This window comes from Dyadobacter sp. HNCC25DJ187 (genome assembly GCF_056895255.1).
Genome location: NZ_JBXHAT010000005.1, coordinates 115,344 through 160,116, shown reverse-complemented (window position 1 = coordinate 160,116; position 44,773 = coordinate 115,344). Strand labels below are relative to the sequence as shown.

The following is a 44,773-nucleotide window of genomic DNA, read 5'->3' as shown; positions in this document are numbered from 1 at the left end:
ACCCGATTCACCATCGATAACCACCAATGCGTTTAACGGCTCCTGTCTCAGTATTACACCATAGTATGTCAGGCAGATACTGCGTTTTTTAAAATATTCCATTTGGTTGACTCTGTTAAGGTTAATTCAAATTGATACTTGAATTCGGGGTGGAATGCAGCTGAGAAAGCCGGGCTGATTCGTACTGTTGCCAGGAGTCGTAGAAGCCTACACGTTCGATTTTGATGGCGGCGGCTTCTTTGCTGTGATACCAGCTGGATACATCGTAATGAAAATACAATGGCTTTTCACTCCCAATCATCACAAAATGCCTGGCTTCTTCGCAAAAGTCCTTCACATGACGGTTTTTCCATAATACCTCTATCGTATGTGCAGGCACCTGGTGTTTTAGCTTCAGAAGCTCAAAGAAAGCCCGCAAGCGCGGATCCCTCTTTAACTCTTTTCTTTCTATAATTTTCATCGTGATTTAAGGTTTACATCACCCGGCTCATTTTGCCATCGGTGATCATTTTGTTTACGGTTGGCCAGGGATGGCTTTCAAATTGCACCAGTTGAGTGTCGGCGGGATCCAGCTTCATGAATTCAATTTCGAAGCCCCGGCCGCTTTTCCAGATATCCCACACCACCCAGGTGCGGTTCTTCACATCGCGCCACACATCCTTCCGGGAAAGGACGTGGCGCGGTGGCGGTATTTCTGCTTCGTCACTCATCATCGTTTGATAATTTCAGCGCGAATACCATAGGTTTGTATTTGCTTTCAATGGTACATTCAATCTTATCGACTTCCACAGATTTGATATCCGGAACGACCAACCGGAACGGGTGCAGATTTACATCTTCGAAGGTCAATTTGGTAACGCCGTCGCTCAGATGATTATAGAGCAGGAAGCCCAGAGATAGGATATCGTTGATATCGGCACCTAGTCCACAGCAGAAGGATGGATCAATCTCTACCGGCTCAATTCCGTTTTCTGCAGACATTATCTTGTAGGTATCGAGATTCGAATGATCGTCGTCACCTGCCATTTCATCCAGGACTTTCAACTGTGCATCAGAAAGAAGGATTTCAATATTAAACATCGTCCTTTCGCCTTGAGGTTTTATGTGTTTCATGCTATTCTTTCGATTATATCCAGTTTGTGTTCAAAATCATCGTCCCAGTACCGGCCATTGGTTAGCCAGCAAAGGGTGCCGGATTTAACCGGCATTGGGTCGGAGGGTTCCAGGAAGGTGATATCCACCGTGTCACCGTTGCGTAGCTTCCAGGTCTGCCCTGGTAGAATGGGCTCGTTCATTATGCGTACGGGTCAGCGTCCAAATGTTCATCGTTCCAATCGGCATTGCTGGTGATTACGGACGGCTTCTCTTCCCCTCCTTTCTCCACTTTCTCAAAGCACACCACCCACACCCACGGGTTGTTATTCAATGAATCATTGCCATTGATGCTTAACCAGAGCAATGAAAATGATAATTTCGGATCAGAAGTACATACATCCATAGGTGTCACTCTACGGCATGTGTCCAGATATCTCCGATACCTTTTCTTTTCTGGTGCTTCCGGTAATGGAGGGAATTCGAGAATACCTTCTTTAATACACTCTTCATCTGTGATATCCATGAACCGCTCCACCCTGATATCGGTAATCTTTAACCAGGTACGCGCGGCATCTTTGGGCATGTGGATCGATGGTTTCCATTTGCCTTTAAAAGTCACTAACTCACCATCGAGCGGAAACTGGCCACATTTATCTTCCTGTGCTTTATAGATATATTTATGGTTGGGCAGATCGTCCCCTTTACTGTTATCGTAATATCCGAATGTCTCCCGCACATAAAGCAGATCCCCTCGATTGCCATAGGGGAATATTGCCGAATACTCTCCCACTGATTCCGTCGTTGAAAAAAACGCATGAACCTGACCGGTACTGATTTGTAGCAAAAGCCTTTCAAACTTCCATAAGTGAGGTTGATGATTGAAGGTATCCAATCCAGTCGTCCTCCGGGTCTGTATCTTCCTGTCGGCATCCACAGCCTGCACCATTTCGGTACTGAATAATATCGGGCGTTCCTTATGCATTATTATCTGAGTTTTGATGTGAAAAATTCTATTTAAAAATCCATTTCCTTATCCAGTCCGATTTCCAGCTGATCAGCGTCGGGCATCAGGTTGGTGGGGGCTGCGGGGGTTGCACCGGTTTCGATGTAGAAGTACTCCGTCGTTTTGCCATCCTTGGTGCGTACAATGCGCCTGCCTTCCGTTTGGGTGCATTTGTCCACCGGGTTGTACACAAAGTTGTAGAGCTGACACCAGGCTTTAAGTTTCTTAAGGAATACTTGCGGTGTCATTTTGGTAGAATTCCGGAAGAAATCTTCCTGCGCTTCGTCGCGTGGCGTTTCCATATCCAGGCGGCGGCTTTCCTTGCTGAAATAGACATCAGCCCAGTTTTTAAAGTTATCGCCCATAATGGCCATCAGGTTCCGCTTCGCGATGTTGTCACCAGGAGCACGTACTGCGGTTTCGCAACTCAGGTAAAAACTGGTGCAGTAGGCAAACAGGTTATAGGTCAGGTTCCATTGCTCGGCATCGAAATTGTCCGGCAAATCCATCCCGAAAACGCTGTTCGGGCTACGCTCTTCGCGGTAGTGCCCATTGGCGTTGTTATGGAAAAAATCCGAGTACACCGTATGCAATTTCCTGCGCTGCGTGGATGGATCCTGCTCCTTATCGCCGTAGTTGGTATTGAACCAAAACTTACACGAATCCCGGAACTGCACCGTGATCGGCTTCATGTTCTTCCGGTTCACGACAAAGTTGCTGGTGATCGGCGCAAAAAACGGGCTCAGGCTCATGTGCTGGTGCGTATCATCCATCAGGACCATATCCGTTTCATTCGTCACGTTTTCGAACAGGAACCGGTTTTCTTCTACCTTGTCGATCCGGCTCGGCAGCTCCACCATGCGCAGCATCTTTTGCAGGAAACCTGTCAGGATTGATTTACCAGATCCACCGTGGCTTTCCCCTTCGTCGGCCAGCTTGTTATCCATCGCCCACACTGCCCATGCACGGCTTTTCACCTTGTACCGGTGCAGGATGTAGCCGATCACGTACAGCCGGTTGGCAAGGTGCGTCATCTGCAGCGTTTTTTCTTCCTGTGTCAGCAGCGGACCTACAAGGCTTACCTTATATTTTTGGCGGTACTCGGCCTGTGTTTCGGCATTTTTTGCATAGCGTTCAATGGCTTCCAGCTGCTCTTTGCCAAGGCCGTGGTTGTTGATGTACTGCTGGCGTTTTTCTTCGGTATCGTAGTTGTCGAAGAATTCCAGCCGGTTTTCCAGTTCTTCACGCCAGTGCATCCGGCAGGTTAGCATGATGTAGCTCAGGAAAACACATTTATCGTTCAGGATATCCACAGCCCAGTCACCACTATCGTTCAACGGCGTGGCCTTAAAAATCGGATCTGCCTTTTTGGCTTTGTGCTGCCGTGGCTTATTGTTCTCCCAGGTTTCGAGCTTCAGCACCTTTTCTTCATGTACGTACATGTTTGATACACCGGCGGGCAGTTCTTCTATTCCGGCTGCGGTCACCTTCCAGGTTACGTTTGGGAAAAAGAAACACTGGAAATCGGCACCGGCGGCGGTGAAATCTATATCACGGTAATCGATCTTAGCCAATGAGCTCACATTCATCTGTGGCGACCGGTTGAAGGCATTCAGCAGATCTTCAGTAAAGTACCGCGACCGCAGGAAACTCCGGATATACCCTTCCATATCGGCCGCTTCCACTTCCCTCACGATGTTGTTCTGCACGTGCGCATAAATGAAACCGTCCTTTGTCTTATCGGATTTCAGCCTGCAGAAGCCGCATCTGTACAGGAAATTGTAGATCCGCTCGTTGTTGGGCTTGTATTCCAGCACCGGACGGCCGTGCTTCATTTTCACATCGCCGTTCTTATCCCGCTTCATTTCCGAGTCCCAGAATTCGTACGGCAAAGCTGTTTCTACCAGCAGTTGAAAATCTTTGGGCCCATAGGTTCCCCGCTTTTCCGGATGCGGGAAACGAAGGTAATCGCGCATATCCTTGTTGATCGGCTGGCCTTGTGCATTCCGTACATCCAGCAGCACTTCGGGCAGGTATATAGTCCGCAGATCCAAAAACTTCAGTGCAAGCTTGTGAGCTTGTTTTATACCCGTGCTGTCGATATCGGGCAGGTTATACACCATTTCGGCCATCTTCCTCAGATCGTTGTACTGCGATCCCGACCACTCTTCACTTTCCGAATTTCTCCATACCACCTGGTAAGCCAGCTTGGTATTGTTAACACCCAGCGCTGCCGTATTCAGCGCATCCGATCCACCCGAACAGATGATGATGCCTTTCAGCTTTTTTTCGCGCTCATCCTCACGGGCTTTTTTCTTTTCTTCCGCGGTCATTTTGTCATAATCCCGCTCACTCACCGTTGGTTTGTTGAGTTCGTTATATTTCACCAGGGCCTGATCCAATCCATGAATAAAAACCTTAGGTTTTTCACCATAGTACCGGAACCTGTTTTTCTTTTCGGCATAAGGTTCATAAAACCTACCCCATTTTTCCCCGTCAGTTTCTTCCTCGTAGATGAACATAGGGTACAGCTCATTGCTTCGGAACTCATGCGTTTTCCCCTCGCTGGTGAAACGCTTTACCGCCACCGATTTCAAGTGGTAATAGGCAAACAGCACCTTGGCATTGGCCAACCTGTTAGCATTGTTGTCAGCCAGACTATTCCATGCCGATTCTACCAGTACGGCCCTAATTTCCTTCTCCGTAAGCTCCTTTGTCTCGTAGGTCGTTTGTCCGTCCGACTCATCCGGCTTGGCTGGCCAGCTGTTGTAGTCTGCACGGATGGTCTCGGATTTAGCACCGGCAACATTGTAAAATGCTGCTACATCCATCAGTGCATCTTTGAACGTCAGACCATCTTCCTTCATGGCGATATCCACCGCGTGCATCATCTTTACCTCGTTTCCGAAATCCGTCACTCCCCAATAGCCAGTTTTCGGAAACTGTTTCATGCTGGCACTCGCCGTCTTTTCCTCGTTTCTAAGCTTAAAACGCTTGTTTTTCTGGGTTTCACAACCGATAGAGTTCGGGTACCTGTGCTGTATATAAGCCAGCCCGCCATCCACGGCCATCACATCGGCTAAACTGATATTTATATTACTCATCCTGCTAGTACGTTACGTAGGGTTTCCATTGTGCGCAGCTGCGCCTCGGTTAGGGTTCGTTTGGCAAGCTCGGCCATCACCAGGTCGAGCGCCTTTTGTTTTTCGTGATCGGGCAGCATACCAAGCCGCCCGCATTTCCAAATCTTGAATATGTCAGCGATCTCATTGATCACTGTGAACGGCTGGCGCGGTTTGGATGGCGCGGGTAATTCTTGTGAGGATTTCATACCTTTTGATTAATTCGTTGATACCATGCTCGTATTCAAAAGCCCGTCGTTGTGCCAGCAGCGTGTCTTCATACCAGCGGACAGCAAGCAATAATACACTGGCTTCCTCCCTGGTAAGCAGGACACGGATCTGGCCCCAGTTCGGTTCCGAGTGATACATCAGCTGCTGGCTGATCTTCCCCGAAACCTTGTACAGCACCTGCATGTGGGGAAAGCCCATCACCCTGCGCAGGCAAACATTTTCCGCATCGATCACCCCGAAGATGATCATCGACAACCGCAGCCATTCATCCGGGTTGAGCCTCAGGGCTTGTGGGGGGGAAGGGGAATTTTTCATTTCCGTTTCGGTTTTCGCTGTATCCCCATCAGCATTTCCACAGCCAGGAACACATATTTAATAAATACACCCACCAGCGCGAGCAGAGCGCCTACTGCCACCGTTCCGATAGCCCATGGCGCGGTGATCATCCACATCGCTAACATTTGGCACTGCCTCCTGCCAGTTTGCGTGCAAAATCCATCAGGATATCAATCAGCCCGAAACATACGTACAGCACCACAAAAGCAGCCCCGCCAATGATACCCGCAGCAACTGCCACGGGTATAGCGATGATTAGATAGATCGTTCTCATGGCTGTGATGCATATTTTTCCATCTCTGCCAATTCATCATCCACATGCTTTTTAAAAGCCTGCTGTAGTTGGGGCCAGTATTCTCCCTCTAAATTTTCTGTGAAAGAATCGAACAGCTCACCAGGTCCTTCGGCCAATATTGATCCAAACTCTTCTTTGATTTTTTCAGAGTTAACATCTGCAACGAATTCCTGTCCATAGAAATCAAACCAGAATCGTACATACCAAATACCACCCTTATCCAGTTCCAGATAATTACTTTCTGTGGTATCCGAAGAAATCAATTTTAAATTATCAGAGAACACCATTTCCGGCTCTACAGCTGGTGTACTTGCTAGGCGTTCCCCCAAAGCTTCCGATAAAAGGGTATACAGCCCTACCTCCTTCAGATAGTGAGATTTTACAGAAGCCCGATCCGCTTTAAAATAGTTGCTTTTAGCTTCAGTTAGCTCAGTATTCGACGTTTCCAGGTATGCTCTGAGCGTAGCGGTGTTGTCCGGAAGCGCAGAGCTTTCCCAGGCATGAGTAATTTCATGAATGTTCATTTGCGAGAAAAAATAAATGTTTGAGAAATTATTCGGCAGGTTTCAGGGAGTGCCAGTCCTTTTTGTTAATCATAAAATTGCAGCCGATGCACCGGTGCAAATGATGTTTTACTTTTCGTTCCGGGTAAATGCGGGCAGCTTGTACGCAGTTGCATTTAGGGCATTTAATGCGGTCGTTTTCAAACGGTTCATCTTCGAAAACGGGTTCTACCTTTGTTTTTCTTGGAATTTTGATCTGTGCCATGGATGATATCTCTAAGTGAATAAACAAGCCATACAGCCATTACAAGCCCGATCCCCATCAGGACCATCCGGATCAGGTCCGGCACATCCCCGAGCTGGTTCATACTGGCAACGGTCTATGATATACGGCGTCCCAATGTTTGTTGTCCTGCGCTTCGCAGTAAGCAGTGTAGTGGCGGTGCATGGTAAGGTTCTGTTTGGCGATGCGGAGTGTTGAAAGCTTCTGCAATCGTTCCAGCTGGCTGGCCTGGGTCGTTAGCGTAAATTTCTTCTGCTTAATATCGTAGTAGCGCCGGTTATTCTTTTCCACTTCCAGCTCCTCTATCTGTTCGTTTACACTATTAAAAAGCTTCGTAAATTGTTCCTGGCTCATATCGCGGAGAGCCACAGCCGGCTGTGAAAGGATGGTCTTAAAATTCATGATTTGTATATTGAGTTAGTTGAAAATGCTTAGTGCGGGGGATTAACGCCCGAAAAGAACAGATAGCAAATAAGATGCAGTAATTAGGTTGATGCCCATTAGTGCTATTGCTAGTATATAAATGAAATTTAGCTTTGCATCCATCTTTTCCAGATGAGCCTTTTGTTGCCGAATTTCTGCGTCAATTTTGCACCCTCCTGACGGATACCACCATGGGCCTTGATTACCTTCCATTGTATTGATTGAGTTAGTTGAATATGCTTTCAATTAAGCGTTCGTCCGCTCCACTTCTTTAATTTTCTTGAGCTGCTGAACAATCTTTACCGTACGAATTAAACTACCACGACCATCACTGACCGTTTCAATAGCCCTACGCCACTCATCGTTGTTCATATCCTTTGAAGAATTAAGTAAAAGCGATCTCCAAAATCTACCAAGGCGCTTTTTCTCCTTTTTAAACTCGGCACGCCATACATCCACTCGTAATTCCTTATCGTCCATTTGTCCCCGGTTTGTGCTAATTGTATCTGACTATTCCGTATTTTTATCAGCGAGTTAATTACGGAACAAATATATAGTTCCAATTGGAACTATGCAAGATATTAAGGAAATATTATTTCCAATTGGAAACGTTTTTTTTAAAATGATTGAAGTGGAGCGAATAAGAGCAATAATGAAGGCGCATGATTTAACTAATGCGTCATTGGCAAGATTGATAAATGTTCATCCGTCAAAAGTTTCTAAGGTCGTATCAGGAGATCAATTACTTAGTGCAGAAGCGGTTGGGCAGATTATAAAAGAATATAAAATACATCCGAACTGGATCTTCGGATATGAGGGAGATGCGAATAAAGTGATGTATCTGGATGACTTGGTGCCAAAGAGGGAACTAGAAGAGCAGGAGCGCAGGATGATGGAATTGGAACGAGAAAACGCAAACCTGTACAGAAAGCTTGCAACTCACTTAGAACAACAGGTTGCAGAGAGTCAGGAGAAATTTAGAGCATCGGAGAAATCCAACACTGATCTAAAAAATAATTAAGTGGTTCTTGCTTGATCGTAATGATACAATTTCAATATACCTATATCTGATATCACAAATCGAACATTACAACTCAGGGCTATAAATTTCATGGTTTCCAATTAGTCAAAAAAGATGATCAAACTTCTGCTAACTATATCATTCTCGGCATTATTAGTACTGCACACTTTTGCGCAGAATGATAAAAAGAGATTGACCTATGAAGGAGAAGTTTTTGCACCTGGTTACTCTGCCAAAGAAATTATAAGTAAGATCAACAAACTAGCCATTAACAATCCCCGAAATTATGCATCAGTACAGCAGACCGATTCTGCTACGCTGGTGATATCGGGAATGGTTAGCGTTTTCCTGGATTATGAAGGTTCTCACAATCGGAAAGTTACAGAGGAGAACTACAACTACCAGATGCTGGTACAAGCAGTTGATCAGAAATGCACACTATTGATGCGCAATTACATCAGCCAGCAGCCAAATTCCAAGCCACTGTACACCCACGCTGCCAGGATGCAATACATCGACAAAATGGATGTAAAAAGTAAGCGCAAAAAAATATTGAGAAAGTATGCTCAGGATGAATACGGCCAGCTGGATAAACATGCAGCCGTCACCCTACGCACCATCGAAACTATGTTACACAGTGAAAAGCCCGAAGTGGTTGTAAAGTAAAAGAAATGGAGGTATCGAACGAAGAAATATTGAAGGCATTGGAAGCCATCCAATACAAACAAAGCACCCTCGAAAGCAAATTAGACCAGACGCTGGAAAGGCTGGAAAAAATCTATGAGTTAACTGATCGTACCGGTGATTTCTTAGGGGATAAGCTGGATTCGATCGAAACAAAAATTGAAGAAATACAATAAAAATGAAGCCTTTACTTCTAAATGGCTTCTGAAAACATAAGTAAAATGCTAATTATCAACACAGTTACACCAGCTTGTCGGCCAACAATAGTAACGAAAGCCTCTTATGTTAAAACATAAGGGGCTTTTCTGATTTTAGGCAATTTTAGAGAAATCTGGAATCAATACCGTTTCTCAAATCACCATTTTTATAGCATTTCTATCCCCTAACTTACCATACTGTTTCTTTGCCTTTTCTCCAGGCACCGCAGGAACTCTGAATGATGATCCAGTCAATCTTGCTGGACAGGCAAAAAAATTTCCCAATTCATAAAACCTGATCAAAATTATAAACGGGAACAAATTGCTGGTGAGTTATAGATATCGCTTGATCCCTTTTCAGCTTGATCCTCCAAAATCTGCCTACTGATCCATGTGGCACAAAAAGAAAAAGCCGTTGCAACTTTCGTTACAACGGCTTACTTTCTGTGGTGATGGACGGAATCGAACCGCCGACACAAGGATTTTCAGTCCTTTGCTCTACCGACTGAGCTACATCACCAGGCTCAATTGGTTCCCTTTGGGACTGCAAAACTAGATGTTTGACTTTGCTTTCCAAACTATTTACTGAAAATTTTTAAAAAATATTTATATCCCTTATTACCTCAACGCTCTATCCAGCTGATTATCTATCATTTAAATCAGAAAATTAAATTTTTATCTTACAAAATATTTATCCAGATACATTTTTCCCATATTTGTTAAATAGTATGCAAGCATACTATAATATTTATCAAGTATTAAAAAGTATCCTATATGGACATATTGAGTCAGATTCTGTTCATAACTATATTGGCTGCCACAGGCTGGCTGGTATCCAAGCGGGCTATGCTTATCAAAAGCACTATATCCCTGGGGAAAAGTGAAGATCGTACCGACCACCCTTCCCGTCGGCTCTCTACAATGCTTCGCATTGCTTTTGGACAAAAGAAAATGTTTGATAGACCTCTGATAGGCTTCTTACATTTTATAGTCTACGCAGGTTTTGTTCTGATCAACATTGAAGTATTAGAGATAATCCTGGATGGTATGCTGGGTAAACATAGGTTATTAGCGCCAGTACTAGGCTCCTTCTATCCTGTGCTGATTGGCTTTTTTGAAATACTCGCTGCCGGAGTCTTTATAGCATGTGCTATATTCCTTGTTCGTCGTTCCATTGTCAGAACACAACGTTTTCAACCTGTCCGGCATCGGGAGATGTCCGGCTGGCCGGCCTTGGATGGCAAAGTCATTTTAATATTTGAGATTGTACTCATGGCCGCCATCCTTACCATGAACGTCGCGGATTCCGTATTACAAGATATGGGAAGTATACATTACTCCAGAACCGGAAATTTTCTTATCAGTCAATTTCTCAAACCTGTATTTATCGGTTGGCCAGAAACAACGCTCATCATTTACGAGCGTATAGCTTGGTGGATACATATTCTGGGAATTTTTGCATTTGCCGTATACCTGACCTATTCTAAGCATCTGCACATTGCTCTTGCTTTTCCCAATACCTATTTCTCCCGCCTTGCACCTATAGGAGAAATGAACAATATGCCGGAAATTACAAAGGAGGTAAAGATCATGATGGGATTGGAAACTCCTGCAGATTCGGAGAGCGAAGTACCGGAGCGGTTTGGCGCCAAAGATGTGCCTGATCTCAGCTGGAAAAACTTACTGGATGCTTATTCATGCACGGAATGCGGACGATGCACAGAGGCCTGCCCCGCGAATCTTACCGGTAAGAAACTTTCTCCACGTAAAATTATGATGGACACGCGTGATCGCCTGGAGGATATAGGGGTTATTATGCAGAACAATGGAGGCAACTTCGTCCCGGATGGAAAAAACCTGATGGGAGATTATATTATGGAAGAAGAAATACTGGCCTGTACCACCTGTAATGCATGTGTACAGGAATGCCCTATTCTGATTAATCCGCTTGACATTATTCTTCAGCTTCGGAGACATCAGGTCATGGATGAATCGAAGGCACCTGCATCCTGGAATATGATGTTTCAGAATCTGGACACCAATCAGGCTCCCTGGAAATTTTCACCCGGTGATCGTTTCAATTGGGCTGATGCAGTAAAATAAGAGCACGATAACTTGTTCCCTTTTTCAAATCCTATTGAATCACGATGGAAGAATCAACATATAAAGTACCAACCATGGCAGAAATGGCTGCCGCTAATGAATTACCTGAAGTGCTTTTTTGGGTGGGTTGTGCAGGATCTTTCGATGATCGTTACAAAAAAGTGACAGTAGCTTTCGTAAAAATACTAAACAAGGCAGGAGTCAAATTTGCGGTACTGGGCACAGAAGAAAGCTGTACTGGCGACCCAGCACGCCGCGCCGGAAACGAATTCACTTTTCAGATGCTGGCTATGTCCAACATCCAGGTGCTGAATATGTATGGTATCAAAAAGATAGTAACGGCATGCCCTCATTGCTTTAATACGTTAAAAAATGAGTATCCTGAGTTGGGAGGAAACTATGAGGTCATACATCATTCGGAGTTTCTCCAACAGCTTATCAATGAGGGCCGGGTACGTATTGAAGGAGGAGAGTCTTTCAAAGGAAAAAAAATAACTTTTCACGATTCTTGCTATCTGGGAAGAGCCAATAATATATACGAAGCCCCCCGTCATGTCCTGGAAGCTCTGGATGCGGATTTGGTAGAAATGAAACGTTGCCGGACCAAAGGACTTTGTTGCGGTGCCGGTGGTGCGCAAATGTTCAAGGAACCTGAGCCCGGCAAAAAGGATATCAATGTAGAGCGTATTGAAGAAGCGCTTTCTACAGGCTCGGATACGATCGCTGTTGCTTGTCCGTTTTGTATGGTAATGATGACAGATGGTGTAAAAAACAAAGAAAAAGAAGATAGCGTACGTGTCTTTGATCTCGCTGAATTGATTGCCCGGGCGGAAGGATTGTAATGATTTCAGAACTTAGTCACATTTGGCACTGTTTTAATTTCAGATTAGATTTTACAAAAAGTATTAAAAACAATGTATATACCATTCAGCGACCTCGACCTTGAAGCACGGATCTGGATTTACCAGGCAAACCGTGAGCTTACAAAAGATGAAACCGGAGTATTGACCGAAACTCTTAAATCAGCATTAGATAATTGGGATGCACATGGAAAGCCGCTTACAGCTTCGGCTAAAGTGTTTGAAAACCGATTTGTAGTGATCGGTGTAGATGAACGTGATGAAATTCCAAGTGGCTGCTCTATCGACAAATCTGTTCATTGGTTACAACAAATCGGAAGTCAGATGAATATAGACTTTTTTGATCGCTCTGTAGCTTACATCAATGATCGTAACGAAGTCGCAACCATTCCGGTATCAAAGATTAAACAAGCGGTAGCAGATGAGACCATATCATCCTCAACGACTGTATTCGACAACCAGGTAGGGACTAAAGCACAGTGGCTCAACCGATGGAAATCACAGGCCTCACATACATGGCTGGCCCGTTATTTCTCTGATCAGCCTGTATAAGGTTTTGATAGAAGGGTATCGCTTTCTAATTTTGGATAATCATTTAAAAGTTCCGGATGCGTTTTTTAAGATCAATATTGGCTTTGAGCCTTCTGACCATACTCTGGTCATGCGATGACAGTGTGATATATAAAGCGCATGAGGACATTGAAGATGGCTTATGGTATATCAAGAACAAACCGGAATTTAAGGTCAATATTGAAGACACAGTAAGCCGTTACAATGTTTATTATGTTTTCCGCAATGCACTTCAATACCCCTACTATAATTTGTATTTGACAAGACAGGTAAATGGGCCTGACGGAACATTGATTTCAAATACACTGGAAGAGCTCTTCGTATCCAATGAAACTACCGGCAAACCTTATGGAAAAGGACTTGGCGATCTTTTTGATCACAAAGTACCTATTGCCAAGGAATATTCTTTCTCAAAATCCGGGGTTTATACTTTTAAACTTTCACAGTCTATGCGCCAAAATCCCCTTCCTCATATATTGAGTGTAGGTATCTGTATAGAAAAAGTGAAAGAACAGCCTTAATACTTTTCAGGCCAACAAAGAGAACCAGTCTTATCACCAAAGACCAGTTCTCTTTGATTTTTGTATGGCTTTACGCGTATAAAATATGCGAAAATGAGTGGATTGTTCCTCTAAGGATATGAATGCAATTGAATGAGCGACAAAGAATACATGTCTGTTTCAGGTAAAAAGGTTTACCTATCTTTGCTCTGAACCGAATGAGAAGAAAGATCCATGAATAAATTAATGTATCTCTGGTTTGCAGTCAAAACCGTACTATGCTCCTGCGATGCTGATCGTAAAGAAAACGGATTTGAAAAAGTACGATCTGAATACAAAGTAAGTAAAATCGGTAAGCTCCCATCTGTTGTGAGTGAAAGTTCTGGCTTGGCAAATGGTACAAAACCAGGTTCTTACTGGACACACAATGACAGTGGGGGAAAACCGGAACTGTATGAAATAAATGCAAAAGGGCAATTACTTGCGATCAGATCAATTACTAATGCTAAAAATACCGATTGGGAAGATCTTGCAGAAGACCGTGATGGTAACTTGTACATCGGGGATTTCGGCAATAATAGCAATAAAAGAAAAGACCTCACTATCTACAAACTTCCCAAAACAACTAACACCCCCGAGCAAATAGCCATCCAATATCAACAACAGAATGCTTTCCCTCCTGGCGGCAATGAGATGCACTATGACTGTGAAGCATTTTTTCATTTCAATAACCATCTGTATCTGTTTTCTAAGAATCGCAGTACAGAGAATAAAAAGGTGTTTTTATACCAGGTTCCAGATCAGCCAGGTTCATACTCACTGGCACCATCCGATAGCATCGAGATAAACAGCCAGGTAACCTCCGCAGATATAAGCCCCGACGGGCGTACTTTTGCAGTGCTGACTTATGCAAAAATTCTATTATTTGGCATTGACAGAGGAATAGTTAACTTTAAGCAACCTATTGGCTGCATTAAAATAGTAAAGAAGCAGGCGGAGGCACTTTTGTTTTTAAATAACACAGACCTGCTAATTACCAATGAACAAGGGCAGATCTATCAGGTTACCCGTCGTTGATATTATGTTTGTGTTAATAAATACCCAAAACATATAATGTCAAAATCACATCTGTTAATTTCGAATTCGATTTAACAACATACATCAAAATGAGCACTGCAAAAACACTAAATGCTGCACCAAAGGTATTAGTAGTGGATGACGATAATGACATTGTAGAGCTTCTTGAATACAATTTGATTAAAGAGGGCTACAATGTTCAGACAGCCTCCAACGGGAAAAAGGCTATAGAAATTGCAAAAACTTTCGTTCCGGATCTCATTTTACTGGACATCATGATGCCTCAGCTGGACGGCATCGAAACTGGCAGAATGTTGCGCCAGAACCCTGATCTGAAAAACACATACATTCTCTTTCTTACAGCCCGTTCAGAAGAATATTCTGAGGTTGCTGCTTTTGAAGTGGGGGCCGATGATTACATTACGAAGCCTATCAAACCGCGTGCTCTGATGAGCAGAATCAATGCGCTATTCCGCAGAGAAGCTCAAAAAGCAGATTCAGGAGATCAGATAGACATACTTGATCTGAGCATTAATCGCAAAAATTATACGGTTACCCAACAAGGTGGCAAGTCTACAGTACTACCGAAAAAAGAGTTTGAACTCTTATTTTTCCTTGCTCAGACACCCAATAAGGTATTCAACCGTGACGAACTGCTGCAAAAAATCTGGGGTGCTGATATATATGTGCTGGAACGCACGGTGGACGTACATATTCGTAAGTTGAGAGAAAAACTCGGAGATCAGTATATCAAGACTTTAAAAGGTGTTGGCTATATGTTTAGCAACGAAGTAGCTTAAAATTATAGGAAGGAAAGATTTAATCGTCTTTCCTTTTTTTACGCTCCTTCTTCCGAAATGCCAGCTTGATATTCACTTCACCGTTTTCATCGAGTGCTTTCAGGAAAATTTTAGAACCTTCTTTTCTATCGGGATTATTGGGATCCAGTACGTATGTGGAATCACGTTTTTTCAGATTGCTCAATGGAATGGCAATATTGATATCTGTCTTTTTACCAAAGCTATATACGCCGTCTACAAATAGAGTCATCACATTAGACTCAATCTCCATCGGCTCAATTTCTATTTCCTGTCCCCGAAGGTGGAAATTGTTTGTGATAGGTGCAAACTGCACACTTTCAAAATTTCTGTTTTTGAAAACGAGCTTTTTCATTTTCAGGAAAGGCTCAAAATTGTTGATATGCCCATTGGTGAGATTAATATGAAGCAATCCTTTCATTGTTGCCGGCACCAGCCGCACATTGTTATTAAGCCTGCTTTCAAAACTAAAATCCGTGCTTAATCTGCCTTTGAGATTCTCATCTGTCAGCGCTTTTTGCCCGAAGTTGTCAAATGATCTGAACACACTCTGAACGTCTGCGTTCACAATTTTCCCTCTTATAGCGAGGTGAGGTAAAGCGCCTGAACTATTATTTCCCATCTCACCCGAAATATTTACCCGGGCTCCCTGAAAGGCTTTCATTACAAAATACTCGAGTGCCAGCGCATTATTTTTTGCAGTGAACTTTCCTTTAACCTGGGTGGCAACGAAGCGCCTGTATGTAACCTTTTCAGAATTTAATTTGGCCGTAATTTCTATGTTATCAATGGCTTCATCCAGCAGTTGAGATAATTTGAGCTTATTTTTTTTATTCGCTGTTGTTGCAGGCGCTGCGAAAAGTGTCTCCAGCCAATTCAGTTTCCAGACTGGAATATTAATATTGACCAACGCTCTTAGCGATTTGGGAGAACCGAATAAGTACGGCACAAAATCTATGATACGTCCATTAAGATATAGCATATTCGGGCCGTCGGAAAAATTTAAGTTTTGAAAGACAAGTGCTTTTTCATTAAAAGCAAAATCTCCCCGCATTTTTGAGAGATGTACTTGCCTCGGCATGTAATCCATAGCAATATCCCGAAATGATGCTTTTCCCGATATTTTACCGTTGAACTTGTCCAGTTTAGGATCATAGAATTTCTTCAGACTGCCTTCAAAATGAAAATCTATATAGGCTTTTCCTTTTTCAAAGTGATATCTGGCCGGGTCGAGCAGCTGGTCCATTTGCGAGGCATCTGCACTTAGATTGCCATCCAATTTAGCCTGAGGGTCCATAAAATCGTTGACTATCAGTTTCAATTTGAATGGAATATCTCCAAAAAAACCTTTCACATCTGAAGCCGTGAGTCTGGCATTTGTGGGTTCTGGTTCCTTCAGCGAATCTGCCTGATTTGTATAATACCCTTCAGCCACAACCTTGTTCAAAGTACCAACCGGCAATTCATAGCTAAAAGGTTGCGTCTCGAATCTCAGATTTACCCTGGGCTTTTTATTTTTCCCTCTGCCAACAAGCTGTACATCTGTATCTACCAGCGATTTAATTCCAATAGAGTCGATTTGCGCCCTGATGACCTTTGGCAATAAAGGCAATGCATGATCTACAGCAATACGTTTAGCCTGAAAGTTAAGATGAAAGGGGTTAATTGTATCCCTGAAATTGAATACACCACTAATATTTACATTCTCTTTTGTGCTGGTCTCCATGACCGAAGGATATACCGTTATCCTTTTCTCATTTTCGTTGAAAGAAAGCAAAAGATGCATTTGCGTTTCCTGATTGGCTAGAAAAGCTCCTTTTTCGGGTCTGAATGTCAATCCTTTGAAGAATACCGAACCATCAAAATTCGCATTAGTTGCCGAATCCGTTACGGTGATACGATTAGTTGCATCACGAAGTAGCCCTCCATAATTCTTACCTGTGACAGAATCTGCAAAACTTACACCAAAATTAACAAACCGTATATTTCTTAGTTTTCCAATCAGGTCATTAGAAGGTGGCGTTTTCTGCTCCTCTTCGTTATCCTCCTCAGATTTAAATATAGTCAGGTTTGAATACCCATCTTTTCTCACAAAAATAGTCAGACTTCCGTTTTGCAAAACAAGATTTTTGATCTTAAAATCACCCTTATATAAACCATTCAGATCAAGTGTGGCATGTAATAACTCCAGGTCTAAAAAGGCTGTTTTATGTTGATGATAAAGACTATCGGTCAGCTTTACGTTGGCAAGTGTAAAATTCAAACCAAATCCACCCGTGAAGGGTCTGAATTTGAAGTCAGCAATTTCCAGATTACCATTCAGCTTCTCATTCACAGCTTCCTGTATTGTCCGAAAAAGCTTTTCCTTGTTTCTATCCAGCCAAATTTCTACAGCCCCAAAGAGCAGTAAACCGAAAAGGGCAACAATTCCTGTAATTTTTAAAAATTTAGCAAACATGAAAAGGAAGATGTGATAGCTCGGAAATAGGGTAACAAAAAAAAATTTCATGTAGTGCGCCCATGCAACACTTTTACTAATAACGTGCCACATCGAACTTTATCCTGCATCCGCCTAGCTATGTTACCATTGTCAATTTCGCTATTCACGTCAAAAAATGCTAGTTTTGTTCACTCTTTTGTATAACAGAAGTTGACGATCACCAATACTGCAAACAAAAATGCTACTAAGCGAACAGGAAATTTTACGCAGGCAGAAGCGCGACGAGTTGATGCGCATGGGCATTGAACCCTATCCAACTGAAGAATTTACGGTAAATACGTATGCTGCCGACATCCATAAAAACTATGAAAATAATAAGATTGATTACAAGCATGTAACCATGGCAGGACGCCTGATGGGCTTCCGTATTATGGGTAGTGCGGCCTTCGCTGAAATGCAGGATAGCACCGGACGGATACAACTATACTTCCGTCGGGACGACCTCTGCCCGGGTGATGACAAAATGCTCTACAACACCGTATTCAAAAAGCTACTGGATATAGGCGATATCATTGGCATTACAGGCTTTGTATTTACCACACAAACGGGTGAAATATCTGTACATGTGCAGGAGTTCAAAATTCTGAACAAATCGTTGCGTCCACTACCGATTGTAAAACGTGATGAGCAAGGCAATGTTTATGATGGTTTTACAGATCCGGAACTTCGTTATCGCCAGCGCTATGTCGATCTGATCGTAAATCCGGATGTACGTGATATTTTTATCAAACGTGCCAGGATCATCACGACCATGCGGTCTTTCTTCGACTCCAAAAGCTGGCTTGAAGTAGAAACACCAGTCTTACAAACCATACATGGTGGTGCTGCAGCGCGTCCTTTTCAAACGCATCACAATGCACTAGATCTGGGACTATATCTCCGTATTGCCACTGAGCTTCACCTGAAACGACTGATCGTTGGTGGATTCGAAGGTGTATATGAATTCGGTAAGTTGTTCCGTAATGAAGGAATGGACCGTACGCATAACCCTGAGTTCACTACAGTAGAGCTGTATGTTGCTTATAAGGACTACCTGTGGATGATGGAAATGACTGAAAAGTTATTGGAACAGGTTGCGCTGGCTGTTAACGGAACTACGGTGGTTAAATTTGGTGAAACCGAGCTTGATTTCGCTGGACCCTATCCAAGATTAAGCATTACAGACGCCATTCATCAGTATACAGGGTTGGATGTAAATGCTGTTGACGAGGTGGCTATCCGTGAAAAATGCCGCGAATGGGGAATGGAAGTAAACGATAGTATGGGTAAAGGAAAACTGATCGATGAAATTTTCGGAGAAAAGGTAGAATCCCATATTATTCAGCCAACATTTATTACTGATCACCCTGTAGAAATGTCTCCGCTTACCAAAAAGCACCGCAGCAAGCCTGGTATGGTGGAGCGTTTTGAGCTTTTTGTGAATGGTAAAGAAATTGCCAATGCCTACTCCGAGCTTAATGATCCTATTGAGCAAAAAGAACGTTTTGAAGATCAGCTGAAACTGAAAGAGCGTGGAGATGATGAAGCTATGGAAATGGATGATGATTTCATCAGATCTTTGGAATACGGAATGCCTCCGACATCGGGAATTGGTATTGGGATTGACAGACTTACCATGCTGCTTACCAATAATTCCAGCATTCAGGAAGTAATTTTCTTCCCTCAAATGCGCCCGGAAAAGAAACAGGAAATAGCAAAAGAAGCAGATTACGTGGCAGCCGGTGTACCAACCGTATGGATTCCTGCTTTGCAGAAAATGAATATTCTGACGATTGAACAACTTAAAGCTGCAAGCCCGAGCAAAATCTTTAATGACTTAGGTGGATTGCGTAAAAAGCTGAAAATAGAAGATAAGCTTCCACAGCTGGATGATATTAAAAGCTGGATAGAATAAATCAATAGGTATAGAAACTAAAAATGCCGGATCGTATGATCCGGCATTTTTAGTTTCTGCAAAAAAAATATAATTATATCTTTTTTACCTGTACAGCATTCAAGCCTTTCTTTCCTTCAACGACCTCGTATTCTACTTGGTCATTTTCACGAATTGTAAGCCCTCCCAATCCTGTCACATGGACAAAAATGTCTCTGTTTGTGTCGTCTTCAACGATGAAGCCATATCCCTTAGCTTCATTGAAAAATTTTACAGTACCTGTTGGCATAATGTTGTAAATAAAAATTAAATAAGGTGAAAATACATAGGAATGTAACCGCTTCACTTTACAGAGATATTTCGTATCCAAACAATTGAATGGAGCTTGGCCGATTTACAAAAGAAATTTTGGCAAATTGCACCAACACATCTTGATAATAATGAACCACTTACAAATTCCTTAATCACAAAGAAACAAAAATTGTGGGTAAAACAATTTATTTAGCGCAATAATTTGAGAATTTAAGACTTAACGGTAATTTACAGCCCAAACCGTACAATGTTAAAATTTACCACATTGCTTGTAAATACTACCGAAAATTGCTAATTATGAGGCGATTATTAGAAAAGAGGACATGAACAGACTTCGGTATTTCGTAGAGGATCAGATATTTGGCGTATGTGCGAAGTTGGGAGAAAAACTCAATTTCCCTGCCAGTAGCATCCGTTTATACTTCATTTATGCCACTTTTATGACTTTCGGGTCACCGATAATCCTTTATCTTATTATGGCATTCTGGCTTGAACTCCGACAGCATTTAAGAAGAAGAAACAGTCCTACGATTTGGGAGTTTTAGATTGAGGAATACCCGTAAGCTGTTCAAAACGGTGTTTTCCTAAAATAAAATACTCCCATACAATACTTCTGTAATACAAAGGCGCCCGATACTTGACACGTTTTTGCCCTTTTGTCAGAGAAGGAATCATGGCATAAAATGCAAAATGTGCCCGGATTATGGCTAATACGTCAGGGAATGCACCGCTGGCTATAAATCTTACGCTGGAAATTCCGTCCAGAATAAGTCTGAAAAAAATGGTCTTCCAACGCCTTCCTTTCGGAAGATTTTTAAAGAGCATTATCAGATTATTCCTGTAATTTAAAAAAGTTTTACGCGGGTTAGATTTGTGCAAGGTACCTCCACCTACATGGTAAACTGAAGATTTACCCGAATAAGTGATTCTATATCCCATGTTCAGCAGTCTCCAGCATAAATCTATTTCTTCCATATGAGCAAAGAAGCGCTGATCAAAGCCATTTGCCTTATGAAAAGCATCGGCTCTTATAAATAAGCATGCTCCTGTTGCCCAAAAAACATCTTTTTCTTCGTCATATTGCCCTTCATCCTTTTCTCTCGTATCAAAAATTCTTCCGCGACAAAACGGATAACCGAGATAATCCATATAACCGCCTGCAGCACCCGCATATTCAAAGTGAGTCCTGAGGTCATACGCAAGTATTTTAGGCTGGCAGGCTGCAATTTTGGAATCTGATTCCATAAATGAAATGACAGGCGTGATCCAATTTTCTGTAACTTCTATATCAGAATTAAGAAGTATGTAATAATCTGATTGAATCTGTTGCAAGGCCTCATTGTAGCCTCCTGCATAACCCTTATTCTCAGGTATAGTGAGCGTTTTTACTGAAGGATAATGTGCTGCCAGCCATTCCATCGAATGATCAGTAGAAGCGTTGTCCGCTACCCAGATAGCATGCCCACTGGAATGCAGAAGCACGCCCGGCAAAAATTGCTCCAGATAATGTTGGCCGTTAAAATTCAGAATTACAATTGCAACACTGGGAGGGGTCATGCAAAACTCAGATTATTTCATTAGTCCACCCAGATCCAGCCCTGGTATATTGGGCAGAACTCCATCTGTTGCTTTTTGAAGATGTTCTTTTATTTTAGGTTCTATGCTTTCATAAGCTTTATTTACAGCAGCTACGATCAGATCCTGTAACATTTCGTTATCATCAGGGTTAATGAGCACTTTGTCAATTTCCAGTCCAATCAGATTTTTCTGACCATTTACTGTTGCACGTACCATACCACCACCTGACTCAGCTGTTTCTACAATTCCGGATAGCGAATCCTGAGCTTCTTTCATACGAGACTGCAGGTCTTTCATTTTCCCCATCAGACCCATCATATCGGCCATATTTCCAAACATATCTTTATTAATTTTTATGTTATATAATTCTCAATAGAACTAATTAGTTCTACCTGAGAAGCATAAAAGTACCTCTTTTTTCAACTTTCTGATCAATATCGTCCACAAAGACTATCTTATAAACATAAGAACCAACTGCTGCATTAGCCCCGTTTATTTTCCCATCCCAACCTTCCGCCAGGTTACTGGTATGAAATACCACATTCCCCCACCGGTTCATAATTGTAAAATCGAACGACTTAACCTGTTCTGCCATTGCATACAACGTATTATTATGGCTATCATCATTTGGCGTAAAAGCAGCCGGAACAAAAATCCCCGCCCCTCTTCTGTAGAGAATTGCGTTTGAGAAGCTTTCAAAATTGCCGTTCTGAGAAGTAGCTTTCACTAAAAATGTATACTCAAGTTCACTACTGTTAGCGAATTGAGGGGTAAATGAAAGATTTTGCTGCCGCTCTATTTCTGTATTTACGCCGCTCAATGAGGTCTGCAAAATGGTATAGTTTTCTAAATCGCCAAAGAACGGTCGTTCGGGATTCCAAGAGAAAACCGATAAATCTTTTTTAAGCAAAATAGTACAGATTGGCTCACTGTTTGGATATTTCACATCGCAGGATTCATAACTGAAACGATAACAATAGGACTTTTCGCCAGGCCTTACATCCTCATCAACATACTCATTAATATCATTCAATGTCATGATTCTTTTAAAAGCCGTACTGCCATTATCCGCACGTTCTATATTCAAGCTATAACTTTTACCTGGTACATCAGCCAGCACAATGACCTTGTCCTGGTTAACGCTAACACTGGCGCTTTCTATTAAACTGTTTGCGTCAGTTTCCACTCTGATACCAATCGGAGCAGATTGTGAAGTTAAATTGGTAAGTTTTGCAACAATATGATATGCCACAAAAGAACCACATTCGACATCTGTATCTGTATATTCTGTATCATCGATTGAATTGAAACTTCTTAGAAGTTCGCCATTGGCATATAAGTCATAGCCTTGAAAACCAGTTGCAGTCTCATCGTATTTGTTCCATGATAGTTGGATAGCTCCACCCGATGATTCACCCTTCAGAACCATGGTTGTTACAATATCAGAATCCAGCTGACCTGCACAATTATCCTCAGATGATAGCTTTAACTTATAAGATGTTTCAATGTTAAGTCCTTGAATATTGTAAGTTTGCGGGCCATTCAACGACCAATTATTTCCTGTTACATAGGCATTACCTCCATCAGAACTATATTTTACCTGAGTTTTAATTCCTCCGATACCATTAAAAGAAAAATTCAAACTACCGTTCTGCCGCATCTCAACAGCAGTAACCTGGATGTTGTTTAGTTGTGCTTGTTCGAAAGTTACATTGATATCCCTTGTGAATCCCTTCTCACAAGCTCCCGTATTATATAATCCTGTTACTTTTATTACAGGTCTTTTACTAGTGTCTTTATATAAATGCTCTAGATTCAAACTGCTCCCTCTTTCCCACTCCTCTATCTCTCCGTCGCCCCAATTTATCTCAATACGATCATAAGCATCCAGGATATTATCTTTCGCCAGTAAGATACTGACCTTTCCTCCTCCACAAGAGGTATAAGTAAGATAAACAATTCTGCTCTCTGCCACGGTCACTTTCTCACAATGATAAAATGCCCCACTATTCGTTGCTCCTTGTTGCAAAATAGTATAATTGCCTGGTCCTGTATACTGATAAGCAGAGATATTTTGTGTAGCCGGATTTTGCAAAATACCATCGTAATTGACATTATATCCTATCAAAACAGGGTTAGCAACATTGTTAGTCCAGCTAACATTAAGAGGAGCGCAGCCTGCATGGGTATTAAGTGTAAAACCACCCCCTCCTACGTTACAAAGTCCCTGTCCCAGGGCGACATGTAAACCACAAATTAGAAAGACCGTTGTGTATAGTAGATGTATTTTCAATTTCATAGTTAACATTTGTCCTGACAGTAGCGTGTAGAGAGCAATTCGGTATCTGTAAAAAGAAGCTACAAATTTAAATCATTTATGCTTGATTACCTTACGATTAGCAGTTAAAACCAATTTCCGGCTATACGTATATCATCTGACAAGAAGAAAACTCCCTGTTTGCGAGAAGGTCCCACTTTTAATATTGTTCCCTTCAATCTTATATATGTAATGACCAGGCCCAGCAGGTTTTCCATCCACCAATCCGTTCCAGCCATCAGCCGTATTATCCGATTTGAATATCACTTCGCCCCATCGGTTATAGATCAATAACCGGAAGCTATCTGCAAAATAACTCTTTGCTAAAAAAATATCATTATGCCCATCTCCATTGGGAGTGAAGATATCAGGCACCCACACAATCAGGTTACCACTGATGGCAATAACATTAGAATAGCTAACCATGCTTCCGGACTTAGCTCTAATCTTAAATGTACTGTTACCATCTTTATCCAGATCAATAGCCTGTTTATTTTCAAGCTGCTTTGGTATTTCTTCCTGGACATTGCCTGCCTCATCCATTCTGATCAATTCGTAAGATTCGACTTCAATTGTGAATGGCGGTTGTGTCGTCCAGGAAATATCCTGCACATTATTGGTTATCAAAACTGAACAGACAACCTCACTGGGAGGTGATGGTTGCTTACAAGCATTTTCCCAACTAAAGCGATAGCAATAGGAAGTTTGGCTTGTATTAATGCCTGAATCTGTGAATGACAAGTCTGTATTATTATCAGGAGAAATTTTCTGAAAATTATTACTACCGGCATCAGTGCGCTCCACAATCAGATTAGAAAGCGTAGTTAAACCATCAACACCACTCAGGTTCACAACGGTGGAAATCTCGTTATCACTCTCTACAGATACCTCGGCAAGCCTGATCACACCTGGTGCAGTAAATGTAGGCTCCAGTGTAATTGGTGCGGAATAAGATTGTACCAATCCGTTTAAGCTGGCGATCAGTGTATATCTGTAACTCGTACCACATTTCAGCTGCCCATCCAGATAATCTGTCCTGTCAGTTCCGTTATACACAGCTTGTTTTTCAGTGAAAGCTGGGCCTTCTTCTCTCAATATCTGATATTGCAGCAAATTAGCAGCGTCCGGATAAGCATCCCATACCAGGTTATTGGACTCATCAACTACCAATGTTCCTCTTTTGAGCACGACGCTACTTACCACCGGACTCTCGGTAGGGTTGTCACAAATGTCCTTTGAAATGAGTTTGAAATGATAAACTTTACCAGGATCAAGACCTGTTATTTTTTCCGCCTTTTCGCCGCCTGTTTCATCACTGATTTTCCCGGTAGTTTTATACATCCCATTTTCTTCTGCCATGAACAATTCGGTTTTGATGCCGTCCATTGCATCGTATGCAATAGTAACCGTTCCATCAGCTCCCATTTCCACTCTTTTGATTTTAATGCTGGCTAGGGACGGAGGTGTTGCCTCGCCTGTCAACGTCCTGGACTTTAATTCAGAAGCGCAAAAGTCACCATTATGAATGCCTTTGATTTTGATTGAAGGCTTTGCTCTCAAAATTGTTTCATGAATAAGCAACCCACCTCTATCTACCTTTATGATCCGTCCATCTCCCCAATCAATTTCGATCTTGTCATAAGCCTGATAAATTGCATCATCTAAAAGCGTGAGCCTGACCCGGCCGTTGTTGCAACTCGTGATGTACCCGTTGGGAGCTGCCGTTTCCTTCACAACAACATCTTTGCAAAGCGCAAATCCGGTACCTTTTGATCCCCATTGTGCTATCGTATAGGATCCTGCTTCTGTATACACAAAAGATAAGTCACTAATACCCTCCGAAGGTCCCGGTACGTCTGTTCTGGATTTATCGAACTTATACGAATACTTTATAAAGTCTGCCCCTTGCATTTGATTTGTAATCTCAAGGGTTTTTCCCACACACACATCCTCATCTGCCAGAACAAACGCTCCTTTGTTTGGATTGTCACAGAAAGGAAGTTGCGCGCTTACCTCTGCCAGGCACAGCAAGTATAGCATCAGCAGATACAGTAAGCGTAATTTTCCTTTCATAACAATTGTGTTTACCTCAAAAATGGTAATCGCATTTAGGTTAATTTCCTGAAACGTATTAAACAAATCCTTTGTTTTGCCATTACAAATTCAAAAATAGGACATTTCCACATTTAGGCTGTACCTTTGAATTTTTAAAACGAGTTTTTGTTTAAAACTATTTTTCATCAACTCCATTTCATGGACAATAACGGTGATACTGCTGTGTTAGATACAATTGAAGAAGCAATAGAAGCGATACGTCGCGGAGAAATGATTATTGTGGTTGACGATGAGGACCGGGAAAATGAAGGTGATTTTGTATGTGCTGCTGAATTAATTACACCCGAAATCGTCAATTTTATGGCGCGTGAAGGACGCGGACTGATATGCGTCCCCATCACAGAAGAGCGTTGCGCCGAGCTTGACCTTGAAATGATGGTAGGCAATAATACAGCCCTTCACGAAACTGCATTTACCGTTTCAGTTGATCTTCTCGGGCATGGCTGCACAACAGGTATATCTGCCAGTGACCGATCCAGAACGATCCAGGCACTTGTAGATCCCGAAACAAAACCTGAGGATTTAGGACGCCCTGGTCATATATTTCCTTTGAAAGCAAAAAAAGGTGGTGTATTACGCAGAACAGGTCACACGGAAGCTGCCATTGATTTCCCTCGACTTGCCGGGTTAGCTCCTGCAGGTGTATTGGTGGAAATTTTAAATGAAGATGGATCCATGGCCCGCTTGCCTCAACTTCGTGAGATTGCGAACAAATTCAATCTTAAGCTGGTGAGTATTAAAGACCTGATCGAATACAGGCTAAAAGAAGAATCACTCATTAAAAGAGAGATTGGGGTTGATATGCCAACTAAATGGGGACATTTCGACCTTATAGCTTATCGCCAGATCAATACAGGCGACCTGCACCTTGCGTTGGTAAAAGGGACCTGGGAAAAAGACGAGCCTGTTCTGGTACGCGTACATTCATCATGTGTTACAGGAGATATCTTCGGTTCCTGCCGTTGTGACTGCGGTCCTCAGTTACATGCAGCAATGGATATGGTCGACAAAGCTGGGAAAGGTGTGATCGTATACATGAATCAGGAAGGTCGTGGAATAGGCTTGCTCAATAAACTGAAAGCGTACAAACTTCAGGAAATGGGACGTGATACGGTGGAAGCTAACCTTGAACTCGGTTTTTCAAGTGATGAAAGAGACTACGGTGTAGGTGCACAGATACTTCGCGATCTGGACATTTCGAAAATAAAGATCATCTCTAATAATCCTAAAAAACGCGCCGGACTTATTGGTTACGGTCTTGAAATAGTCGATACTGTTGGAATTGAAATTCCATCCAATCCGCATAATGAACATTATCTGCTCACCAAGAGAGATAAAATGGGCCATAATCTCAGCAATTTAACTTTTCCTGCCAACGGATGAGTCGCATTCTGATCGCGTCAACAGACAATGACATATTGAAATGCCGCAGAGCTATTCAGGCACTGCGGCCATTGCTTTCAAATGAAGCATATGAAATTGCTATCAGGAAAACACTGGCAGACAATCGGCAGATGATCTTTGCAGAAGAGAACAATGAAGCTGCAGCAGTTGCTGTTTTTGAAACAGGCTACAACCTTTTCCGTGGAAAATACATCTACATTGATGACCTTTCTACCTTACCTGAATACAGAGGAAAAGGATATGCAGGGAAATTACTTGACTGGATCTTTGATTTTGCACAAAAGGAAAATTACGACCAGATTCATCTGGATTCCGGCGTCAGCGAGTCGCGCACGGATGCACATCGGCTTTATCTGAATAAACGTTTTGAAGTAGCAAGTTTACATTTTACGGCAAAACTCAAGTCATCATAGTACTCGTAACACACATATTATTTGTATAACGGATTACCACATTTCATGAATATTCATCAGATCTTTGAAGCATTTGATACACTACGTGTACTGGTTATTGGCGATGTAATGGTAGACTCCTATGTTTGGGGAAAAGTAGAACGTATATCTCCGGAAGCTCCCGTTCCCGTAGTGAATGTTCATCAACGTGAATATCGCCTGGGTGGTGCTGGAAACGTATTGCTGAATGTGCAGGCACTTGGTGCGGAAGCCATTATCTGCAGTGTAATCGGCACAGATTCTTCCGGTGACTTACTGGAAAACAGCCTGAAAGAAAAAGGATTGAATTGTGAAGGATTGATCCGGAGCGAAAATCGTATTACAACGATTAAAGAAAGGATTATCGCCGGATCACAGCAAGTTGTACGTATTGATACAGAAACAGATAAACCTGTCAATGCGTCAGAAACTGCCCAGCTAATTGTCAAAGTAAAAGAACTGATACCTTCCTGCCAGGTGATCATTTTTGAAGATTATGACAAAGGCGTACTGACCGCCGATTCCATCAGGGAAATCACAGACTTTGCCAACGAGCATCAGGTTCCCACAGTGGTTGATCCAAAAAAACGTAATTTCCTTGCCTATAACAACATAACGCTTTTCAAACCCAATTTAAAAGAATTGCGTGAAGGGTTAAAAATAGATTTTAATGTCGATAATCCGGAAGAACTTCGGGCGACTGTTCAGCAATTGAAGGAAACGCTCAATGCTAAAGGAGCACTGATCACACTTTCCGAAAGAGGCGTTTTTATTGATTTCCAGGATGAGAAGCATCACTTACCCGCACATATCAGACATATCGCAGACGTATCTGGTGCAGGCGATACGGTCATCAGCATCGCTGCTTGTTGTGTAGCCTTAGGACTTCCTTCAAAATCCGTTGCCGCTATATCTAATTTGGGCGGCGGACTTGTTTGTGAAATGGTGGGGGTTGTGCCAATCGATAAGAATTTACTGAAATCCGAGGCGCTGAAACTGGCTTAATTACCAATTAATTCCTGTTTGCCCCAATCCTAATTTACGTACAAACTTGGATGAAAACCCGGATCTTCCTGTAATATAGCGTATACTCGCTCCGATGTAGGGTGTAGTTGCCGGTGTTTCAGAAGTCAGATTTTGGCGGGCACCGTTAAAAGTCCGGAGCTGGCGGAATGTAGTTACACCGGCTTCTACAGACACGTTAATGGCAGAAAAAAGGTGCGCATTGGCCGAAATTCCTGTTTTAATCTGACGGTAATTTTCTCTGCGCAACATTTTTTCTTCAGGAGTTTGTATCTGAAAACCTCCGCTATAACCATTCAGGCCCGCCATCATATCTATGTTGAACCACTTGGTTACTTTATAATTGGCATTGACCATAAATGGAAGAAGCGCTGAGATACGCCAATGGCCCAAACCTTTGTTGATACCAAAAACGGGTACAAAACGTAATTTCTGATTATAAGTAATAGCTGATCCGTAGAGTATCTGTGTCCTTAATCCTAAAATATGCATCCGTGCTGCACCACCCCAGAAAAATGGTTGTGGAGAAAAAAATGTTTCGTTACTCTCAGTCACACCCAATCCACCCCCATAAACCCAAAGACGATCTTTGATACTTGCCTGCAAGCGCAGCACACCTACCGACAAAGTTTTGTAACCATTATCAGGTGTATCCACACCATCAATAGTCGGCTGAATTTGAGTAAACTGTGCAAGCATCACGGTATGCACTGCTCTTAAATCCAACTTCTTCCTCAAACTATATCCCAGCTGCACTTCGCTTTGAATTGGAATAACTCCGTAAAATCCGTTGCGTGTCACACCATAATCCTGAGTGCCATTAAGACTTGATGGTACGTTGTAATCTGCCTTTAAAGTGATATTTGGATAAAAAAGTCTGCTTAAAGAAAAGTGTTGGCCTTTGGCGACTGAATGCACAGTTATCAAAAGGACTGTCAAAAGGCAGCAGGAACGAATCATAGGAATTTAACGGGGTGTGATTTTCCGCAAATAACGAGCAAAGTATCAGTGTATTGTGTATATGTCCGGAAGAGATGCTCATTGGCTTATCGACTTTTAAACAAAAGACCTATCCAATTAATAAAGAAATAGTACATTAGAAGCTTAGAATCGTATTACCCATAAATTTGCTTTTCACTTACACTAACCTCCATGAAACGATTAATAAGCTCCCTACTCTTTATTACTCCTTTTTTCTCCATGGCACAAACTGAACAAACCTTTGCCGAAAAACTCGGATATCCTAAAGGTAAAAAAGTGCTGATTATCCATGTCGATGATGTGGGCATGTCATACGAATCCAATCAGGGGGCAATAAAAGCAATAAAGGAAGGTGTCGCCAATTCGCTGAGTGTAATGATGCCATGTGGATGGGTACCGGGATTCGTGAACTACTGGAAGGAAAACAAAGATATAGATGCAGGCCTACACCTGACACTCACTTCGGAATGGAAAGACTATCGCTGGAGTCCACTGGCAGGAAAACCTAAGGTTAAAGGCCTTGTTGATTCACAGGGAGCTATGTGGCGGAGTGTCGGTGAAGTCGTAAAAAATGCATCTCCTGATGAAGTGGAGATTGAAATACGCGCACAACTTGACAGGGCTCGCACCATGGGATTGGAACCCACCCACCTCGACTCGCATATGGGCACCTTATTTGCAACCCCCGAATTTCTGCAACGTTACCTGAAAGTAGGCATGGAAGAAAAAATACCGGTTATGTTTCCCGGGGGACACAATACCGTAGCACAGCAGCAGGAGAAAATAGTAAGTGAACAGCTCGCTATGACCAGAACGGTAGGAAAGCAGCTTTGGGACGCTGGACTTCCCGTTCTGGACGATCTGGAAAATAGCAGTTACGGCTGGAAAGGTCCAGAAAATGGAGATAAATCCGAAAAAGCACTTCAGAAATACAAAACGGAGAAGTATATCAATGCGATTAAGAACATTAAGCCCGGGCTCACTATGGTGATTATGCATTGCACGATCCATTCTGAAATTTTCCCTCACATTTCAGACTCTCATGTTACAAGAGAAGGCGATTTCCTGGCGATGATAGATCCCGAATTAAAGAAGTATATTGAAAAGGAAGGAATTATTTTAACAACCTGGCGGGAGGCGATGGAGAGGAGAAAGAAGTTAAAATAAAAACAAGTTCATAGTTAAGATTCAGAGGTATACGGGCGAAGAGTATATAAAGAACACAGCATAGCTTATGAAAGTAGAATCCAGCATTTATTATCCAATTGCAGGGAGTACTACTCTACATCCTGATCTCTTAATAACTAAGCTATGGACCTCACTACCGAACAGATAAAAACACTGATAAGTCTTATTGAGACATCTACCAGGTTTGATTATGCCGAGATACATGATGAATTATTTGATCATCTCGCATCGTCAGTGAGCAATCACCTGCAAACAGGCGTAACCTTTACTGATGCAGTAAATTTAGCGTATAATGAACTGGGGGAAGAAGAAGGTATTTGCAGCATTGAAAAAGGATATATCGAAATAATAAAGAGGCAGGGAAAAGTATTCTATAGAACATGTGTGATGGACTATTTAATGTCTTTCCGATGGATTGCAGCCATCCTGGTAGCTGTTCTTTTGGTAAGCATTTCTTCAAAACTCCCATTTTCGGCAGGTTCAATCACTTTTATCACCTTTTTGCTCATTCACTTTTATGGAGTAAAATTTTTCAGCCAATGGCGGCTGGAAGGCGAGCAGAGCTCTTATTATAAAGAAAAAAAGAATCTCAAAGCAGTTACAATTCACGATCTCTATATCAGGCTCATTGTGGTGCTGCCCATACTTGCTTTCGCACCTATTCTCAAAGAGCATCCAGCTCTCCTGTTCGTATCCAGCTCCGTATTGTTTACGTCAATTGACTTCACAGTTTATTTTATTCATCGCATTAAGCAAAGCTGGATTCAGGCAGATTTAGAATTTGCCTGATTGAAGAGGTGTCTAAATAGTAAGAGCTATTGGTATAGTCTTAAGTTTAAAAGTTTAAACCGCTATAGACTAGCTCTTTTATCCAAATGTGCAAATACCATATCATAAAAATCCGCAGGCAGGAAAGGCTTAACCAGATAGTCTGAAAAGCCATTGGTCATGGCCCTTTCTTTTTCATCCTCAAAAGAAGACGCGGTAAGCGCTATCACAGGAACATCCGACCCATGTTCACGGATAAGTCTGGTAGCTTCAAAACCATTCATAACCGGCATTCTCAGATCCATGAGGATCAAATCGTAATGTGTGGTTAAAAACTTCTCGACAGCCTTCTTTCCATCCACTGCCGTATCCGCAATAATATTTTTTTTCTTCAGAAAAGTGGTAGCTAATAATAAGTTGGTAGTATTGTCATCTACCACAAGAACCTTTTTATCAGCATATTCAAATTTCCGATTCGGCAATACATCAGGCGTTTCAACTTCAACCAGGTTTGTGAATTCGAAATCAATATCAAATGAAAACTCAGTACCTTTTGCAGGAATACTTTTCAGCCGTATTTCACTTCCAAACAGACGTAACAATTCTTTGGTAATCGCAAGTCCGAGACCTGTTCCATGATACTTTTTTGTTCCCTGGTTGTCTCCCTGCGTAAACAAATCAAATATGGTACACTGTTGATCGAAAGGGATACCTATTCCTGTATCAGTAACCTCAAATTGCAGCCGGATTATTTTTTCACTTCTACTTAATTCCCTTACAGACAAAACCACTATACCTGAATCGGTAAACTTAATCGCATTGTGAATCAGATTGGTGATAATCTGATGAAGCCTTCCCTCGTCACTGATCAGCCGATGTGGAAGCTTACCCCGAACCTCAAAAACAAGGTCCAGATTCTTATCCCTGGATTTGAGCAGAAAGGTTTTCTTCAGGTTTTCCAAAAGTAGAACCGGATCAAATGGTTTGTGATCCAGTGTTACATGATTTGAATTGATTTTATTAAAATCCAGAATATCATTGACAACCGCCATGAGGTGGTTAGAAGAAAACTGTAGTGTTTGAATGAGCTCCTTTTGAAAATCTGTTCTAAGGTTCTCTTTGAGCATCAAATGAACAACACCTACGATACCGTTTAGTGGTGTTCTGATTTCATGACTCATCATGGAGAGAAAATCTGTTTTAGCCCGGGTTGCCTGCTCTGCAATAGCCACCTGCTTCTCTAACACCTCATTTTGTTGCATCAGCGAGTGCTGGTAATAAAATGTCCTTTTCTCGTTGTCATAGCGCTGCCAAACAATAAAAGGAAAGGCACACTGTGCCAAAAAGAAAAATACACCTCCTTCTCGCATAAACAGAGCAAATGCATCAGGACTTAGCCGATATAATGCCAGAGGAAAAAAAATCAATACCAGGACTGAACATACTATTGCCTTACGGATCGGCCAGCGAATTACCATACAATAGAAGATCAGGCAGATCGTCATATTAAAGCAGGTTCTTTCGTAAGCCTGGTGAGGTATTGTACCAAGGATGGTCGTGTGAAAAAAAATCAGTATGAGATAGTTATAGAACGCAAGTTTCTGACTTGACAACCCGTAGAAAAAATGCCAGGCCAAAATCACGGAAAAACACAGACTGGCCGATCCTACAATCTGAAAAAGTTCTATAAAGTCCGGATGTTTATTTAAGTAGTAGAGTATCGACAGTGCCGGATACCCAAGTATGAGTGCAATAGAAAAAACACGATGTCCCCATTGTGATTTACGTTCATGTTCTTTCTTCCAAACGGCCTCAAAATGACTTGAATATACTACCGTATCCAATGTTAAATATGACTATATTAACGTTAAGTGCCCGAAGATACGACTAAAAATGTGATGTTTATTAAGTAGTAGAACTTTGAATAAAATAACCCCGTGACCAACTGATTGCATCAGTGGATCAGGCCGCACTACAGAAGAAATTACAGACAAAAAACAAATAATACCCTGATAGCCGAAGTCATCAGGGTATTATTATTCTGAAATGCAGATAGCTTGACTACCGAAAGCTTAAAGATCTATCGCTTCACCATATGCTGCTTCAACAGCACCTTTTACTGCTTCTGACATCGTTGGGTGTGGGTGAATCGCACGCATAATTTCGTGAGAAGTTGTTTCCAATTTACGGGCTACAACCACTTCTGCGATCATTTCAGTTACGTTTGCGCCGATCATGTGGGCTCCAAGGAACTCACCATATTTCGAATCAAAAATAACTTTTACAAAACCGTCTGTAACACCGGCACCAACTGCTTTACCAGATGCTTTGAATGGAAACTTACCAACTTTGATATCGTATCCAGCTTCACGCGCTTTCTTTTCAGTAAGACCGACAGAAGCAATTTCAGGTTGGCAGTAAGTACATCCCGGGATGTTGCCGTAATCCAAAGCTTCCGTTTTGTGACCTGCAATTTTCTCAGCACAGATAATACCTTCCGCAGTTGCAACGTGCGCCAGTGCAGGACCAGGTGTACAGTCTCCGATTGCGTAGAATCCAGGAATGCTGGTTTCGTACCACTCGTTTACTGAAATCTTGCCTTTGTCTGTTTTAATCCCTGCTTCTTCCAGACCAATATTTTCGATGTTTGCAACAATTCCTGCAGCAGACAATACTACTTCTACTTCGAAAGTTCTTTCTCCGTCCGGCGTTTTAACAGAAACCTTGCATCCATTACCACTCGTATCTACAGTCTGAACCGATGAATTAACAAGTGTTTCGATACCGAATTTCTTATATTGTTTCGCTATTTCTTTTGAGATATCCTCATCTTCAACAGGAACCAGATTTGGAAGGAATTCAACAACAGTTACTTTAGTGCCCATTGAAGCATATACATAAGCAAACTCCATTCCGATTGCTCCCGAACCTACAACCAAAAGAGATTCAGGCTGTTTTTCAAGACTCATCGCCTTGCGGTATTCGATTACTTTGGTACCGTCTATTTTAATATTCGGCAACTCACGCGCACGCGCACCTGTTGCGATGATCACACCTTTTCCTGCTGTATAATCTGTTGTTTTACCATCTTTATCGGTAACCGCAACAGTTTTACTTCCTTTTACTTTACCAGTACCCATGATGACATCAATCTTGTTTTTCTTCATCAGGAAGGAAACGCCTTTGCTCATGGTATCAGCCACACCACGGCTACGCTTAATTACAGCGCCGAAATCTGCAGAATATTCTCCTGCATTGATACCATAGTCCTTTGCATGCTTGATGTATTCAAAAACCTGAGCACTTTTAAGAAGCGCTTTGGTTGGGATGCAACCCCAGTTCAAGCAAATTCCACCTAAACTCTCCTTTTCAACGATTGCAACTTTAAGACCTAATTGAGAGGCACGGATTGCTGCGGGATAACCACCGGGACCGCTTCCAACAACGATCACGTCATATGTTTGAGCCATTTTCTGGTATTTTTATTTGTAAGAAATGGGTTGACAAAAAATTTCCACAAAGTTAAGACGATTTGCCGGAATGCCTACACCGACAAGAGAAGGTATTTACATGAACCTGATGGTAATCATCATTTGTTGTACCTTTGTGACTTTCAAACCTCGATTTGGGAATGGCTTGGTTTGCTACTGTCACCCTGAGCGGAGTCGAAGGGCTTTTTGCCAGACGTTTCGATCGCTTCGGCGGTCCGATCCGCTCAACGTGACACATCACTTCAACGCTTCCTCATAATATCAAGGTTATTTTTTTACTAAAAATTCAAAACTTCAAATGACAGCAGAGCAATTGAAAGACTTGAAGGCCCGTGTAGAGGCTTTGGGGAGGTATCTTTGACTACGGTAACCGTAAAAGACAACTAGAAGATTTAGAACAACAAACTGTTCAACCCGAATTTTGGGGTGATTCCACCCGTGCAGAAAAAACAATGCGGGAGATCCGCGGATTGAAATTCTGGACAAACGGATACGAAGAACTAGCGCGCTTACGCGACGACCTGGACACGATCTGGGAATTTTATGACGCCAATGAAGCCACAGAAGAAGAAGTGGATGAAGAAGGCCAAAAGCTTTCTGACAAGCTGGATGAAATAGAGTTCCGGAAAATGATGGGTGAAGAAGGCGACGAACTCCCTGCCGTAATCGAAATTAACTCTGGTGCCGGTGGTACCGAATCGCAGGACTGGGCATCGATGCTGATGCGTATGTATATCATGTGGGCCGAGAAAAACGGATACAAAGTTCGTGAAGTAGATTTGCAGGATGGTGATGTGGCCGGTGTCAAATCAGTTACATTGGAGATTAGCGGTGAATATGCTTATGGCAATTTGAAATCGGAAAATGGCGTACACCGCCTGGTTCGTATTTCGCCGTTTGACTCGAATGCAAGACGACATACTTCTTTTACATCCGTTTATGTATATCCATTAGCAGATGACAACATCGAAATTGATGTCAATCTCGCTGATATTACATGGGATACGTATCGTTCCGGTGGGGCAGGTGGACAAAATGTAAACAAGGTAGAAACGGCAGTACGTTTGCATCACAAACCTTCCGGTATCGTTATCGCCTGTCAGCAGGAACGATCACAGCTGATGAATAAGGAAGTTGCCATACGCCTTTTGAAATCCCGTTTGTATCAGATAGAATTGGAAAAACGAAATTCTGCACGTGCAGAAGTAGAAGCTTCCAAACGTAAAATCGAATGGGGATCGCAGATCCGCAGTTATGTACTGGACGACCGCCGGGTGAAAGACCATCGTACCGATCACCAGACTTCTAATACAGAAGCCGTGCTGAATGGGGAGATTAATGATTTTATCAAGGCTTATTTGATGGAATCGTAAGAAGAATTAAGTGAAAAATTTCCCGGTGAGTTTGTTCACTTGGAAATTTTTCTACTTTAATTTAACTTACTTCAAATATCAAAGTCATGAGCGAACTAGAATTATTAACCAAAGTATCTCAACTGCCCCTGAACCTAAAGGAGGAGGTTGCTGATTTTGTAGATTTTTTGATAGACAAACATAATATTAAAAATTTACAAAAAAGGAAGTTGAAATTTGGGATGATGAAAGGCACCTTTATGATGAGCCAGGATTTCGAAGAACCTTTGGAAGATTTTAAAGACTATATGCCTTGAGTTATTTATTGGATACCCACACGCTTATCTGGTTTTTAGAAGGAGATACTTCATTATCAACAAACGCCTGCCTCGCAATCGAAGATGAAAACAGCCAGAAATATGTTAGCATAGCTTCATTATGGGAAATTGGCATCAAATTGAGTTTAGGAAAACTTAAATTGAAAGGATCTTTCGAAAGTTTTTTAAATGAGTTAGCATTAACGGATATTCAAATTTTACCTATTTCTCCTGTACACACTCTTCGTGTAAGTCAATTGGAATTCTTCCACAATGACCCATTTGACAGATTAATTATCTCACAAAGTCTGGAAGATAATCTATCTGTAATCGGAAAAGATCCTAATTTCCCGCTTTACAACACTGCTCTATATTGGTAGTCGAACTCCACCACCACAAACTCGGCCACGGCCCAAACATTCTCCTTGCCTTCCACGGCATTGGACAAGATGGCATAAGTTGTTTTCAACCCTTTGCCAATCATCTTGGGGATCACTACACCATCTACGCATTCGACCTTTTTTTTCATGGAAAAAGTGCCGACTTGGAACACATTGATTTGGTAACCAAGGATGTATGGGCACAAACAATGAATATTTTTCTTACTAAAGAAAACATTTCGCGTTTCGATGTGGCCGGTTTTAGTATGGGAGGACGCTTTGCACTGGCTACCCTGGAAACATTTTCTGATCGCATTAATAAAGCGTTTCTTATAGCACCTGATGGCGTTTCGGAACATCCGCTATACACGCTGGCATCCCGATTTGCGCCAACGCGCTATTTGTTTAGATGGCTGATGCACAATCCGAACCTACTTTTTAAAACGGCAGCAATACTGCAAAAAGCAGGCATCATACATAGCAGCTTACACAGGTTTACATTACAGGTTTTAAATACTCCTGAGAAACGATATTCCATTTATAATTCGTGGGTAGCATTCCGGAGGCTTCATTATGATATCACTTTGCTGTATGAAACCGCAAGATCCTCCCATGTGGATTTGTATCTTTTTATTGGAAAATATGATAAGCTACTTAAAGCTGAAAATGTAAAAGAGCTCTCTCAGCTACTCCGTGCCGACAAATCTATTCTGCTTCAAAGCGGACATGCCCAACTCGTAGAAAAGGCAGCAGATTACCTGAACAGCAACTCCAGGCAGGCACTTAAAAACAGTCCTAAGAATAGATAAATCATCTCTTGATTTAAATCATTAAATAATATAACTTTCTGAACATCAAACTATTCAGAAGTTATGAACATAATGGATCGAATCGAACATTGGGGCGATACACATCATCCGGCATGGCTGGATGCTGTTCGTATTGGTTTAGGCGTGTTGCTTTTTGTAAAAGGTGTCAGCTTTATCAGCGACACCACGAAGCTTTCAGAGTTGATCCGGGAACTGGATGTCCAACTCTGGACTGTAGGTGCTGTTCATTATGTGGCATTCGCGCATATTTTCGGTGGATTTCTGATTGCAATGGGATGTCTGACACGGTTATCTGCTCTGGTCCAGATTCCGATCCTGATCGCAGCGGTATTTATTGTAAATATGAGAACCGGATTTTCTTATCTCAATTCTGAGCTGTGGCTATCGCTGATCGTACTCTTTCTGGTCGTCTTATTTACTGTTGCAGGCTCCGGCAAGTTCTCAATGGATGAGTGGATGAAGAACCACAATAACTAAACTATGCAGCATCAGAAGTAGCTTTAAAAAGATATCTCTTCTTATATTCGAGGGGCGTCATCTCAGTTACTTTTCTGAAATGACGATAAAAATTAGACACATTATTAAATCCACATTCAAAACAAATGACTTCCGTAGCCAGCCTGTCTTCAATCAACAAACGGCAGGCATGGCTGATACGGATTTCAACAAGGAAATCATTGTAGGTTTTCCGTGTCATTAGTTTAAAATATCTGCAGAACGAGGTGACGCCCAGGTTCGCAATGGCAGCGACTTGTTGCAATGTGATGTCATTCCGGTAATGCGCAAGTGTAAACTCATAAATCTTATTCAGCCTTAGTGTTTCCATATCGCTGGATTTGTAAAATGCATGTCCTGAAGTAATATCGGATCTCTCAGGCGTTTCGGCAAGTATATTTAATATCGATAGTAGATGAATAAGCCTTTCCATGTTGGTCGCCTCAACTGCACGCAGCATCAGTTCAACAATTTTAGCTTTCGCTTCCCCTTGCACAACCAAACCTCTTTTCGCCCTTTCAAATAGCCTTGGCAGCAAATAGGCCTCAGGCAAGTTCAGGAAATCACTACCCAGACAATCAGGCAAAAAATGAATTACGATAACCTCCACGTCTGCATCTATACCTTCTTCTACCCGCCAGACATGCGGCAGATTCTCTCCTAATAAGATTAATTCTCCATCTGAAAAATTACTGATGTTATCTCCTATGAGACGCACTCCCCTACCCTTGATCAGGTAGTGCAGCTCCAATTCAGGATGATAGTGCCATACGGTGCCAAAGCCAGCTTTTTGCTCGTGCCGGATACTGAACGAATTTTGCGATTTTACTGGGACGCGATGAAAATGCGGCTTCATGATTTATCGGGAATTTGCATTCTCAGTATAAGACAGTTTTTCAATTATATACTTAATTCACCTATTCTATCCAGTACATGCTCCCGCCTGGGGTACGAGCTACATAGCCGATTGATCACCTGTATATAATGCCCGGAGAAAATATTCGCTTAGAAGTCTTTATATTAGAATAGTGCAACTGCGCTATTTCAGAAAACTAGCCTGAAATTTCGCGCATAATCCAACTATTTTCATCGCTCATTAACACCATTAGACAGTGCAATTTAGTAAATGAATCTAAAACCATAACAGATTTTAAAAAGTAACATATAGGTAAATACAACCGTATGTGTTTAGTATTAATCATTGAACAATACATACATATTTATGAATTATTTTTATATAACCAGACTATATTATTACAGAAATAATATTATTCAGATTAAATAAATTATGCACAAATATCTGATATAGAAAAACTTATACCAATAAAAAACCGTCTATTTATCTTTATTTTACATCACTGTACAAAAACTATTTGGTATAAAATTGATGATGGTATTTATAGGTTCTTCATAAATGATCCCACCTAGAATAGCTATTTTCAATTACATAGATGATACTATTCCTTATAATTCTGAACAGAAAACAAGGAAAAATTAACATGATATTAGAATAGCTTTTGAACCAGATTATTTTATTAAAATAGAATTATAAGATCAATTTTTATTCGAATTTTGCTACATTTTTATCGGTGTTTATGCTTTGCATTATAAGAATATAAATATATTTGCTCAACGCATTTATGATCTACTGCATAAGAAGCTTTATGTAAAAGATTATTTGGCAAGGATTAATTAGCACAACTCCAACAAATTGAAAATCTAAATTTTGCGCCATAATCATTATTTATAAACATCTATCCTTGGATCATTCATAATTCCTAATTTAACGAAGAGGAACTGATCCAGAATTTTCACAGAAACCTTGATAACAGCGCGTATACACGGTTGGCTTCCACTGTATACGAAAGGGAAGCGGCATGCCCAAATAATATGATTTATTCACTTAACTATCAACTCAAAGCCAGTTAACAATACGATATCAAATCATTTTATCTTAAAAAGGTCTGAGTGCTGCTATAAAACGGGCGCTCTGAAGGGCTTGCTATTGCCCAACGTTTATCCAAATCGTTAGCTCAAACGAGCTGTATTACCTAAGAATTTTCACTCCTTAATTATTAAATCATTATGCGTAAATTATTCTTTTCTTTATCTGCCGTTGCGGCAAGCTTATTTTTGACACCTGCAATGGCTCAAAGCACATCAGAAGAAGACTATGACAAAGTTTCTATTGGATTATCCTTAAACCATGATGCTTTCTTCGGATTCAATCCACAGCTTAATGGATCCATAGCTACAGGCAAGAACACAGCATTTACTTTTTATGGTATTCAATGGGGTGCCGGTACTGCGATCGCCTGGGGAAACTGGACCGAGTTTGGTGTCGGATACAGCTTCAAAGCAGGAGAATCAATCACCATTAATCCACAGGTAGGCTTTACGATGGGTAACTTGCTATCCTCTTTCACCGCTGGGAAATACGCAATCGGTGACGGAATTGTACCTAATTTGACGGTCAACCTGAACAATAGCAAGACAGAGGGACAACTCTATTTTGGATATTACGGAGCACTCCGCAAAGAAAGTCCGATCACTGCGAATTATGTGCACTATTGGGCCAACTTTGGCGGAAAAATCAAACCATTCCTGTCTGCCGGTGCACATTTCGAAAATCTGTTTCGTTCAGGAGGCGAAGGCCAGCCAACCAGTACATCCCAGTACTACACATGGCTTGGACCTTATGTTCAATTTACAAAAGGCAATGCTGGTCTGAGGTTTTCTTTCGGGGGTAATCTTGCCGGAAATGCCGCAAAAGCTAACTTTGACGGTGATTTCTATAAAATGAACATGTTCTTCAATTTCTAATTGAAGATTAAACTGATCAAAAATTTCAAAAATTATATTCTGAGTAGTTAAGTTAAAGTACCCGCTGGTCCAATTTGTCGGAATTGGCGTAAGCGGGTTCTTTCTTTTTATTTGAGGAGATATTTTTACTCAAAAGGCCCTATTCCAGAGAGCTATTGCACGACTTTAATCCTATTTGGCAGATAACCAGCTCAGGTTAAATCGATAGTGAATACTGCTGCTCACCAAATGAATTACATGATCGGGGGATTGTGTAATTGCCAGATAACCCCTTGGTTCCGCATTTGTTTTATCCATTTCAAACGCACCTGTCCATGCTCCTCCATTGAGATAACGCTCTTTCCCATCTGTCAGTAACTTTTTAACAGGCCATGTTTTACCATCATCGTACGATAAGGCAGCATACATCCCAAAGCCTTTGTAAGTACCACCCTTCCCATCTGAGAAAAGCATCCCTTTTTTACTTTCGTCAGACTCTTCAGGATGGTGGGTAAAAGAGATCAGTAACAGCGGCCCTTCTTTCAAACGCAAAAAAACAAGCCGTTGACCGCCAGCAAGGGGAGGAAATTCAGAGGCGGAATAAGTCCAGGATTTGCCCATATCCTTTGAAATACTCATAGGCATCCGCATGACACCGTTCGCATCGGCGATATTGTTATTCCGTCCCAGCGCCATCAGCCTGCCATCATTGAGCTGTACCACGCCGGCATGAATACCCGCAATGAGTCCGCCTCTACCACCAGCTTTAAACTCCGGCACCGCTGGATTCGTATACGGATTCTCCCATGTTTTTCCACGGTCCTTACTGATGTGAATAGCAGTGCCACCCACAGGTCCGGGATCAGCATCTCCAGCCTGTACCAACCATCCTTCTTTTGTTTCAAACATGCCCGCTATCACCTGATTACGAACCTGATGTTCGGGATCTGCCAGTATAGGAGCCGACCAGGTCGCCCCATTATCCGTACTTGTCCGAAGTACCATCGCGAGGTTTTTCCAGTCTCCATCCGTTTCCACGCCATTCATGAAGTATAGAGTACCTTTTCCATCGTGAAAGACAGACGACCCAGTCATATTTCTGTCGGGTACTTTGAAAAATTCGGATGGCTTATCCCACTGGCTTTGTCCTGCCCGCAAGCGGCTTCCAAGTATGGTCATTTCTCTGCCCGATTCCTGATTGGTTGAAAACCAGATAGCCAGCAGATCCCCGTTTGGGCACCAGGCAATAGCCGGACAATGGTTGTGGTGGAAAAACGGGATATCATCCGGACATTCCGGCTTGTGCACATAGCGTACCGGTTCCATGAAGAGAGGTTTTGACTCAGCAGCTTTTTCCCATTTAAATTTCTTTTGTGAAACATGCTGAAATACTTCGGCAGGAGTCACAGCCGGAAGCGGTGTCGACGATGGGTAGTCCCCTTCTACAACCCTAAATCCAAGCTGAAAATGCTTGTCTTCTGGAATCATTGCCATTCTGTTGGAAGAACGCAAGTAGGCTACCGGCGTTCCGTGACTTCCACCCCTCGTTACTCTGAACAAACCTGAAATCCTGCCTACAGGATCGCTCTGTTCACCGGCTGCATATGGTCCATACCAATCCGAACACCATTCCTCCACATTGCCATGCATGTCATACACGCCAAATGCATTCGGCTCTGCCTGAGCCACTTTGAGAGATACAATTTCAGGATTTCGGTCTGTTTTCTGACTTTTGAGATGTGCTTTTGATAAAAATCTGCCGGTAGAAAAATCAGTGACAGTCCCGGCACGGCATACATATTCCCATTCTGCCTCAGTAGGCAAGCGGTACTTTTTCCCTTCTTTTTTACTCAGCCATTCACAAAAGGCTATAGCATCCTGATAGCTCACAAAAATAACAGCTTCGTCATCCGCTTTAGAAAAGCCGTCCTTTCCTCTTAGTTTCTTATGCGATGGATCAAAGTCTTCATATTGGGCATTGGTAACTTCCGTTGTCGCAATTTTCAGATTTCTCACTGAAACCCTATGAATAGGGTTTTCATCAACTGTTTCACCTTCACCCTCCGAACCCATGTAAAACTTACCCGCAGGAATCTCAACCATTTGAATTCCAACTGAATTTTTTTGAGCAAAAGAATCATTTGCTGCTGTAAAGAGTAAGGCAATAGCAAGAATCCGCGTCATAAAGGAGTTATTATTTAATCAGATATTTGTCAAATATACTATCAATACCGAGCTCTTCCTGTAGTTTCTCAACTTGAGTAAGTAGTGTATCCATCCGATCTTTCAGATCTTCCGACAATACGCCTACATCTCTACGCGTGAATAAAGAAATTGGGAAGCCTCTTTTTTGAAGGCTATACTTGGCAATAACCGGATAAACCGTATGTACAATATCCATCGTATCCACGAAAAACTGCTGCACTTTTCTGACCTGTTCTTGTTTCTCAGAATCGTTAAAATGCTTACAAATCCAAACCACCAGTTCCGGATAAATGTTACCCTGAATACAGGAAAGTCCTGAGGCACCTGCTTTCAAAGACGAAACCGCATTCACCATATAGGCATCGTACAGTCCGAATTCATAACCCTTTGCCACATCTAGCCTTCTCACAACCTCTCCATCATCCAAACAGGTATCTTTGTGATATACAATTCTGTCACTTTTCAGCAATTCTGCCAGTACATCACTATTAATCAATCGCTTATAAGGAACCGGGCACTCATAAAAACCGAGTGGTATGTCGTCCGTTAATGCGATTAACTCCTTTGCTCTGTCCATGAACACTTGATCCGACTCCCCTTCTGAAGCAATAAGCCCCGAAATGACAATCACTGCCTGCACTCCGGTACTATATATACGTTTTATGAATTCCGCTTGGGCTGCAATAGGTCCGCCAAATGTACCCGTAGCCACTACCGGCACCCGCCCAGCGACCTGATCCACGACAGTTTGCGTAACCGTCAAACGTTCCTCGGCAGTCAATTCAAACATTTCGCTCGAAAGACAGTTTGCAAAAAGTCCTGCAGCACCTGCTTCAAGATAAAATTCTGTTAAAGTCTTTAATCCTTCATAGTCAATATCTCCATTATCAAGAAATGGAGTGAGCATCACAGGGATAAAGCCTTTCGGTAATGAGGAAGGGTTAGGAATAGCAGTCATAGCTAGATTGGTTGGTGTTCTTAAATAGATCTTATATTGAAAACTGCTGAGCACAACAATTCAGTAAATCAACAGCAGCCGTAATCAGAATACATCTTACTTGTATTAGTGGGTATCCATCGCCACTTCCTGCTTTGAGGCTTTATTTCTTTTCAGTTTTGTGAGTAGTAAGCCAACCAAAAATATAGTCAGCGTACCTACTACCATGATCATATTTTGATGTAGAGGATTTCGTAAATAGGCATACTCATCAGAGAGCTTAGGAGAAAATGTCATCCATACAATCACGATAATGCCAATTATTGTAGCCGTGAGCGCTTCAGTGTTTTTGG

The 44,773-nt window shown here is 42.0% G+C and carries 48 protein-coding genes and 1 tRNA gene (1 of these 49 running past the window's edge); 22 read left to right on the top strand and 27 right to left on the bottom strand.

Features of this window, described 5'->3' with window-relative positions; translation table 11 throughout:
- Window positions 1–121 precede the first annotated feature (121 nt).
- From AC1XUE_RS25240 to AC1XUE_RS25180, 13 genes are all read right to left on the bottom strand, one after another.
- Window positions 122–460 (bottom strand): hypothetical protein, encoded by a 339-nt coding sequence (locus AC1XUE_RS25240; protein ID WP_483358768.1) that lies wholly within the window; start codon window positions 458–460, stop codon window positions 122–124.
- Between the two features lie 13 nt (window positions 461–473).
- Entirely contained in the window at window positions 474–713 is a 240-nt protein-coding gene (locus AC1XUE_RS25235) for a hypothetical protein (protein WP_483358767.1), read from the bottom strand.
- A complete protein-coding gene (locus tag AC1XUE_RS25230; RefSeq protein WP_483358766.1) occupies window positions 703–1,113 on the bottom strand; it encodes a hypothetical protein in 411 nt (136 codons plus the stop codon). The genes AC1XUE_RS25235 and AC1XUE_RS25230 overlap by 11 nt, the downstream gene beginning before the upstream one ends.
- Window positions 1,110–1,295, bottom strand: coding sequence for a hypothetical protein (locus AC1XUE_RS25225; RefSeq protein ID WP_483358765.1), 186 nt, complete (start codon window positions 1,293–1,295; stop codon window positions 1,110–1,112). The genes AC1XUE_RS25230 and AC1XUE_RS25225 overlap by 4 nt, the downstream gene beginning before the upstream one ends.
- On the bottom strand, window positions 1,295–2,077 hold the full coding sequence (locus AC1XUE_RS25220; RefSeq protein ID WP_483358764.1) for a hypothetical protein: 783 nt from the start codon (window positions 2,075–2,077) through the stop codon (window positions 1,295–1,297). Before AC1XUE_RS25220 ends, AC1XUE_RS25225 begins: the two co-directional genes overlap by 1 nt.
- 32 nt (window positions 2,078–2,109) lie before the next feature.
- Window positions 2,110–5,202: a primase-helicase family protein gene (locus tag AC1XUE_RS25215; protein WP_483358763.1), complete on the bottom strand. Its 3,093-nt coding sequence runs from the start codon at window positions 5,200–5,202 to the stop codon at window positions 2,110–2,112.
- A gap of 162 nt (window positions 5,203–5,364) precedes the next feature.
- A complete protein-coding gene (locus AC1XUE_RS25210; protein ID WP_483358762.1) occupies window positions 5,365–5,766 on the bottom strand; it encodes a hypothetical protein in 402 nt (133 codons plus the stop codon).
- On the bottom strand, window positions 5,763–5,897 hold the full coding sequence (locus AC1XUE_RS25205) for a hypothetical protein (protein ID WP_483358761.1): 135 nt from the start codon (window positions 5,895–5,897) through the stop codon (window positions 5,763–5,765). The genes AC1XUE_RS25210 and AC1XUE_RS25205 overlap by 4 nt, the downstream gene beginning before the upstream one ends.
- Before the next feature lie 8 nt (window positions 5,898–5,905).
- Window positions 5,906–6,061, bottom strand: coding sequence for a hypothetical protein (locus AC1XUE_RS25200; protein WP_483358760.1), 156 nt, complete (start codon window positions 6,059–6,061; stop codon window positions 5,906–5,908).
- A complete protein-coding gene (locus tag AC1XUE_RS25195; protein WP_483358759.1) occupies window positions 6,058–6,606 on the bottom strand; it encodes a hypothetical protein in 549 nt (182 codons plus the stop codon). Before AC1XUE_RS25195 ends, AC1XUE_RS25200 begins: the two co-directional genes overlap by 4 nt.
- Window positions 6,607–6,794: 188 nt before the next feature.
- Window positions 6,795–6,953: a hypothetical protein gene (locus AC1XUE_RS25190; RefSeq protein WP_483358758.1), complete on the bottom strand. Its 159-nt coding sequence runs from the start codon at window positions 6,951–6,953 to the stop codon at window positions 6,795–6,797.
- The gene (locus tag AC1XUE_RS25185) at window positions 6,950–7,270 is read right to left on the bottom strand and encodes a hypothetical protein (RefSeq protein WP_483358757.1); all 321 of its coding nucleotides are present in this window, start codon (window positions 7,268–7,270) and stop codon (window positions 6,950–6,952) included. Before AC1XUE_RS25185 ends, AC1XUE_RS25190 begins: the two co-directional genes overlap by 4 nt.
- Before the next feature lie 267 nt (window positions 7,271–7,537).
- Window positions 7,538–7,771, bottom strand: a complete 234-nt coding sequence (locus tag AC1XUE_RS25180) for a hypothetical protein (RefSeq protein ID WP_483358756.1) — start codon at window positions 7,769–7,771, stop codon at window positions 7,538–7,540.
- A gap of 91 nt (window positions 7,772–7,862) precedes the next feature.
- Here AC1XUE_RS25180 and AC1XUE_RS25175 point away from each other — a divergent pair, with 91 nt between their 5' ends.
- From AC1XUE_RS25175 to AC1XUE_RS25165, 3 genes are all read left to right on the top strand, one after another.
- Window positions 7,863–8,312: a helix-turn-helix domain-containing protein gene (locus tag AC1XUE_RS25175; protein WP_483358755.1), complete on the top strand. Its 450-nt coding sequence runs from the start codon at window positions 7,863–7,865 to the stop codon at window positions 8,310–8,312.
- Window positions 8,313–8,426: 114 nt separating this feature from the next.
- Window positions 8,427–8,978, top strand: coding sequence for a DUF4468 domain-containing protein (locus AC1XUE_RS25170; protein ID WP_483358754.1), 552 nt, complete (start codon window positions 8,427–8,429; stop codon window positions 8,976–8,978).
- Between the two features lie 5 nt (window positions 8,979–8,983).
- On the top strand, window positions 8,984–9,172 hold the full coding sequence (locus AC1XUE_RS25165; RefSeq protein WP_483358753.1) for a hypothetical protein: 189 nt from the start codon (window positions 8,984–8,986) through the stop codon (window positions 9,170–9,172).
- Window positions 9,173–9,640: 468 nt separating this feature from the next.
- Here the strand turns inward: AC1XUE_RS25165 and AC1XUE_RS25160 are convergent.
- Window positions 9,641–9,713: transfer RNA gene (locus AC1XUE_RS25160), tRNA-Phe, on the bottom strand.
- Between the two features lie 254 nt (window positions 9,714–9,967).
- Here AC1XUE_RS25160 and AC1XUE_RS25155 point away from each other — a divergent pair.
- From AC1XUE_RS25155 to AC1XUE_RS25130, 6 genes are all read left to right on the top strand, one after another.
- Window positions 9,968–11,296, top strand: a complete 1,329-nt coding sequence (locus AC1XUE_RS25155; RefSeq protein ID WP_483358752.1) for a 4Fe-4S dicluster domain-containing protein — start codon at window positions 9,968–9,970, stop codon at window positions 11,294–11,296.
- Window positions 11,297–11,340: 44 nt separating this feature from the next.
- The gene (locus AC1XUE_RS25150) at window positions 11,341–12,138 is read left to right on the top strand and encodes a (Fe-S)-binding protein (RefSeq protein ID WP_483358751.1); all 798 of its coding nucleotides are present in this window, start codon (window positions 11,341–11,343) and stop codon (window positions 12,136–12,138) included.
- Between the two features lie 72 nt (window positions 12,139–12,210).
- Window positions 12,211–12,708, top strand: a complete 498-nt coding sequence (locus AC1XUE_RS25145) for a hypothetical protein (RefSeq protein ID WP_483358750.1) — start codon at window positions 12,211–12,213, stop codon at window positions 12,706–12,708.
- 56 nt (window positions 12,709–12,764) lie between these two features.
- Complete coding sequence (locus AC1XUE_RS25140; protein ID WP_483358749.1) at window positions 12,765–13,247, top strand: gliding motility lipoprotein GldH; 483 nt, start codon at window positions 12,765–12,767, stop codon at window positions 13,245–13,247.
- A 213-nt stretch (window positions 13,248–13,460) separates the two neighbouring features.
- A complete protein-coding gene (locus tag AC1XUE_RS25135; protein WP_483358748.1) occupies window positions 13,461–14,303 on the top strand; it encodes a hypothetical protein in 843 nt (280 codons plus the stop codon).
- 89 nt (window positions 14,304–14,392) lie between these two features.
- A complete protein-coding gene (locus AC1XUE_RS25130) occupies window positions 14,393–15,103 on the top strand; it encodes a response regulator (RefSeq protein ID WP_483358747.1) in 711 nt (236 codons plus the stop codon).
- Between the two features lie 19 nt (window positions 15,104–15,122).
- On the opposite strand, the gene AC1XUE_RS25125 is transcribed toward AC1XUE_RS25130, so the two are convergent.
- Entirely contained in the window at window positions 15,123–17,579 is a 2,457-nt protein-coding gene (locus tag AC1XUE_RS25125) for an AsmA family protein (protein ID WP_483358746.1), read from the bottom strand.
- 220 nt (window positions 17,580–17,799) lie between these two features.
- Here AC1XUE_RS25125 and lysS point away from each other — a divergent pair, with 220 nt between their 5' ends.
- The gene (gene lysS, locus AC1XUE_RS25120) at window positions 17,800–19,515 is read left to right on the top strand and encodes a lysine--tRNA ligase (protein WP_483358745.1); all 1,716 of its coding nucleotides are present in this window, start codon (window positions 17,800–17,802) and stop codon (window positions 19,513–19,515) included.
- A gap of 73 nt (window positions 19,516–19,588) precedes the next feature.
- On the opposite strand, the gene AC1XUE_RS25115 is transcribed toward lysS, so the two are convergent.
- On the bottom strand, window positions 19,589–19,783 hold the full coding sequence (locus AC1XUE_RS25115; RefSeq protein ID WP_026629450.1) for a cold-shock protein: 195 nt from the start codon (window positions 19,781–19,783) through the stop codon (window positions 19,589–19,591).
- A gap of 346 nt (window positions 19,784–20,129) precedes the next feature.
- Here AC1XUE_RS25115 and AC1XUE_RS25110 point away from each other — a divergent pair, with 346 nt between their 5' ends.
- Window positions 20,130–20,351, top strand: coding sequence for a PspC domain-containing protein (locus tag AC1XUE_RS25110; protein ID WP_115831673.1), 222 nt, complete (start codon window positions 20,130–20,132; stop codon window positions 20,349–20,351).
- On the opposite strand, the gene AC1XUE_RS25105 is transcribed toward AC1XUE_RS25110, so the two are convergent.
- The 4 genes from AC1XUE_RS25105 to AC1XUE_RS25090 form a co-directional block, all read right to left on the bottom strand.
- Window positions 20,332–21,363 carry a glycosyltransferase family 2 protein gene (locus tag AC1XUE_RS25105; RefSeq protein ID WP_483358744.1) on the bottom strand — a complete coding sequence of 344 codons (1,032 nt, stop codon included), beginning with the start codon at window positions 21,361–21,363 and terminating at the stop codon, window positions 20,332–20,334. The genes AC1XUE_RS25110 and AC1XUE_RS25105 overlap by 20 nt on opposite strands.
- Before the next feature lie 12 nt (window positions 21,364–21,375).
- Window positions 21,376–21,723: a YbaB/EbfC family nucleoid-associated protein gene (locus tag AC1XUE_RS25100; RefSeq protein WP_483358743.1), complete on the bottom strand. Its 348-nt coding sequence runs from the start codon at window positions 21,721–21,723 to the stop codon at window positions 21,376–21,378.
- 49 nt (window positions 21,724–21,772) lie between these two features.
- Complete coding sequence (locus AC1XUE_RS25095; RefSeq protein WP_483358742.1) at window positions 21,773–23,683, bottom strand: T9SS type B sorting domain-containing protein; 1,911 nt, start codon at window positions 23,681–23,683, stop codon at window positions 21,773–21,775.
- A gap of 132 nt (window positions 23,684–23,815) precedes the next feature.
- Window positions 23,816–25,774: a T9SS type B sorting domain-containing protein gene (locus AC1XUE_RS25090; RefSeq protein ID WP_483358741.1), complete on the bottom strand. Its 1,959-nt coding sequence runs from the start codon at window positions 25,772–25,774 to the stop codon at window positions 23,816–23,818.
- A gap of 180 nt (window positions 25,775–25,954) precedes the next feature.
- On the opposite strand from AC1XUE_RS25090, the gene AC1XUE_RS25085 reads away from it, so the two are divergent.
- The 3 genes from AC1XUE_RS25085 to AC1XUE_RS25075 are packed head-to-tail and all read left to right on the top strand — an operon-like array spanning window position 25,955 to window position 28,656.
- Window positions 25,955–27,199 carry a bifunctional 3,4-dihydroxy-2-butanone-4-phosphate synthase/GTP cyclohydrolase II gene (locus tag AC1XUE_RS25085; protein WP_483358740.1) on the top strand — a complete coding sequence of 415 codons (1,245 nt, stop codon included), beginning with the start codon at window positions 25,955–25,957 and terminating at the stop codon, window positions 27,197–27,199.
- Window positions 27,196–27,633, top strand: a complete 438-nt coding sequence (locus AC1XUE_RS25080; protein WP_483358739.1) for a GNAT family N-acetyltransferase — start codon at window positions 27,196–27,198, stop codon at window positions 27,631–27,633. The genes AC1XUE_RS25085 and AC1XUE_RS25080 overlap by 4 nt, the downstream gene beginning before the upstream one ends.
- A 45-nt stretch (window positions 27,634–27,678) precedes the next feature.
- Entirely contained in the window at window positions 27,679–28,656 is a 978-nt protein-coding gene (locus AC1XUE_RS25075) for a bifunctional heptose 7-phosphate kinase/heptose 1-phosphate adenyltransferase (protein ID WP_483358738.1), read from the top strand.
- On the opposite strand, the gene AC1XUE_RS25070 is transcribed toward AC1XUE_RS25075, so the two are convergent.
- Entirely contained in the window at window positions 28,657–29,592 is a 936-nt protein-coding gene (locus tag AC1XUE_RS25070) for a hypothetical protein (protein WP_483358737.1), read from the bottom strand.
- 234 nt (window positions 29,593–29,826) lie between these two features.
- Between AC1XUE_RS25070 and AC1XUE_RS25065 the strand changes: the two genes are divergently transcribed.
- Together AC1XUE_RS25065 and AC1XUE_RS25060 are read left to right on the top strand one after the other, a co-directional pair.
- On the top strand, window positions 29,827–30,822 hold the full coding sequence (locus AC1XUE_RS25065) for a polysaccharide deacetylase family protein (protein ID WP_483358736.1): 996 nt from the start codon (window positions 29,827–29,829) through the stop codon (window positions 30,820–30,822).
- A gap of 144 nt (window positions 30,823–30,966) precedes the next feature.
- Window positions 30,967–31,632, top strand: coding sequence for a hypothetical protein (locus AC1XUE_RS25060; RefSeq protein WP_483358735.1), 666 nt, complete (start codon window positions 30,967–30,969; stop codon window positions 31,630–31,632).
- Between the two features lie 62 nt (window positions 31,633–31,694).
- Here AC1XUE_RS25060 and AC1XUE_RS25055 read toward each other — a convergent pair whose 3' ends face one another.
- Window positions 31,695–33,455, bottom strand: a complete 1,761-nt coding sequence (locus AC1XUE_RS25055) for a response regulator (RefSeq protein WP_483358734.1) — start codon at window positions 33,453–33,455, stop codon at window positions 31,695–31,697.
- Between the two features lie 228 nt (window positions 33,456–33,683).
- Complete coding sequence (gene lpdA, locus AC1XUE_RS25050) at window positions 33,684–35,081, bottom strand: dihydrolipoyl dehydrogenase (protein WP_483358733.1); 1,398 nt, start codon at window positions 35,079–35,081, stop codon at window positions 33,684–33,686.
- A gap of 319 nt (window positions 35,082–35,400) precedes the next feature.
- On the opposite strand from lpdA, the gene prfB reads away from it, so the two are divergent.
- The 5 genes from prfB to AC1XUE_RS25025 all read left to right on the top strand — a co-directional run bounded on the left by prfB (window position 35,401) and on the right by AC1XUE_RS25025 (window position 38,458).
- A protein-coding gene (gene prfB, locus AC1XUE_RS25045) for a peptide chain release factor 2 (protein ID WP_483358732.1) occupies window positions 35,401–36,475 on the top strand; the annotation gives its coding sequence in 2 pieces (ribosomal slippage) (window positions 35,401–35,460 and window positions 35,462–36,475; 1,074 coding nt in all).
- A gap of 86 nt (window positions 36,476–36,561) precedes the next feature.
- Window positions 36,562–36,771, top strand: a complete 210-nt coding sequence (vapB, locus tag AC1XUE_RS25040) for a type II toxin-antitoxin system VapB family antitoxin (protein WP_483358731.1) — start codon at window positions 36,562–36,564, stop codon at window positions 36,769–36,771.
- On the top strand, window positions 36,768–37,151 hold the full coding sequence (locus tag AC1XUE_RS25035; RefSeq protein WP_483358730.1) for a type II toxin-antitoxin system VapC family toxin: 384 nt from the start codon (window positions 36,768–36,770) through the stop codon (window positions 37,149–37,151). Before vapB ends, AC1XUE_RS25035 begins: the two co-directional genes overlap by 4 nt.
- Window positions 37,145–37,960 (top strand): alpha/beta hydrolase, encoded by an 816-nt coding sequence (locus tag AC1XUE_RS25030; protein ID WP_483358729.1) that lies wholly within the window; start codon window positions 37,145–37,147, stop codon window positions 37,958–37,960. Before AC1XUE_RS25035 ends, AC1XUE_RS25030 begins: the two co-directional genes overlap by 7 nt.
- 63 nt (window positions 37,961–38,023) lie before the next feature.
- Window positions 38,024–38,458: a DoxX family protein gene (locus tag AC1XUE_RS25025; protein ID WP_483358728.1), complete on the top strand. Its 435-nt coding sequence runs from the start codon at window positions 38,024–38,026 to the stop codon at window positions 38,456–38,458.
- A 1-nt stretch (window position 38,459) separates the two neighbouring features.
- Here the strand turns inward: AC1XUE_RS25025 and AC1XUE_RS25020 are convergent, their stop codons facing one another.
- The gene (locus tag AC1XUE_RS25020; protein WP_483358727.1) at window positions 38,460–39,332 is read right to left on the bottom strand and encodes an AraC family transcriptional regulator; all 873 of its coding nucleotides are present in this window, start codon (window positions 39,330–39,332) and stop codon (window positions 38,460–38,462) included.
- 1,229 nt (window positions 39,333–40,561) lie between these two features.
- Here AC1XUE_RS25020 and AC1XUE_RS25015 point away from each other — a divergent pair.
- Window positions 40,562–41,299, top strand: a complete 738-nt coding sequence (locus AC1XUE_RS25015) for a DUF6733 family protein (protein ID WP_483358726.1) — start codon at window positions 40,562–40,564, stop codon at window positions 41,297–41,299.
- Between the two features lie 171 nt (window positions 41,300–41,470).
- On the opposite strand, the gene AC1XUE_RS25010 is transcribed toward AC1XUE_RS25015, so the two are convergent.
- From AC1XUE_RS25010 to AC1XUE_RS25000, 3 genes are all read right to left on the bottom strand, one after another.
- Window positions 41,471–43,462 carry an SUMF1/EgtB/PvdO family nonheme iron enzyme gene (locus AC1XUE_RS25010; protein ID WP_483358725.1) on the bottom strand — a complete coding sequence of 664 codons (1,992 nt, stop codon included), beginning with the start codon at window positions 43,460–43,462 and terminating at the stop codon, window positions 41,471–41,473.
- A 10-nt stretch (window positions 43,463–43,472) separates the two neighbouring features.
- Window positions 43,473–44,441 (bottom strand): dihydrodipicolinate synthase family protein, encoded by a 969-nt coding sequence (locus AC1XUE_RS25005; RefSeq protein ID WP_483358724.1) that lies wholly within the window; start codon window positions 44,439–44,441, stop codon window positions 43,473–43,475.
- Between the two features lie 105 nt (window positions 44,442–44,546).
- A protein-coding gene (locus AC1XUE_RS25000) for a sodium:solute symporter family protein (protein ID WP_483358723.1) crosses the window boundary here: on the bottom strand, window positions 44,547–44,773 show its 3' portion. 1,357 nt of this gene lie beyond the right edge of the window; 227 of the gene's 1,584 nt are visible here — the last part of the coding sequence; its start codon lies off the right edge, out of view; the stop codon is at window positions 44,547–44,549.

What these genes read in the sequence shown, in the direction of transcription:
- AC1XUE_RS25085 (WP_483358740.1), top strand. Translation starts at nt 25,955, where the DNA reads ATGGACAATAACGGTGATACTGCTGTGTTAGATACAATTGAAGAAGCA.
- AC1XUE_RS25155 (WP_483358752.1), top strand. Translation starts at nt 9,968, where the DNA reads ATGGACATATTGAGTCAGATTCTGTTCATAACTATATTGGCTGCCACA.
- AC1XUE_RS25010 (WP_483358725.1), bottom strand. Translation starts at nt 43,462, where the DNA reads ATGACGCGGATTCTTGCTATTGCCTTACTCTTTACAGCAGCAAATGAT.
- AC1XUE_RS25130 (WP_483358747.1), top strand. Translation starts at nt 14,393, where the DNA reads ATGAGCACTGCAAAAACACTAAATGCTGCACCAAAGGTATTAGTAGTG.
- AC1XUE_RS25080 (WP_483358739.1), top strand. Translation starts at nt 27,196, where the DNA reads ATGAGTCGCATTCTGATCGCGTCAACAGACAATGACATATTGAAATGC.
- AC1XUE_RS25095 (WP_483358742.1), bottom strand. Translation starts at nt 23,683, where the DNA reads ATGAAATTGAAAATACATCTACTATACACAACGGTCTTTCTAATTTGT.
- AC1XUE_RS25060 (WP_483358735.1), top strand. Translation starts at nt 30,967, where the DNA reads ATGGACCTCACTACCGAACAGATAAAAACACTGATAAGTCTTATTGAG.
- AC1XUE_RS25210 (WP_483358762.1), bottom strand. Translation starts at nt 5,766, where the DNA reads ATGAAAAATTCCCCTTCCCCCCCACAAGCCCTGAGGCTCAACCCGGAT.
- AC1XUE_RS25235 (WP_483358767.1), bottom strand. Translation starts at nt 713, where the DNA reads ATGATGAGTGACGAAGCAGAAATACCGCCACCGCGCCACGTCCTTTCC.
- AC1XUE_RS25065 (WP_483358736.1), top strand. Translation starts at nt 29,827, where the DNA reads ATGAAACGATTAATAAGCTCCCTACTCTTTATTACTCCTTTTTTCTCC.
- AC1XUE_RS25135 (WP_483358748.1), top strand. Translation starts at nt 13,461, where the DNA reads ATGAATAAATTAATGTATCTCTGGTTTGCAGTCAAAACCGTACTATGC.
- AC1XUE_RS25020 (WP_483358727.1), bottom strand. Translation starts at nt 39,332, where the DNA reads ATGAAGCCGCATTTTCATCGCGTCCCAGTAAAATCGCAAAATTCGTTC.
- AC1XUE_RS25115 (WP_026629450.1), bottom strand. Translation starts at nt 19,783, where the DNA reads ATGCCAACAGGTACTGTAAAATTTTTCAATGAAGCTAAGGGATATGGC.
- AC1XUE_RS25150 (WP_483358751.1), top strand. Translation starts at nt 11,341, where the DNA reads ATGGAAGAATCAACATATAAAGTACCAACCATGGCAGAAATGGCTGCC.
- AC1XUE_RS25215 (WP_483358763.1), bottom strand. Translation starts at nt 5,202, where the DNA reads ATGAGTAATATAAATATCAGTTTAGCCGATGTGATGGCCGTGGATGGC.
- AC1XUE_RS25100 (WP_483358743.1), bottom strand. Translation starts at nt 21,723, where the DNA reads ATGTTTGGAAATATGGCCGATATGATGGGTCTGATGGGGAAAATGAAA.
- AC1XUE_RS25110 (WP_115831673.1), top strand. Translation starts at nt 20,130, where the DNA reads ATGAACAGACTTCGGTATTTCGTAGAGGATCAGATATTTGGCGTATGT.
- AC1XUE_RS25140 (WP_483358749.1), top strand. Translation starts at nt 12,765, where the DNA reads ATGCGTTTTTTAAGATCAATATTGGCTTTGAGCCTTCTGACCATACTC.
- AC1XUE_RS25090 (WP_483358741.1), bottom strand. Translation starts at nt 25,774, where the DNA reads ATGAAAGGAAAATTACGCTTACTGTATCTGCTGATGCTATACTTGCTG.
- AC1XUE_RS25205 (WP_483358761.1), bottom strand. Translation starts at nt 5,897, where the DNA reads ATGATCACCGCGCCATGGGCTATCGGAACGGTGGCAGTAGGCGCTCTG.
- AC1XUE_RS25170 (WP_483358754.1), top strand. Translation starts at nt 8,427, where the DNA reads ATGATCAAACTTCTGCTAACTATATCATTCTCGGCATTATTAGTACTG.
- AC1XUE_RS25240 (WP_483358768.1), bottom strand. Translation starts at nt 460, where the DNA reads ATGAAAATTATAGAAAGAAAAGAGTTAAAGAGGGATCCGCGCTTGCGG.
- AC1XUE_RS25195 (WP_483358759.1), bottom strand. Translation starts at nt 6,606, where the DNA reads ATGAACATTCATGAAATTACTCATGCCTGGGAAAGCTCTGCGCTTCCG.
- AC1XUE_RS25025 (WP_483358728.1), top strand. Translation starts at nt 38,024, where the DNA reads ATGAACATAATGGATCGAATCGAACATTGGGGCGATACACATCATCCG.
- AC1XUE_RS25105 (WP_483358744.1), bottom strand. Translation starts at nt 21,363, where the DNA reads ATGACCCCTCCCAGTGTTGCAATTGTAATTCTGAATTTTAACGGCCAA.
- AC1XUE_RS25190 (WP_483358758.1), bottom strand. Translation starts at nt 6,953, where the DNA reads ATGAACCAGCTCGGGGATGTGCCGGACCTGATCCGGATGGTCCTGATG.
- vapB (WP_483358731.1), top strand. Translation starts at nt 36,562, where the DNA reads ATGAGCGAACTAGAATTATTAACCAAAGTATCTCAACTGCCCCTGAAC.
- AC1XUE_RS25220 (WP_483358764.1), bottom strand. Translation starts at nt 2,077, where the DNA reads ATGCATAAGGAACGCCCGATATTATTCAGTACCGAAATGGTGCAGGCT.
- AC1XUE_RS25005 (WP_483358724.1), bottom strand. Translation starts at nt 44,441, where the DNA reads ATGACTGCTATTCCTAACCCTTCCTCATTACCGAAAGGCTTTATCCCT.
- AC1XUE_RS25230 (WP_483358766.1), bottom strand. Translation starts at nt 1,113, where the DNA reads ATGAAACACATAAAACCTCAAGGCGAAAGGACGATGTTTAATATTGAA.
- AC1XUE_RS25180 (WP_483358756.1), bottom strand. Translation starts at nt 7,771, where the DNA reads ATGGACGATAAGGAATTACGAGTGGATGTATGGCGTGCCGAGTTTAAA.
- AC1XUE_RS25125 (WP_483358746.1), bottom strand. Translation starts at nt 17,579, where the DNA reads ATGTTTGCTAAATTTTTAAAAATTACAGGAATTGTTGCCCTTTTCGGT.
- AC1XUE_RS25200 (WP_483358760.1), bottom strand. Translation starts at nt 6,061, where the DNA reads ATGAGAACGATCTATCTAATCATCGCTATACCCGTGGCAGTTGCTGCG.
- AC1XUE_RS25075 (WP_483358738.1), top strand. Translation starts at nt 27,679, where the DNA reads ATGAATATTCATCAGATCTTTGAAGCATTTGATACACTACGTGTACTG.
- lysS (WP_483358745.1), top strand. Translation starts at nt 17,800, where the DNA reads ATGCTACTAAGCGAACAGGAAATTTTACGCAGGCAGAAGCGCGACGAG.
- AC1XUE_RS25165 (WP_483358753.1), top strand. Translation starts at nt 8,984, where the DNA reads ATGGAGGTATCGAACGAAGAAATATTGAAGGCATTGGAAGCCATCCAA.
- AC1XUE_RS25225 (WP_483358765.1), bottom strand. Translation starts at nt 1,295, where the DNA reads ATGAACGAGCCCATTCTACCAGGGCAGACCTGGAAGCTACGCAACGGT.
- AC1XUE_RS25175 (WP_483358755.1), top strand. Translation starts at nt 7,863, where the DNA reads ATGCAAGATATTAAGGAAATATTATTTCCAATTGGAAACGTTTTTTTT.
- AC1XUE_RS25015 (WP_483358726.1), top strand. Translation starts at nt 40,562, where the DNA reads ATGCGTAAATTATTCTTTTCTTTATCTGCCGTTGCGGCAAGCTTATTT.
- AC1XUE_RS25185 (WP_483358757.1), bottom strand. Translation starts at nt 7,270, where the DNA reads ATGAATTTTAAGACCATCCTTTCACAGCCGGCTGTGGCTCTCCGCGAT.
- lpdA (WP_483358733.1), bottom strand. Translation starts at nt 35,081, where the DNA reads ATGGCTCAAACATATGACGTGATCGTTGTTGGAAGCGGTCCCGGTGGT.
- AC1XUE_RS25145 (WP_483358750.1), top strand. Translation starts at nt 12,211, where the DNA reads ATGTATATACCATTCAGCGACCTCGACCTTGAAGCACGGATCTGGATT.